Raw genomic sequence first — 57,671 nt, 5'->3', positions numbered from 1 at the left:
CGGTTATCACCAGTTCCATGCTGTGCGAGAAGCAGTAAAAGCCACGATTATTGCTGCACAGGACCCGAAAGGTGTGGCAGAAAAGCGCGCAAAATACGGGGATGAGGTGGTGCCCGGCAGCAAAAAGGCTGGTGTGGTGTGGCATACTCAGGGCTCGGGTAAGAGTATTTCTATGTGTTGTTATGCCGGGAAGCTGTTGCAGCAGCCGGAAATGAATAACCCGACCCTGCTGGTGGTGACGGATCGCAACGACCTGGACGGCCAGCTGTTCCAAACATTCTCCAATGCGCACGAGCTGTTTAAGCAAACACCGGTGCAGGCCAACGACCGGGATGAACTGCGCCAGTTGTTATCTGAGCGGGAATCAGGCGGCATTATTTTTACTACGGTACAAAAGTTTTCACCCTTTGAGGACGAAGGTGCCCACCCGATCTTAAACGGCCGCCACAATATTGTGGTTATTTCCGATGAGGCACACCGCAGCCAGTATGGCCATAAAGGCCGCTTTATAAAAGTAAAAAATAAAGACGGCAATGTTACAGGTAACAAACTGGTATTCGGCTTTTCCCAGTACATGCGTGATGCCCTGCCCAATGCCTCATTTATTGGTTTTACAGGTACACCGATTGCCCTTGAAGACAAAGACACACGCTCGGTATTTGGTGATTATGTTTCTATTTACGACATCCAGGATGCAGTTGACGATGGTGCAACCGTAGCCATTTATTACGAGTCCCGCCTGGCAAAGCTCGATTTAAATCATGCCGAAATTGAAAGGTTGTCCGATCAGGTTGAAGACATCGTGGAAGACGAAGAAGACACGTCTAACCGCGAGAAAACCAAAGGGGGATGGAGCCGCTTAGAAAAACTGGTGGGAGCTGAACCGCGCATTCGGCAGGTAGCTGCCGACCTGGTGGGACACTTTGAAGCACGCACGGAATCAATAGACGGCAAAGCCATGATTGTGGCCATGAGCCGGGAGATTTGCGTGCATTTATATGATGCCATTGTGGAATTGCGCCCTGATTGGCATGATACCGACCCCAGCAAAGGCACGATAAAAATTGTGATGACAGGCTCGGCATCCGATCGTGAGTTGTTACAGCCACATATCTACAACAAGCAGACCAGGAAAAGATTGGAAAAGCGTTTTAAAGATAATAACGATCCTCTCAAGCTTGTGATCGTGAGGGATATGTGGCTCACAGGTTTTGATGTGCCCTGCTGTCATACCATGTATATCGACAAACCGATGAAAGGCCACAACCTGATGCAGGCCATTGCACGGGTAAACCGGGTATTTAAAAACAAGCCTGGCGGCCTGGTAGTGGATTACATCGGCATTGCCAATGAATTAAAGCAAGCACTGAAAACCTATACCGATGCCAGAGGGAGAGGCGAGCCCACTCTACGCGCCGAAGAAGCGTTTTCGGTCTTGCTGGAAAAAATGGATGTCGTACACGGGCTTTTCCATGGTTTTGATTACAGTGAATTTGTAGACCAAGCTTACAAACTGCTGGTGCCAGCATCAAACCATATATTGGGGCTTGATGACGGTAAAAAACGCTTTTTAGATGCAGTGCTGGCGATTAACAAAGCATATTCATTATGCGGCACCCTGGACGAAGCAAAAGAACTGCGCGCAGAGATCGCTTTCTTTTCAGCCATTAAAGCCGCCATCAGTAAATTTACATACGTCGATAAAAAGCGCACCCAGGAAGAGATGAACTCGGCTCTCAAGCAGATTCTGGATAATGCCGTGATTGCCGAAGGTGTTGTCGATGTGTTCCAGCTGGCCGGGTTAGAGAAACCTGATATTGGTCTGCTGTCTGATGAGTTTTTAGAAGATGTCAGGCAGATGCCTTACCGTAATCTGGCAGTAGAGCTGCTGGAAAAATTGCTGAAAGACAACATAAAATCGAAAACCAGTAATAACGTGGTGCAGGAAAAGAAGTACAGCGACCGTTTGGAAGAAACCCTGCGTAAGTACAACAACCGTGCCATTGAGACTGCCCAGGTGATTGAAGAACTGATTCAAATGGCTAAAGAATTTCAAGAAGCACTCAAACGCAATGACGAACTTGGCCTGCAACCGGATGAAGTGGCTTTTTATGACGCCTTAGCGAACAACGAAAGTGCAGTTCGTGAGTTAGGTGATGAAATCCTCAAAAAGATCGCTGTAGAAATTACCGAGAAACTGCGTAAATCCACTATTGTAGACTGGCAGGTGCGCGATAGTGTAAGGGCTAAATTACGCATTCTTGTCCGCCGTACGTTGCAGCGCTACAAGTATCCGCCAGATAAAGCACCGGAAGCCATTGAATTAGTACTGAAGCAAGCTGAAGCACTTTCAAATTCGTGGACAAATTAATGAATATTCAGCTCGAGAAACTAACATTTATATGACTGGACATCCCTTTGTTACTTACTAATAAGTAAGTGTGCTGTTATGAAAGATATAAACCAGACCAATCAACAGATACTCTACTACGCAAGGAATTTTCTGCAATGCAGAGGTTATAACGGATTCAGTTACAAAGATATCTCTCAGAAATTGGGAATAAAAAATGCAGCAATTCATAATTACTATCCCAAAAAAGAAGATCTGGTTGCAGCCCTGCTTGAAGACAGCAGAAAGAAATTAGCTGAAAATATTGCACAAATAGTTGAATCTGGAGGCTCAGCCCGTGAGCAACTTCAATACTATTTTGATTATGCGTTGAAGGAGTTTGATGAAGGCAAAAGTATCTGCCCTCCAGGCTCTGTGATTCTCGATTTTGAAGAACTTCCTGAGAAAGTTAAAAAGCAGAATCTGTTACTGCTGGATGATATCTTGACCTGGATATCTGGAGTTCTTAAAGCCGGTCTGGAACAGGGAGAATTTAGTTTTTCTGATTCTGTAGAAGCACGTGCAGAATTAGTAGTTGAAGCCTTAATGGGTGCCAGGCAACTATCCAGCATTAAAGGGAGAAAAACACTCGTGAGATCCATTTCTTTAATTAAATCCGACCTTGGGTGGAAAAATTGATATTTACGGAAGGATTGATTTTTTGCGAGTTCCTACTTACTTATATGTAAGTAAGTAAGTAAGTAAGTAAGGTATTCTAATATACTGATTTTATAGAGGAGAAATTTGATGCCTATTATGAGTATTATTTCATGCAAGATAATGCAGGACGAAATTATCTGGATTCTTGAAAATGACTCTTCCATTGATGAGACCATTATAATTGATAGTGAAAATATCCTGGAATTCGTAGAAAAACTGGATAAAGTAAACCTCCAGTATAAAGTGCTATCCCTGGAAGATATTTCCTCACTTGCAGAAATCAGAAGTGAATGCAAAAACTACACAGTTATGATTCATCTGATGGAACTGGGTCTTCATAGAAGTCCTAAAGAATTGAAAATCAAGGTATATGAGACTATAAAGACTCTTGCTCCTTTTTCTTCGGGAATTTTGCTCTTTTACGGATTGTGTGGGAATGTGCTGGGAGATGTTGAAAAAGATTTCGAGCGCAGTTCAACCTCATGTCCGGTCCGTATTCTTAAAGACAAGGATCACAGGATTGTAGATGACTGTATAGGAGCTACTGTGGGAGGAGTTAATAACTATCTAAGGATACTTAAAAGTGTCAGTGACGCTGGAACATATCTTTTTACCCCCATGTACAGCAAGGGCTGGAGGGAACTGCTTGACCTGAATAAGCTAAACAAAGACCCCTCAAAAGCATTGAAATTAATGAAAAAAACCCATGAAATGATAGGTTACAAAAGGGTTGCAAAGATTAACACCGGACTTGAATACACTGAGAATTTCGATGCTTCTATTCAAGAATTTGCAGAGTTATTTGATTTCGAAATCCTGGAATTTGATGACGGCAATCAGAAAATTTTTGAAGATTGCTATAACGAACTCAAAGCGGAACTTTAGGAAAAATCAAAAGGTTGAATAGATTTGGTATTTATAAACTAATGGTGAGAGGATGTCTGTACTCAGCATAATTGCCTGTGAAATGCTTGAAGACGAACTTGTTTATGTCCTCTCAAAAGATCAGAACGCAGTACGTTTGATCCTGGTTGAAAACAGGCAATGTTTCAGGTTTGTTAGAAAACTTAAATCCGGAAATTGCCAGGCCAGGATTTTTCCTCCGGAAAGGATATCTTTTTTCATAAAACAGATGAATCGTCCCGCATCCATGAAAATTCCCAATTTTCTATTGAAGTTTCCATTTTTTGGGAAAATACATGAGAATATGAAAGAAAAGAACAGAGAAACAATCACCGTAGTGGTAAACATTCTGAAGCTTGGCCTGCATGCAGATTGTGACCTTTTAAAGTCTGAAATCTACCGAAATATGAAGGAAATGGTAGAATTTTCAGATGGAATTCTTATATTTTATGGGAACTGCGGACGCCCGTTAAGGGGCCTGGAAGCTGAGTTCAAAGATTTTAATTGCCCTCTCTATTTTCTCGAAGATGAAAAAGGAAATATTGTAGATGACTGTATCAGCATAGCTCTTGGAGGCAACGATAATTATGCTGAGGTTATGCAGAGTGGGAACGGCACAGGTATGATATACCTGACACCTATGTGGGCTTCCAGCTGGAAAGAAATGAGAATGGAACCTGGTGACACTTCTGACTTCAATGTAAGCTTTTTGAAAAGACATTATAGAAAGGTTGTCAAAATAAGTAATGAGATTTCTATGGGAAGCGAATTTGATAAAAATGTCTTAAATTATGCCCGGACTTTTGATATGAGTATTATTGAAATGAAAGGCAGTATGGAAATTGCAATGAAGTCCTATATGAATGCCAGGAACGGAATCTGCAAAAAAGATCCGATTCAGAAAAGCAGCTGAATGATCCCACTTAGGTCGTTTTCCAATTAGCTTAAAAAATTAAACTGGAGATTAGATAATAATTGTGGAATCGTTAAAGTTTGTGGAACCGATTATCTCTATAATCCAATCTCCAGCCAGGAAAAATTAAATGCACGGAATCAGCTAGAAACTTCCTTGTTAAGTATATAAGCGACCATTTCAGGGTTCAGTTTACTTTCCCTTGCAACTTTTTTCTCAATTTCCTCAATGGATTTTCCTTCATTCTTCATTTCTTTTATCTTATCGATCACTGAAGACGGAATTGCATAGTATTCGTTTATATCTTTCCTGTGTCCCCAGACATCCCCTTCAAGGAGCTGGATCCTCTGCATCTGAAGGAACATCTCTATGGACTTTGAAACCGTCCGCATATAGGATTTGGGTAACTGGATTACCTCAATCTTCGGGCAGGTTTCAACCAGTCCGAAGATGTCCTTATTAGACGGCCTGAAAGCCAGGTGAACAATACGCTCATTCGGATTAAGTGTAAAAATTTCTTCCCTTGAACTAACCACTCTTATTCTCATGTTTTTTCCCCCACTCTAAAAATAGTTTAAGTTATTTTTATTTAAGTTATTTTTATTTAAGTTATTTTTATTTAAGTTACTTTTATTTTAAGTTATTTTTATTTTAAGTTATTCCAGGTATCAAGCTGAACTTTTTTAAGTTATTCCAGGTATCAAGTTGAACTATTTTTTAAGTCATTTTATGTTTTTAATTAATCCAGGTTTTAAGTTATTTTGTGTTTTTACTTTATTAGAAAGTACTTATACTTATTATAAATAGTTATCTCATTGCACTAACATTATTTAGATAGTCTATCAGTAGATACATCCTTATAATAGTTCAGAAAAAAGTATTAAAATGCCTTAAAAATGATTAAACCCTTTTTTTCCAGGCAAATATTTAACTGTTCTGGCAGTTTTCGCCTCTTTTAGTAATAAAAAAATTTTAGAATACTATTTGAATTATTCAGACTGTAAAGTTTAGATTTCCTGTTTTTAGCTTGAAGTTTAACTGAGGTTTTACTGAAAGAAGCAAATATTAAACCCCAATCAGGATTTAGAAAAAAGTTATAGAATTCAGTCATGTAGAGAGAATTTTAGAAGAGTGTTACGATAAATTACAGTAAGGAAACCCCAGAAAAATTCCGAAGATAGAAACTCCCGTCTATGAGTACTTCAAAAGAGTATCCTAAAAAGAAATCGGGAAAAAGTTTGGCGCCCTCAGGTTCCCCGAACCAGGGCAGCTTTTTCAGAAGAATAAAGGGGTCAGAGAAGCTTATCGAGTTCAGCAGCCAGTACACTGCCCTGAGTCACACCCATAAAACGCTTCACTTCAGTCCCATCCTTCTGAATGATCAGGGTCGGGACAGCGTGTATGCCGTACTTTGAGGCAAGCTCCTGGTTTTCATCCACATCGACAACTTTAAACTCAACTTTATCCCCGTACTTTTTCTCGAGCTCTTCAAGAATAGGTTTTTGCATTCTGCAAGGTCCACACCATGTTGCGGAAAAGTCCAATAACATCGGTTTCATAAAATCACCTGCAATACTTGAAACGTCTGAGACTTTTTCTGTTCTTAGCTTATCTACTCCGGTCAGCGCACGAAGGGATCGTATACATGCGTCCGTACGGCACAGCTACCGAAACCCAATCCTGAATATAGAGGTATATAAAGTAAATTACCAGATACAGGGTAGGGGCTCGATTTGTATATATTATCTTCGAGCATATATAATGCTTATCTAAGTCCTTCGAGCCTGTATTTAAAGTTATTCCGAAAAGGGAGACATAGCAGCTCGTTATTGATCTCCTTTCTCGCTGTCTTCTTTTCGACATTTAATAATGTTGCCGAAATACATACACCCTTCCATAGAGATCGTGGGCATCTCAGGAGATTCGTCAACCATTTTTACAGGAGCTCCACGGATAAGCACACAGGGGACTCTTTCTCCGGCTTCTCCCATCAGGATTTCTGCAGCAGAAACAAGGTTGTCTGCCGCTGCTTTGTAAGTGAGGCGGAGAGGCTTTCCGTAAATATCAAAACTGCCCCTGGCGTCCTCAACAGGTATAAAACCGGAAACTCCAAGTGCAATTCCTGTGCAGCCAAGCCGCAGGGGCTGTGTCCTGCTGTCTCCTATAATCACTCCCAGCCTGCAGGAGTAACGCTTCTCAAGCCTTTTCCGTATGTTCTCGGAACTTTTTCTCGGGTCTCTGGGGAGCAGGACCACATGACCATCAGGAGCATTCGAGGCGTCTATTCCGGCATTGGGAGAGAGAATACCTTTTGTTATGGTAAGTGCGGCTCCAGGAACACCCCCGAAGAGCTCGTCACATTCCTGAAGCACAAGCTCCATTTCCCTGGGATCTATCCCGTACTTTTCTCCGAGGGACAGAGCCTTTTTTCCGGGGGTAATGCTGGCAAGATTGACAATCCTGTTTTCTGCCGTACCAATAGCAGACTCAGCCAGTACAAAAATATCCCCATCAACCGGGACAAGACATGCTTCCTGAAGTGAAGCTTCAATAATCTGTACGATGTCGTCCCCTGATTTAATTATAGGGGTCTTAATCCCGAACATCTGGACGGAAGTGATTTCTGGACTCATTTTCATGCCTTAAAAACTGTGGTTAGTCTCGGTTTTAGAAAAAAATAAAACCAATATGAATAGAATTAAACCGTAAAATACCGGAAGATATTGATAAATGTATCCAAAGGTTTGGATACTCCTTCGAAGGATAAAAAAGCTTTGAAATATAGATATGTCCGGGAAATATCGGATTCGAGCAGGACCTGAGGATATCTGGAATCAGAACTGTTTTCCTGTTCGATCTGATGCAGTTACACCAGCCTGCCAAAAAAAGGAGAAAAAAGGTATCAGGTAATAAATAAACATAAAAAGAGTGCCAGCTAACTTTACTGTTTTTATTTGCCGGTTTTTCTGAATTAATCACTTCTGAGAAATTCCCGCCAGAGAAAGCAATCTTGCTGTGTTTCTATGGGACCCTATTGGCATAACGTGAATTCCCCGCGAAAGTTTTGTCAGCTCCTTTATGGTTTCGGAAGCTATCAAAAGCCCTTCTTCCATAGGGGATGATGCATCTTTCATTCGAAGCATAATTTCTTCGGGCACGTGAATCCCTGAGATGTTTTTATTCATAAATTCAGCCATACCCAGAGACTTGAGAGGAATCAGACCTGCAATTACAGGCACCTCAAGATAGTTTACTGCGTCCATAAACTCCTCGAACATACCTATATCGTATACAGCCTGCGTCTGGATAAAATCCGCCCCGCATTTAACCTTTTTCTGGAGCTTTATCAGCTGCATTGTCTTTTCAGGGTCTATTCCCGAAACTGCTCCCGCACAAAATGAGGTCCCCCCGTCCAGTTTGTTTCCTGCAAAATCGACGCCCGTGTCGAGTTTTCTCACGAGTTCTATGAGCTGCACGGAGTCAACGTCATAAACAGGCTTCGAGCCCGGATGGTCTCCACAGGTAGGATAGTCTCCGGTCATAAGGCAGATGTTTCTTATTCCAAGCGCATATGCTCCCAGAAGGTCAGATTGGAGCCCTATTCTGTTCCTGTCCCGGCAGGTAAGCTGCATGATAGGCTCATGCCCTTCATCAAGCAGAAGCTTGCTAAAAGCCAGAGAACTCATGTGCATAATTGAACACTGATTATCCGTAACATTAAGAGCATCTGCAATACCTTTTAACTGGCTGGCATCTTCCAGAGAAGCTGAGAATCTTGTACCCTTGGGAGGAGAAACTTCAGCAGTAACCAGAAATTTTCTGGAATTCAGTTTTTCACGAAAATTAAAAAGCATTAAATAAGAATATTAGGTATGAAATTATTTAAATCCATGCTCCTGTGGAGCATAAGGACGTAAAGAAATCAAGCCCCTTATTATATAAAAAGTGGTATAATTTATGAAAATTGCGACTCAGTTCCAGAGTCTCATGATGAGATAAAATTAAAAATCACTATATTTGCAACTGAGTCGAAAAGTTAATTAAATTATTTAGTCCCATGTTCCTGGGGAGCATGGGTGACATAAAGAAGATCCAGCCTGTTTATTTTATTCAGACGATCATAAATAAGATACCAGACACAGTCTTTATCCCTGTTGACCTCACACATCCCTTCCACAGACCCTCCGCAGGGTCCGTTGAGAAGGGCTTTGGGGCACTGAGATTTCGGACAGAGCCCCCCGTACTGACTTATAGTACAGTCCCCGCACATAACACACTGGTCAGAAAGCAATTTTCCTCCACTGGAGCCGCCAAGCGAAAGCGTGTTGTTTGAACCGTATATAGGCAGGTCCACAACAGTCGCAACAGCAGAAACTCCACTACCGCAGCCCATAACAAGAACACAGCTTGCGTCATTTATTTTCTCGCTTTTTTCGACAAGAGAATCATAAGAACGTATGCTGCAAGCAGCGGTCGGGAGAGACCAGCCCACCACATGCTTTCCGCTCTCTTCAAGTTTTCTGCACATCTCCCGGACTTCAGGTTCTCCTCCTGTCTTCAGTTTTGCAGCGCACACGTTGCATCCGACAATAAAAATATTATCTTCGTCTTTTAACATGTCCAGGATTTCTTCAAAGGGTTTTGCTGAAGTTATGATCATAATTACCTCAAATATCTGTATTCCAGGTTAGTCCGATTAGATATGCATTCGCGAATCATCTCGGCGATAAGCGGCAAAGAACGGGCCTGCCCATCCAGTTTACGTGCAAGACGCTCAAATTGCAGCAGGGTTCCCATAACAAGAACATCGGTAGCTTCCGTTTCATGGGAAACAGCATCCCTGGCGAGGGCTGCATCTCCTCCCCTTGCAAGCATCTCCTGTTTAATTATCAGAGCTTCCGTGGTTGTAAGGTTCCTTATTTTTAAAACAAGATGAACGCTTTTTCCCTGCATAACCTGTGAACCGACTCTTGTGGCTCCGATATTTCTCATTGCAATGCCCGCGTCCTGCGGGGTTTTCACTTCAAGCACCGAAACTTCATACCTGCCTTCCTTTACAACACTTGTGCGGCTCCTCAGGGCTCCTGAAAGCCTGACAACGTCAGAAGTTGCAGGTACATCGTGTGTACGGATAATATGTGCGCCTTTATAGACAGCAATCGCCGCTGCAGCCAGGCTGCCATAGAGCCTTTCATCTGCCGGCTTTCCAAGGACTTCACCTATGAAGGATTTTCTTGAAAGGGCTGCAAGCAGAGGTTTTTCAAAGATCTTAAGGCGCTCGAAATCGTCCAAAGTCTCAAAGTCGTACATGGGCTGCTTCTCGTCCATCCATCTTCCTATCGCAGGGTCAAGGATGAGGCTTTCAGACGCTATGCCCCTGGACTCAGCAGCCTGTATAATGGAATCAAGGGCTTCAATAATGGCATCCATGCCCAGGAGGTCTCCGGGGGCTTTTTTGGAAGCCATAACCACAGCCGGACAGCCGTTGTCTGCCACCACTTCCATCATCCTGGGATCCGCCGTAAAGCCGGAAACATCGTTTATGACCTGTGCCCCTCTTTTAAGAACTTCCTCTGCTATTTCGGAAAACATGGTATCAACTGAGACCACAGCGTCCACATTGCCTTCCAGAGCTTCAAGCACGGGAAGTAAGCGGTCAAGTTCTTCTTTTCTGCTAATAGGTTCTGAAAAGCGCCATGTTGACCGGGCACCTATGTCCAGGAAAGTTGCTCCGTCTTCAACCATTTTTTGGGCGGTCTCAAGTGTAGAGTCAGGACTTATAATTGAACCATTGTAAAAAGACTCAGGGCTCAGATTAATAATACCCATTACATGTGCAGGATACTGGTCTCCTACTTTTATACCGCAAATATCAGTATTAATTACCATTTTTGACAACCAGGTTATATAGATACTAAATCAGTAGCGCAACAGCGCTGATAAATATGACAATACTCGTCCGTGGATATTGCTGAAAGCCTTCCACTCCGCCATCTGAAAGACTTTCTGCAAGCAAGAAAAAAAATTCCGGCTGCGAAACGGGTACTGGGGGATCTGAAAGGGAAATGGAACTTATATTTGGTTAAGCTTGAGAATAAAGGAATTCAGAATTCCTGAAAACCATATATGTGGAAACTGAGGGATCTGGAGATTTTGTTTCGGGTTAGAGGAACAATATGGAAACAGTGAAGACTGCCTGTGGGAACAGTAACTGTCACTATATCAGGTATCCATACTGTCAATATATCAGGTATATTTGTTTAGGGATTATAAACACCAGTTTAACGCCTGGAAACTTTATGAGAGCCAGACTATTTATTTAAGTTTTCATCAATAATTTTGATTGTTTATTAATGGCGAACAGGAATGTTAATAAAATAAGCTTCAATGATAGATAAAAATATTGATGTGTAAAATTAGTTTATCACAATAAGGAAAAGTCAATTTCAGAATAATAAAAAGCATTTATAAAATATGAAAAGAATAACCCGGGCTGACAGACTAAGAAAAAATAAAATTTGGCTCCAGTTCGATGCAATCAAAAAACAAATTTACTTGTTTTTTCCGGAAAATTGAACCGGCTCTTTTCATCATAAAAGGAAAAGCCTTAAATTAAAAAATTAAAGGCTTTTCTCAGCACACATAAGTACGTGCTTCATAAGCATGGCAACTGTCAGGGGTCCTACACCGCCAGGGACGGGAGTGATAAGGGAAGCTTTTTTGATTACATTTTCGAAATCCACGTCCCCGTATACACCGTCCTCTTCTTTGGTGATTCCCACATCGAAAATTACAGCCCCTTCCTTAACCATGTCGGCTTTAATAAGGTGTTTGACTCCTGCTGCAACAACAAGGATATCGGCACCAAGGGTGTATTTCTTCAGGTCATCGGTGAAGATGTGGCAGACAGAAACGCTTGCATTTCTATTAAGAAGCATTGCTGCCATTGGTTTTCCCACAACATTGCTGTGTCCGACAATAACCGCATTTTTCCCCTTGACAGGCACATTATACTCTTCGAGTGCCCTGATTACCCCGTGCGGAGTACATGGGACAAGCCCTTCATCCCCTATCATGAGTTTTCCCATATTATAGGGATGAAAACCGTCTGCATCCTTTGCAGGAGATATGGCTTCCATTGCTTCCTGCGGAGAGAAATGCTCTGGCAAAGGCAGCTGAAGCAGGATGCCGTGCACATCCTTGTTATTGTTAAGGGAATCGATCAGGGCAAGAAGTTCTTCCTGGGTAGAATCTGCAGGAAGAAGGAAGTCTTCTGCTCTTATGCCCACACGCTCACAGGCTCTGTGCTTCAGGCGGACATACATCTTTGATGCAGGGTCATCCCCTACAAGGATGGTGGCAAGCCCGGGAGTAATTCCCCTGTTGCTTTCAAGGTCTTCTACTCCTGACCTTACCTCTTCTTCGACCTGCTGTGCAAGGACTTTTCCATCTATGATACGTGACTCATAGCTTTCATCTAACAAATGGTAAACCCCCTATCTCCTCAATTATTCGTAAACAGGGAACTTTAAACAGAGATCCCTTACCTTAATATTGATTTCCGACAGAAGAGCATCGTTTTCCGAATTCTTTATTGCAGCCTCGATGTAGTCTGCAACCAGTTCCATTTCCTTTTCTTTCATGCCCCTTGTGGTGCAGGAAGGGGTCCCGAGCCTTACCCCGCTGGTTACGAATGGGCTGCGGGTCTCGAAAGGAACTGTGTTTTTGTTGGCGATGATCCCGGCTTTGCTCAGTGCAGCTTCAGCGTCCTTTCCTGTAATATTCATATTATTGAGATTTACAAGCATAAGGTGGTTGTCGGTGCCGCCTGAAACAATATCAAAACCTTTCTGCTTCAGACATGAACACAGGACCTTTGCGTTCTTTACGGTCTGATCCTGGTCCTGCCTGAACTCTTCGCTCATGGCTTCTTTGAAGGCAACAGCTTTTGCAGCTATGATATGCATGAGGGGGCCGCCCTGGATACCCGGGAAAACCGCTTTGTTCACGCCTATTGCAAGCTCTTCAGTCTTCGAGATAATCATTCCGCCCCTGGGACCGCGCAGGGTCTTGTGGGTGGTTGTGGTAACAAAATCCGCATAAGGAACAGGGCTCGGGTGTACGCCTGCAACTACAAGTCCTGCGATGTGTGCAATATCTGCAAGGAGGTAAGCTCCGACCTCATCAGCAATTTCCCTGAACCTTTTAAAATCAATCACACGGGGATAGGCTGAAGCTCCGCATACTATCATCCTGGGCTTGCATTCTTTTGCCAGTTTAAGGAGCTCATCGTAATCCAGGGCTTCGGTCTCTTTGCTGACCCCATAGGGCACGATGTTATAGAGTTTTCCTGAGAAACTTACAGGGCTGCCGTGAGAAAGGTGTCCGCCGTGAGAGAGGTCCATGGACAGGATAGTATCCCCCGGCTGCAGCACAGAGAAATAAACAGCCATGTTGGCACCTGAACCTGAGTGAGGCTGGACGTTTACATACTTTGCCCCGAAAAGTTCCTTTGCCCTTGCAATGGCGAGATTTTCGGCAACGTCAACGAAATCGCAGCCTCCGTAATAGCGTTTACCGGAATATCCTTCGGCATACTTGTTGGTCATAATAGAGCCCTGGGCTTCCATAACAGCCCTGCTCGCATAGTTTTCTGATGCGATCAGGTTCAGCTTGTGTTCCTGACGATCGGCTTCATTTTTGATAGCCTCGAACAATTCCGGGTCAATTTTTTCAATATAAGACATCACTGTCACCTTATAACTCATGCATTTAAAACTTGTTTTAAGGGTTTCTTGATAGAGTTAATTGAATTTCTTCATAGGCAGATTTATCAGGAGGTTTTACAACCTTCCGGATTTAAAAGAGCTCTGATTAAAGGAGCTCTGATTGAAATGAACTTTATACTGAGATAAGGGATCTCATTCAGACTCATTTAAAGGTTAATGAAAAATTTTCTGAGTAATCTTTAGACTCAGGAAATTATGTAATATTGAAAGCTTTCGGTTGAAGGGGCAATTTCGCGTGAGTAATATAATTTCATGTACTTATAACCATCAGGGTATTGATGAAGATACCAGCGGATGAATACACTAATGAAGATACTAATGGGTAAAATCTGTTCCGTTTTGGTGCGCCTTCTTTTTTTGAAAGAAGTATTCTAACCTGCGAAGCTGAAATTGCTATATGGAACTATGTTTTCTGGAAAACTTTACTCCAGCTCAGGGTCTGATTCTCTCCAGTCTTGCACCTCATGATAAAACTGATGAAATCCCGGGTTCCTTTATCTTCCTTTTCAAAGGTCTTAATCAGGGGCTGTTACGTTCCTGCCCTCAACTTTAAGTTTCCCCTCGACAAAAAGCCTGACAGCTTCGGGATAGATAATATGCTCCTGCTCAAGAATCCTGTCAGTAAGGGTCTCTTCGGTATCTCCCGGGAGCACAGGCACGCATCTCTGGATAATAATCGGACCTGAATCGAGACCTTCGTCTACAAAATGAACAGTGCAGCCGGCAACCTTTACCCCATATTCAAAAGCCTGTTTCTGGGCATGAAGCCCTTTGAAAGCCGGGAGAAGAGAGGGATGGATGTTCAGTATCCTGTTCCGGTATGCATTAATAATCTCGCTTCCCAGAAGCCGGAAATAGCCTGCAAGCAAAAGGAGGTCAGTATCATACTGTCTGAGCACTTTCAGGATTTCCCTGTCATATTCAGCTCTGTCCCGCCCTCTGGAGTCAAGAAAGACAGCACTGATACCGTGGTTTTTTGCACGTTCGAGCGCATAAGCATCGGCTTTGTTGGAGATAACTACATTAACTGCCGCGTTTTTTATGTAGCCCTTTTCAATGCTATCTATGATCGCCTGGAGATTTGAACCCCGTCCAGAGACCAGCACTGCAATCTTTACCGTCATTGAGGGATTTAGATTGAAACAGTGATATATTAGGTTTTTGGAGCTTTACCGCACCCTTAAAAACGGAAGTAAATCCAGAGGAAGAGAAAAATAGTTTGTCTCAGGGTCCTCTCCGAACCTCAGGAAAAAGAAGCAGTTTATGCCTCATGAGTATCCTTGCGTTCCTCTATAAAATCGAGGAGTTCCTGAGAATCACTTATAGTGTCTAGTTCTTTCTTTTCTATAAGCACCGTATTTTCAACGGATTTCAGTTTGGAACGCCCGTTAATTATGAACACGGACTGTGTTTCCGTAATGCAGGAAATGCTGCTCATAAGGTGAGCCCTCTTGATTACGGTTGTATTGAATTCGCTCACACCTGTAAGGATAACCGAAGACTTATCCCTGGAGATGGCTTTGAAAGGTGCCTGAGCTGTAGGGAGCACATCATACCCCAGCATTGAAATTGTATTCAAGATAAGGTCTTCGGGCAAAAGCGTTCCGGGTTTCCCCTTTGGCTCCTCCTTTTCAGGCTCTGCTTTTTTCCTCGGCTTTCTGCTCCCGCAGGACTTCAGGATATCTATGGGTTTTGCCAGCTCTACCCCGAAAATGTCCTCAAGATGGAGCACGACGTCAATGGACGCGTCCATGCCTTCTTCTTCATACTTGCTGATAGTTCTTCTTGAAACCCCCACCATAGAAGCCAGAGTCCCGAGGGACATGGACTGGGTGGTTCTTGCCTTCTTAAGGAGGTCTCCCTCTATTGAGACATAAAGCCCTCCAGGTGCTGCCGATACCAGAGGTCTGATATTTTCAACAAAGTAATCATACAGGGTCTGGACGCTGAGGGCAAGGATATCATAGCGCATGTAGACAACGCTGTCTTCAAGCATCTGGTCCCTTGTCTTGGCTCCGACCACGATAGCGGAACCTCCCAGATACTCAGCAAGATATTTCATCTCCCTTGCTGTTTCTTCGTTCAGGCCGTCAATATTAAATAAAACCTTGCAAAGTAATAGTGTATCATCTTTTCGTGCGGCAACGTCAAAGCTCCTCGGGCGTATATTACAGCGGTCAGAGAGTGCAAAACCCGCACGTGCCAATACATCAATAATTTGATGTATGAGAACCTCTTTTGTCATTCCGCTATTAATTTCTGTTTGAACATCTATATATATATTTCTCCAACATTGTCAGCGAGTAGATGGGGAAAACAAGCCGGAGAATCCCGAAAATGCTGGTTTCCCCTGACCGCAATTGCAGAAATATTAAGGGAGAAAACTGGATAAGGAAAAAAATGATCATCGGAATCGACGATACGGACTCAAACGAAGGCATGTGCACCACATATCTGGGAGCCCTGCTGCTTGAGGAACTTCAGGAATACGGAAATATAGAAACCCTGCCTCTCCTCGTGCGCCTGAACCCTACAATCCCTTATAAAACAAGGGGAAATGCAGCAGTAGCCCTGAAACTTAAAACCGACTGTCCTGAAAAGGTAATCGCACATGTAACATCCAGAATAGAAGAACTTGCACGCATGGAGTGCGAGAAGACCAACCCGGGTGCGGTATTTATTCAGGATAAAGATTACGGAAGGCTCAGGCCTGTACTCATGCGTTTTCTGGAAGAGGCTGTAAGAGACGTAATTGAAATAAAAAAAGCAAAAGACCTTATCTCCATACTCGGGATCGCCTCAAAGGGATTCAAAAACGGGAGAGGACTTATAGGTGCACTTGCAGCCTGCGGGGCAATGCTCGATCAGGATGGGTTGGACTTCACTTTTGAGCATCTGGCGTACAGGCAGAAAGATAGATGGGGAACTCCGCGTGAAGTGGATAAAAAAAGTTTTTTTGAAGCTGATAAGGAAACATATCCCGAAACATGGGATACCGTGGACCTTACAAACAGGCTAGTAGTCTGTGTTCCCCATTCAGCAGACCCGGTTTTGTTCGGGATAAGAGGAGAAAGCCCTGAGATAGTAAATAAAGCTGCATCTCTCATCCGGGCTGAGCCTGTCGAGCGCTTTGCCGTGTACAGGACTAACCAGGGAACTGACATGCACCTCCTTCCGGCTCAGAATATCGCTGAGACCAGGGATATGCACTCCTACAGGCTTGAAGGCACGGTTTCGGCAGCCCCGAAAACCCTTGAAGGTGGACATGTCATTTTTGCAGTCCGGGACAGGGAGGGAGCAGAAATTGATTGTGCAGCCTTCGAACCGACAAAGAATTTCAGGTCGCTTATAAGAAAACTCGTCCCCGGAGATCTTATCTGTCTCTCAGGAAGTGTCACTTCCGGGACCCTTAATATTGAAAAAATCGAAATCAAATCTCTTGCCCCGGTGTACAGGGAAGAAAACCCCATATGCCCTGAATGCGGAAAACACATGAAATCCTCAGGCAAAGGGCAGGGGTTCCGCTGCAAAAAATGTGGAACGGATTCCCCTTCAAAAGTCAGATTTGAAGGGGACAGGGACCTTGACCCCGGCCTCTATGAAGTACCCCCTTGCGCCAGGAGGCACCTCGCAAAGCCGCTTGTAAGAGAAGAGCGCAGAGACATGAGACTTAATCCTGCTCGATAAATCCTGCTCGATAAATCCTGCTCGATAAGAGGAGAAAGTTCCTTTTTCGATTATTTTTTATCTTCAATCCCGCGGATCTGGTAAAGTCAGTCCAGTATATTCAACACAGCTATTCCGGCAAATTCGACATAGATAGCAGGTAAATTCAATGGAGCTAACCGGTGAATTCAATAAAGTTAACAGGCGAATCCAATGAAGTTAACAAGTCAGTTCAATGGAGTTAACCAGCAAATTCAATGGAGTTGACCAGTAAATTCAATAGAGTTCCGGCACCGGGGGAGCTTTTCTTTTGTGTTCATTTCTCTCAATGCGCCTGGTGACAGAGTTAAGCTGATCTGCAGAAATCCCTGTCTTATCCAGAATTACTTCCGGTTCTACGCCATCCTCAATCATTTTCAGAACTTCATCAACCTTCACGTATGAGATGCCGAGATCTGCTTCATCTGTCTGGCCTGCCCATAGACCTGCGGACGGTTTTTTGGTGATGAGAGATTCCGGGATTCCCAGCCTGCTGGAAAGCTCCCATACCCCGGTTTTATAAAGCCCTCCTATAGGTTCAAGGTCAACGCCTCCATCCCCGTATTTCGTGTAGTAGCCGAGAAGGATCTCGGTTTTGTTTCCTGTCCCGATAACCATGCGGTTCAGCCGGTTTGCATGGAAATAAAGAAGGGACATCCGGGTCCTTGCTTTCAGGTTGCCTTTCGTGAGCCTGTCCGCAGATTCGCTCTCCGGGACCGCAGCCATAAAAGCCGAGATAATGCCTGAGATGTCAATTGTCCTGTACTCTATCCCGAGCCAGTCTGCCAGAGCTTCAGCGTCCTCACTGTCAACGGCAGGGGTAAGGCTGCTCTCAGGCATGTGGATGCCAAGAACCCTGTCCTTTCCGAGAGCTTTTACGGCAAGAGTTGCGGTAAGGGCGGAATCAATCCCTCCGCTGATGCCAACGACTACCCCTTTTACGCCTGCTCTGCCAGTCTCGTCCCGGATAAAATCAATAATCCTGTTCTGTGCGTTTTCAAGGTCCATAATCTTAAATTCCTGAAATTTGTGAATCGTGTGAATTCAAATATTTTAATCTAAAATTTAAACTAAGGTTGCTTTGCTGGAGAGTCTGAACGATAACATCAAAAAGTTTGATTCAGACCCTGTTAAACAGTTTTATACACAGAAGCTGTAAATATATTAACCTTCCAGAGAAAACAGAGTAAAAGGTAAACTTATTTAATAAATGGGGAATATAGGAGGCGTGTCTTCCGGACATTTCAATATAAATACTTGAGTGTTAAAATATACTGAGCTATTTCCCGGTCCTGAGCATCCAGTAATCCGGTGTCCAGAAAGCCAGAAACTGGCGAAAGTATGTTTCCCGGAAGGGAAAAGCAGAAACAGGTGTAGATATTAGAAATTTGAAGCAAGTGAAAATTACACCAGATACGCGGCACACTCCAGCTTAAACGCATACAGGATAAATTTTCCGGATGAAAGGCATTAAAATAAAAAGAGAATCTAATATAGAAAACAGATAGTTAAGAACTATCCGTAGAAAACGATAGTTAAGAAGTATTCGATCCGGAAAATTCGGAAAAAACGGCATCCTTTCATTTTATACCATTACCAGATAGAATAATAATCAAAAAGACAACTATTTTCGGGATGATCCATGGAAGAAATACAGTTGAAGGTTGAAAAGGCATATCCTATTGACCTTGGAAGAGGAATTATCCGGCTTGACCCTACAGCTCTGCTGAAACTTCAGCTCTCTCCCGGTGACATTGTGGAGATAAGGGGGAAGAAAAAGACCACTGCAAAGGTATGGAGAGCGGACCGGCAGGACTGGGAACAGGGAATTGTGCGCATTGATAATTTCATCCGGCAAAATGCCGGGGTCTCCATAGGGGAGAAGGTGACAATTAAAAAGGTTGAAGCCCCGGAAGCAAAAAAATTGATCCTGGCGCTTCCGGAAAGCATGACACAGGGAGGGCCCGAACTTCAGTTTGGAGAACATGCAAATGAGATCATAAAACGGCATATCCTGAAAAGACCTGTGTTCAAGGGGGACATAATTCCAATAATAAATTCAATGTCTCAGCCAATGACAGAGTCCCTGACAACAAGCCAGGTAATCCCCCTGGTTGCTGTCGAGACTGACCCTGCAAATACAATTGTCCTGATTACCGAAACAACAAACATTGAACTCCGGAAAAAACCGGTACAGGGCTACGAAAAGGCAACAAGAGGCGTCACCACCTATGAAGATATAGGGGGCCTGGGTGACGAGATCATGCGTGTCCGTGAAATGATAGAGATGCCCATGAAGCACCCTGAACTTTTTGCCCACCTTAACATTGAGCCTCCGAAAGGAGTCATCCTCTACGGCCCACCGGGAACCGGAAAGACCCTGATTGCAAAAGCCGTGGCAAACGAGTCCGGAGCAAGTTTCCATTACATTGCCGGGCCCGAGATTGTAGGAAAGTTCTATGGGGAAAGTGAAGAAAGGCTGAGGAAGATCTTCGAGGAGGCTACCCAGGAAGCCCCTTCAGTCATCTTCATCGATGAAATCGACTCCATTGCCCCCAAGAGGGAAAACGTGACAGGGGAAGTGGAAAGGCGTGTGGTTGCCCAGCTCCTGACCCTGCTTGACGGGATGGAGGAAAGAGGACAGGTTGTGGTTATAGGGGCTACCAACCGTGTGGACGCAATAGACCCAGCACTCAGGAGACCTGGCCGCTTTGACAGGGAAATCCATATAGGAGTGCCGGATACCAAAGACAGGTATGAGATTCTGCAGATCCATACAAGGGGCATGCCGATTGAAAAAGATGAAGAGTCCGTGACAGGTGAGCCTGCGCCGGAAGTCGAAATTGGAGCCCTGGATGAATTCGAGGTTGAAACAGGGACTGAGATAGAAGTCGATGAAGCTGCCATGGAGAGGGAAAAGAAAGAGAAGACAAACCTGTATCTCATGTCCCTGGCTGAGAGGACGCAGGGATTTGTGGGTGCGGACCTTCTGGCTCTTGTGCAGGAAGCAGCAATGAGGTGCCTAAGGGAAAACCTGCCTGACCTCGACCTGGAAATTGACACAATCCCACCTGAAAGGCTGGAGAAGATTGTTGTAACCAAAAAGAACTTCGAAGATGCACTGATGGAAGCCGAGCCTTCAGCCCTGAGAGAGATCTTTGTTGAGATGCCTTCTGTCAGCTGGGGCGATGTTGGAGGTCTTGATGAAGCAAAGCATTCTATCATCGAAGCTGTTGAGTGGCCTATTAAAAACCCGGAAAAGTTTGTCAAGATGGGAATAAAAGCTCCTAAAGGAATCCTGCTTTACGGACCTCCGGGAACAGGAAAGACCCTGATAGCCCAGGCTGTTGCAAAAGAGTCAAATGCCAATTTCATAAGCGTTAAAGGGCCGGAGATGTTTTCAAAGTGGCTTGGAGAATCGGAAAAAGCAATTCGTGAAACCTTCAAGAAAGCGAGGCAGGTCTCTCCCTGTGTTGTCTTCTTTGATGAGATCGACTCTATTGCCGGTATGCAGGGTATGGAATCCACGGACAGCCGGACTTCTGAAAGGGTACTCAACCAGCTGCTCACCGAAATGGACGGGCTTGAGACACTCAAGGATGTGGTAATTATTGCCGCAACTAACCGCCCTAACCTGCTTGACCCCGCAATCCTGCGTCCTGGCCGCTTTGACAGGCTTGTTTATGTGGGGGCGCCGGACAGGAAAGGCAGGCTGAGGATCTTCAAAATCCATACGCAGAATACACCTCTTGCAGAGGACGTGAACCTTGAGAACCTTGCCGATACGACAGAAGGATATGTGGGTGCGGATATAGAAGCGGTATGCAGAGAGGCTGTAATGTTTGCTCTCAGAGAAAACTTCGATATTGAAGCGATTGAGATGAGGCACTTCAGAGAAGCCCTTAAGAAAGTTAAGCCCACAATTAACGAGAACATTGCCCAGTTCTATGAGAAGATAGAGGAGCAGTTTAAAGGAGGCCAGAGACCGGTCGAGACAGCCGGATTGGTGGGATACAGGTAAAAATTTAAATTAGTAACTCTTAAAAAGGAAGAGTTTATAAAGTATACGGATTCAAACTGAATAAATGTAAAAAGTAAATGTATTTAAACTGAAAAGCCGGCTTTACCTAATCCCGCATAACACTGAGCACGGAGACAAGATAAGAATGTCTAAAGTATTTGCAAGAAACCTCCTCTTCAATAAGCAGGTGATGGCTACCGACGGAACAGAAATAGGAACACTGAGCAATATTGTAATCGAGATCAAGGGAGGGCGCATTATTGACCTTATGGTCAGCCCGAACCCAACCTTTGATGCTTCCAGATACAAAAAAGAGGACAACTACCTCCTGATTCCTTTCGATTCCGTAAGCGCCATCAAAGACTATATTATCATAGACAAAATGAAAGCAAGGGCATGAATTGAAAAACAGGGAAAGGGAAGAACTCATTTACTTTCCTTTTCAGACCCTATTTCACTTTTTTTGCTCACCCGAGTTCCGCCTCGGGAGGGCGGTGTCCTTTTCGGTCGCTTCGCTTCCTCAAGAGGACTAATTTTTTGTTTGAGGTAATAGTGATCTGACTCGAGAGGACCAGAAGAGATTAAGTTATGAATATCTCTAGCCTATGCAATCTCATTCACTATACTAAACCGTTCCTGTTCCGCTAGATGAAGGAGAGTGACCTTCTCAAATATAAAAAAAGAAGACAAGCAAATGATAATTCACTTCTGCTTTTATCAACTCCGAAGCTTTTTCTGTTTTTATCTTTTCTATTTTTATCCTTTCTATTTCGTCTACCTTCCTTTATCTTTCTGCTAAAACAAGAAAAAGAAGCAAATATAAAGAACAAGCTGTATAAATGGTGTGAAAAAGATAAAACAAAGAAGGTCAAGACAATGTTTACAAAATCCAGCAAGTATGATACTGCTTTTTTGAAAGAGAACATGATGGGACCGAACGCAATAAAGATCATTGAAGAATTGTTGGAATCCTTGAAGCTTGAAGAAGGCATGAGGGTACTTGACCTTGGCTGTGGAAAAGGATTAACTTCAATCTTCCTGGCAAAAGAATATGGAGTTACTGTTTTTGCTACCGACTTATGGATCAGTGCAACAGAAAACTATGAAAGAATCAAATCAATGGGACTGGAAGATAAAATAATACCAATACACGCGGAAGCACATGATTTGCCGTTCGCACAGGAATATTTTGATGTCGCCATAAGTGTGGATGCATATCACTATTTTGGAATAGAAGAGGATTACTTAACAAAACACCTTGCCCCGCTTGTAAAAAAAGGAGGAAAAATAGCAGTTGCAGTTCCAGGGCTGAAAAAGGAATTTGAAAACGGAGTTCCGGAAAAACTGCAACCATACTGGTTTGAAGACATGACTTTAACTCTACACTCACTCGACTGGTGGTATAACCTATGGAAAAAAGCGGATTCTGTCAGCATAGAAGAATGTAAAGAATTAAAGTGTTTAGAAGAAACATGGCAGGACTGGCTTTCCTGTGATAACGATTATGCCCGTAGGGATATCGGAATGATGGAAGCTGAAGGTGGAAATTACTTTAATCTGGTTTCAATCATAGCCACCAGACTGTGAAAATACCTCTGAAATTGAAACGCAGGCGGAAAATTGTAACGAAGGCCGGAGGATTAATGATGAAAATCTATCAGGTAGACACATTTACAGAGAAGCCCTTTTTTTAATCAACAGATATGGCAGGGTCAATAAATATGGATGTAAAAATGAAAGGTATTGTAAGGGTTGTACCATACGATCCTGAGTGGAAAACCGAATTTTTGAAAATAAAAGCAATGATTGTTGATTGTGCCGGTGACCTCATAATTGATGTTGTTCACGTTGGGAGCACAGCAATTGAAGGTCTTGCTTCAAAACCTATTATTGATATTGATGTGGTCATTGATTCATATTATGTTTTTCCTGCTGTGAAAGACAGGCTTGCAAAAATTGGGTTTGAACACGAAGGAAATTTAGGTGTTGAAGGTAGAGAAGCTTTTAAAAGAACCTTTGTAGACGATTTTATGCCCTACCACCTTTACATATGTCCGAAGGATGGCAAAGGTTATCTTGAACATATTGCTTTTCGCAATTATTTAAGGGATCATCCGGAAGCTGTGAAAGCTTATGGAGAACTCAAAATGAGATTAGCTGAACAGTTCAGAACTGATATTACGTCTTATGTAAATGCTAAGCGCGAATTTGTACAAAATGTTCTTAAAAAAATTAATAGTCCCTGAATAAAAATTCGCTTGTTGGTCAAATAAAATTCATGTATTTTTTAACGTAAATTTGTAACATACTGTTTATTTAGGCCTTTTACTTTCATCGGGTTCCTCTTCTATGTTTATTTGTTCTGCTGTATCTTCTCTTTTTTCTTCTATTGACTCTAGTTTTTCCATTAGTTCTTTTTCTTTATTATCATTCTTTACTTTTCTTGCCGGCATTTGTTCACCTCAATAGTTTGATGTCTGCTAAAGCAATAAATATACTGAAACGCTTACTGATGCTGAATTGTTTATGGCAATACAAACCTGTGTTTATGTTAAATAAAAAATCAATAGCATAAAATATTAAGGTATTCTTGCAATTACTGCTTTATGTTGTTTCAACTTGCGAACAGGGAATACAGGTTCTCTATGAGTTATTTTTTGATTTGAAGTTATGATTTATACATTGATTTGATATTATATAAATTAGTTAAATGCTGGGAGATTTCGAACATGAAAGATTTTCCGGAGTTCATGAAAAGTAAAAGCAATCATATCAGCAGCAAAGAACAAAACACAGAAGATATTGACGGCTATTTTTACGAAGGCGCAGACGGCAGCCAGATGGCTTTCTGGACCTGTTATTCTGACAGGGTTTCCAAAAAACACACTCATGAGTTTGACGAGTGGATGGTTTGCGTTAGCGGACAATATACAGCGTATTTAAATGATGAGGAATTTGTCCTCAATCCGGGGTGTGAATTATTCATTCCCAAGGGGGCAGAACAGTGGGAAAAGTGTATCGCCGGAACGAGAACGATTCATGCGTTTGGGGGAAAGAGGATTCGTAGGAATGAAAAATGAGGAATTTATGAACTCTGTACAACACATTGTCTCAAAGCTGGATTCATTCTACAATTGAATAACGATCGTTGTTGACTTTATATTAGATAGGAAATTATTCTGAAATTAAAGATATATCTATCTTGAAGTAGAATATTTCATCCAAACTATGGAATCAAATGTATTTTTGAGAGTGCATGAGATAGATAATTTTATTTTTTAATTTTTATTTTCGCAATCGGGTTGATTTTCAGTTCGATTTCTTTAAAAATTTTGTCCCACCAAGAAACCCTAGAATCACATGCCTTATAAATTATCATAGAAAAAGTTGAAGAAATATCGTGTTTTAATTCAGGCAATTCTAGATTGTCAGATTTGGTACAAAAACAAGTGGCCAACAACAAGTCAGATTCAAAATGATTAATTATGAGTTTTGCATACTTAGGGGAGCAATTCTCATAACTATCATAAAAATATTTTTCAACTAATCCGCATAATTTATCTTTACATGCAGCAGTCAAATATATGTTTTCAATTTTTTTTAATAACCTTTCTGCTTGAAATATATCTTCTTTTTTTATATCTTTTCTATTTGTAGACAACATATGACCCTATTGAAATAGATCTTACTACATATTAAATTTTATCAAGTAAAGTTCTTCAACATAATGCAAAATTAGATAGAGAGATCGAAATACCGCTAAGAGAGAACTATTCTGAATTTTTTGAAAATCCAGATCAAAATAAAATAGTCCAGGTGCGATAAAAGTAACAGCAATTACATAATAATTTTTTATCTTGAAATATCGAGATATAGTTTCACTTTATTACTTATCAGTTCGTTACCCTCCCTGTATCCCACCATGTCACCTCTTTTTAACATCTTTCTATGGTGAAATATTGTCAGTACATCAATAATTGGGATTAAAAAAGTCATGGGGAAATCCGTTGAACTTATTTTTTAAACCTTCATTCTTATTTCTCTAAGTACATATATTTTTGTTTTTAGGTTTCTTTTTTAGTAATTATATAAGAGGATATTACTCATATACAATTATATAATGTTATGAAAGCAAAAGAAAGTATTAATTTTTAGTATTATTTTATACAAAGATGTTAAGATTTAAATAGTAAATCATCCATGATATTCTTACTAACAGAAGAAGTTAGGCTTCCTTCAGAAAGCCTGGAAATGTATCGATTTTTCCTGGAGAGAAGGAAGAACCTGTTAGCTCCAGGGTGATGATGCTGGAGACGACATACGGGATAGGAATTGTCTCCTGAAAAGGAGCAGGCAAATTATGTGGACGTCTCAGGGGATTTAGAAGAAAATTAAACAAAAATAAAGGAGGAATAGTATGGAAACCGAGAGCAAAGATTTATTTATTACAGAGCTTCCTGTAAAAACTCAGGAAATATTGAAAAATATGGATTATCCTGTAAAAAGAAATGAAATTATTGGACGAGCGAGTAGGAGTGGGGCGATCCCTGACGTAATGCGGGAACTTGGCATGCTTCCGGACAGGAAATACTACAGCGATGAGGATGTCGCCGAGGAGCTTCATAAAATTTACATGGGAATTCCGGCCTGAAAATCTTAATTTGTTTTTTTCGTTTATTTTGAAACAGTGGGAAAAGAATAATTCTTACCCACATTGCAGTTTTAGATTCTCCTCTTTTTCTTTTTTCATGTTCCTGTCATTTTTCCGATCATGGATTATGATATTGATTATCTTTGTTGCATTATCAGGAAAGATACTTGCGAGAATTGCGTATTAGCAACAGTACTATAACAACAAATCCCGCAACAAGAATAGCGGATACTATGCGATGCTGTGAGAAGTGATTAATAAAGGATGTAATTCCAAGTCCAATAAGAGTAATTGCAATTACATAGTAATTCTTATGTCTTGCAATAGAGAGATATAATGCCAAATTATTATTTATCAGTTCATTATCCTCTCTATATCCTATCATGTAATCCTTTTTTACCAGCTTTCTGTGGTGAAATATTGCCAGTACATTAGTAATTGAAATTGTAAAAGCCAGAAATAGACAAAGAAAAGAAAAACCGATATGATAAGCACGGAGAGCTTCCTGGATGTTAGGGGCTCCTCTCCCGAAAAAAAAACTAAGGGCTGTAATAGAGAAAGCAAAAGCTGTAAATGTCAACGTTATCAATGAATAAAACCGATCCAGAACTTTGTTCTGTTCCTCGAATAAATCTTTTTCAACACTTTTTTGTATAGCCTGGATTTCGTCCTCTACCATACCGTTGCCCCCATTTTCAATTCAAGAGAAATAGCAGTATTTTCAGTATTTTATGTTTATCATGTATCTTAATCAATAAAAAGCAGTTTCCTATCAAATTTAAATTTCATATAGAATTTGTAGTATATTTGACAGGTTAGATTAATAGGTGACTAAAATGCACGCTGAAAGCAACAATATTCAGGACTACCTCAAAAAGAGTGAAGTCATAAACTACGATCATAAGCTGATCGTTAATAAGTGCCTTGAATTAGAGAAAGATATGGAAAACATAGAAAACATGGAAAATATAGAAGGCATGGAAGAAAAAAAAGAAATCAGCCTGATCAGGAAGATTTACGAATTTGTCCGGGACGATATCCATCATTCAGGAGATATTGGAGCACAGGAGGTCACCTGTACGGCATCCGAAGTTCTTGAGTTCGGGCATGGGATCTGCTGTGCCAAATCCCACCTGCTTGCAGCCATGCTGAGGTATTTCGGGATACCAGCCGGGTTCTGTTACCAGAAACTCTGTTCAGGTCAGGAAGGAATTGACAGGAAAGTCCTGCATGGACTGAACGCTGTATACTTGAAAGACCTGGACAGATGGATAAGGCTGGACGCAAGAGGCAATAAGCCGGGTGTAGACGCTCAGTTCTCCTTATATGAAGAAAAAATTGCCTGGCCGGTTAAGAAAGAGCGTGGGGAAGAGGATCACCCAATAATATTCAAAGAGCCGAGTCCGACTGTTATTGAGATCTTAAAGAAAAGCAACAGCAGGAAAGAAATGTGGGAACAGTGGGATCTTGGGCTGAGGGACCTGTTCCATGATTAAGAATTAATCCTGAATTAAAAAATTAATCAGGAGCTTCTCAGGGAAAGCCTGTCCGTTGTGGTTATCATATCCAGCCATCGTATCCAGCCATTGTATCCAGCCATCATATCCAGCCGTTGGATTCAAGGAATTCAATAGCTTCTACAGCCCCGTCCCCAAAAGATGCCTCTGTTACGTAATTGGCAACCTCTTTTACTCTTTCATCCCCGTTCGCAACAGCAATTCCGAAGCCTGCCGCCTCAAACATTTCAGCATCATTTGCCGAGTCCCCTATCGCCACAAAATCTTCGGCTTCAAAGCCCATCATACCGGCAAGCTTCTGGAGTCCTATCCCTTTATTGATTTTTATGCTTTTGATATGGATTGCATATTTCGTATCAACAAGCTCGATGTCAAAGGGCTGGGTTTCGAGAAGGGATCTGGCTTCTTCAAGGTCAAAGTCCCGCCTGAGAGCGATCTCGGTCTTGCGGTACGTGGGGTCGAGTTTTGTGAGCTTGAAATGCTGAGAGAGGAAAGAAAAGGCTTTTTCACATTCTTCCAGGCTTCCTTCAAAAATGCCATTCACATCATAGCGGACAGTAACGGCTCCCCCATTTTCAGCAATCACAGCTCCTCCAAGCCCGATGAGCCTTGATGCTGTCCTTGCATAACACAGGATATTGCCTGTAGCAAGAACTACAGGGACATTAAGGGTGCGCATTTTTTTGACAGCACCGAGATGGAGTTCCCTGTTCTTGCAGGTAATTGTCCCGTCAATGTCAATGACCAGAGCTTTAAATTTCATTAAAAAAATATGGGGATGGAGGAATAAAATGCTTCCCCCATTAATTGCTCTTTAAGTGTGGATTGGGTTTCAGGCGTGTTGATCAGAATAAGATCTTATTCGATTCTGATCTTATTCGATTCTGATTGTATTTTGATCGTATTCTGATCACAGATCCTTACTTATTCTAATCTTATTTTAATCGTATTCTAATCGTATCCTGATCGTATTCTGATTGTATTTTGATCAGAGTTTGATTCCAGGTTTACTGGTCAGTAAGCCCAGCTGTGGTTACTGCAACAACAGCTTCTCCTTCCGGGAGGCTGGGCGAGTCAACGAGGCGTATAATTCTCTTTTCTCCTTTGGATTTCCTCAGGTAAAGCCTGAAGGTTGCCGTGTGCCCGACTATGTGCCCTCCGATTGGCCTTGTGGGGTCTCCAAAGAAGGCATCGGGCTTTGCCATAACCTGGTTTGTAACAACAACACAGGCGTTGAACAGGTCTCCGAAGCGGAGAAGGCCGTGCATGTGTTTGTTGAGTTTCTGCTGCCTGTCTGCAAGGGTTCCTCTTCCGACATACTCAGCCCTGAAGTGAGCCATAAGGGAGTCAACAATTAAGAGGCGAACGGGTTTGCCCATTTCCTTGAGTTCGTTTGCCAGGTCCACAGCAGAGTCAACAAGAAGTATCTGATGATTGGAATTGTAAGCTCTCGCTACATGGATGTTCTGCAGGAATTCTTCGGGATTAAGTTCCATTCCGTACTTCTCGGAAAGCCCGTTTACCATCTGGGTGATCCTTTCCGGCCTGAAGGTATTTTCAGTGTCGATAATAATGACGGAACCGCCGAGACCTCCGTGTTCCCTGTCCATCTGGACATTTACTGCAAGCTGGTGAGCCACCTGCGTCTTTCCGGAACCGAATTCTCCGTAGAGTTCGGTAATAGCCTGAGTTTCGATACCTCCACCCATCATTTCATCAAATTCGGTGCAACCGGTGGTAAGTTTGCCTACAAGCTTCCTTCTTTCAAGGACGAGATCTCCGGTCTCAAACCCCCCTATATCAGCAGCCTGTCTTGCGGCATTAATGATTTTTGCGGCAGTCGATTCCCCGATTTCGGCTGTGGTTGCAAGTTCAGAAGGAGACGCTACAGCGACTGCTTCAATTGTGTTAAATCCGGCTTCCTTGAGTTTTTCTGCAGTAGCAGGGCCAACTCCTGGCAGTTCTTCGAGTGCTATTTCGCTCATTACAAATTCTCCTAGATGCACATGTTTGTATAAGGTGCATGACAGTGGCTCAACTATGGTTTTGCACGTATATATAACTAGAGTAGGCGGGGTGAAAGTATTCTTAACCGCTAAAAATTGCGCCAATTTACTCGAAAGAACCTGGCAAAAAAGTGGATAAAAAGAGCTCTTTTCAGCCACTTAAACTTGTAAAAGAAAAGAGGAAAAGAGAGAAAAAAATATAGAAAGCCTTCAAAAAACCGAGAAAAACCAAAACTTCTTTTTACTTAGCAGATTATCACCAATCATGCCAAAGGTCGCCGTAGGCGGTACGTTTCAGTATCTTCATGACGGACACGCCAGATTAATTGAAAAAGCGTTTGAGATAGCAGGCAGTGGAAAAGTCTACATAGGGCTTACTTCGGACGAGATGCTGCAAAAAAACCACAGCGTCGAGAGCTATAAAATCCGAAGGTCACGCCTGCTTGAGTATATAAAAAAAATGGGGGTTCCGGAAGAGAAATACGAAGTTACAAGGCTGAACGATCCCTGCGGCCCAACTATTGAAGAGGACTTCGACCACATAATTGTCTCCCCTGAGACCTATCCGGTTGCCCTGAAAATTAACACTATAAGGGAGAAAAAAGGAAAGAAACCTCTGGAAATTGTATATGTTGAGTACGTGATGGCTGAAGACGGGATACCGATTTCTTCTACCAGGATTTCAAAAGGAGAAATAGACAGGCACGGCAGGTTAAAAAAAGAAGCTTGAAAAAAAGGTTTGAAATCCTGAACTCCTTTTTTTGTAAATTCTCCCTGCAACAGATATAATCGGGCATCAGATATAATCGGACAACAGATATAACCGGCCTACAACAGGTATAAATCAGGATAGAATAATAAAGTGATAACATGCCCAGAGAATTTACACAAAAAGACATCGAGATCTTTAATAAGCTCGTCCCGGAAGCGGGAGGAAACACAATTTCAAGAGAAGCAGGGCACCACTTTCCCTTTATACTTCGCCCGGTTTCTCATAAATTTGCCGAATCCCCCGAAGACTTCAGGGAAAGGCTCGAAAGGCTGGACGCTGATGAGATTGATTACCTTGTAGGGCTTGCCCTTGAAGGAAAAGAAGATGTCCAGTCACTTGACGAAGATCTTGAAGAACTGGTCGCGGTGGTCGAGAAAAAAGTATCTCCTGAAAGGGCAAAACAGCTGAAGGACTTTGTAGGAATCTTCTAAAAAAGTTGCTGGTAGATAAAATAGCTGAAAAGCTAGTAGATAAAATAGCTGAAGATAGAAAAATAGTGTAAACAAAAACAGCTGAAAGACAGATTTTCAAAAAGCCCAACTAAAAGCACCCTGAAAAAATGCATTAACATGTTACCTGAAAAACTTATTTTTGGGACTGCAGGAGTTCCCAGAAGCACGAAAGCCAGCAACAGCGTTGCAGGAATAGCTAGGGTCAGAGAACTGGGGCTTGACTGCATGGAACTTGAGTTCGTGCAGGGAGTCCGTATGAGTGAAAAAGTGGCAGTAAACGTCCTGGAAGCAGCCAGAAGAGAAAATATAGCCCTGAGCGTACATGCACCTTACTACATCAACCTGAACTCTTCTGAAGAAGAAAAATTAAAAGCCAGCATGGAAAGGATATATCAGGCTGCAAGGATAGGCAGCCTCTGTGGAGCAGAGTCGATAGTGCTGCACGCAGCCTTTTACCAGAAGAGCAGCAGGGAAGCCGCTTATCAGAACGTCTCAAAAGCCCTCAGTGAGCTTGCAGGACGGCTCCGGGGTGAAAGCATAGATGCAGTCCTTCGCCCTGAGACCATGGGCAAACGTGCTCAGTTCGGAACCCTTGATGAGGTGCTTTCTTTAAGCGAAGAGATCGAAGGGGTCATGCCCTGCCTTGACTTTTCCCATCTGCACGCAAGGGAAGGAAAGGAAAACTCCTATCCCGAATTTACGTCAATCCTCTCGAAAGTGGAGGACGCCCTTGGAAAAGAAGGGCTTGCAAACATGCATATGCACGTATCAGGAATAGAATACGACAGAAACGGAGAAAAAAAGCACCTGACCCTTAAAGAATCCGATTTTAACTATCCCGAACTTATGAAAGCCCTTAAAGAATTTGAAGTTAAAGGGCTTGTTATCTGCGAAAGCCCAATAATGGAAGAAGATGCACTTCTTCTGAAAAGGACTTACGCGGAATTATAATCCAGGAGTTCTTACTAAAAACAGGCTGAGAATGTCGTTTTAAGGATTAATCTCAAATTCCTTTCTGAAGATTAATCTTACAATTTTTTAAGGCGTACACTGGGTACTCACAGTCGAATAAAAAGAAAGGTCTCAGCCCAATTTATTTGTTAATTATTCCTTCTGCATTAAATTCGTTAACAGCTTTTGCTGTATTCTCAAGGAGCCTGAAAGCAAGTTCCTGGTCCGGCCAGAATGCAAGCCCGCAGTCCGGGTTCGCATACTTTATGCGGTCCCCGAGAACCGAATAAGCTGTTTCAAGCCTCTTTTTTATAATATCCGGAGTCTCGAGCTCGGTTACTATTTTTTGCATGTATTCCTTATCCTTCCAGGCATTAATTCCATACTTTTCATTGACAATACTTATAAGGCTGAAAATATCGGTCCGTGATATCCCGACCCCTGCATAAGCATCAGAATCTTCCAGCACTTTTCTGTCCAGAAGGTCAATGTAGGAAGGGTTTCCAGCGTACTCAAATCCTATGACATTGATAGGGGTCTCGCATATAAGCTCATACTTCAATGGGGAATATACATGAATTTCAACATCTGCCCCTTGCTGCCTGGCAAAGGTAGAGGCAACGGTAAGAGCCGATATAATTTCATCGTCGGAAAACTGAATTTTATCATTTAACCCAAGGCCGATTTCATCCAGAGCTATAACTTTAATTTTGAAATTTTTTGCTGTTTTAAATGCCTGTTTGATGAATTTCTCGATATCCTTAGCAAGGATATCATATACGTCTACAAAAGCCGTTGCCCCAAAAGCCTGATAATACATATCCGTAGGGCCTGCGATACAGACCCTGACTTCGAGAGTTTTTCCGGTCTCTATTTTATACTGCTTTGCAACTTCATCAATTGCTTCCAGCTCAAGGATAGTCGCACGTTCCTCTTTCAACACATAAGGCTCATGACAGTTTTTTTCGTCTTTTATGATATCAAAAAACTGCCCAATCATGTCTCTGAACTGGGGATATGTGGGAACTTGCACTCCCGCATCAATTTTTATCTGAAAAGCCTCTCTTATTATTGAAAAGAGTTTTTCATCTTCATCCCGGTTTTCCGCCGCACCCTGCACCCACTCCCTTGTGACACCTTCAGGTGTGGGGAAGCTGCCTTCATCGATAAAAATAATCTCCTGCATGCTGGATATTAAGGGAGATAGAATCTTAAAGATATTGAAATTGTTCTGGTGTCACAATTAGGATTTTCTAATTTTCACACTGCTAGACGCTAAAGAAAAAAATCGTAAAAAGAAAAAATTTGTTGAAAGTTATGTCTTAAGCTTTTCAGGGCTTCCCTCGGTTTCTTCGAGCCACTTACATCCTCCGTCCCTGTTAACCACGCCAACTGTAAATTCTATCCCGCTTTTATCCACGTACTCCCTGGTTCTTTTCAGGGCATGGTCCACCATTCCGCCTGCTGTAAGGATAAGACAGCGTTTTCCACAGAGAGCCATAAGGATTGATTTGTCTATGACGCCTGAAGTGACGTCCAGGCGGATTCCGTCCTGTTCGGCAAGGGTTTTGCTCTTCTTTCCCATTGCCCCCACGAAAGCGATTTCTCCTTCTTTGATAATCTGCCTGACCTCATCCGGGGAATATTTATCAGTATCGTAAAGCAGCACTCCGCCTGCTTTGATGCCCTTGCGCTTGAGCTCAACAATAGCCCTGCCGTTGGGGTGAATGTGCAGGACAGTGGCATTAATCGCCTCGTAAGGGGACTGGGTGGCATACTCTCCGTACATGACTCCAATATTCAGGTTATCTCCCTCCCTGACTCCGGGAGCGACGTCAACCCACATAAGGTCAAGTGGCTTCAGGGTATTGACAAGGTCAGGGATGGTTTTGGGGGAGTTTCTGCCATATGCAAGGCCTCTTCTCTCAATTTCATGATAAATCTCAAGCGTAGTGGGCTGGCGCAGGCCCGCTTTTTTAAGGAGTTCCTGCTCTTTGAACACCTCTGCGGGTGTACCCTGCCCTATAAGTTTGCTGTTTGACATAAGGAAAACATAGTCAGACCAGCGGTATGCAAGGTCCACATCATGAGTTGATATGATAATGGTGCTCCCGAAATGGTTGAATTCGTTGAGAAGATCCATAATCTCGTCTGCCCCTACGGGGTCGAGGTTTGAGAGGGGCTCATCAAGGATGATCACTTCAGGCTCCATTGCCATAACACCGGCAATTGCAACCCTTTTTTTCTGCCCACCGCTGAGGTGGTGAGGAGGCCTGTCCTTCAGGCGGATGAGCCCGACATACTCAAGGGCACTCTGCACACAGGCATCGACTCTTTCTTTTGAATAACCGAGGTTTGCAGGCCCGAAAGCTACGTCCTGGTATACTGTGGGAGCAAAGATCTGGTCATCGGAATTCTGAAAAACGATTCCTACGGATTTCCGGATTTCCCGGAGGGATTTTGAATCGTACTTAAAAGGAACCCCATGGAAGAGAATTTCACCTTCCTGTGGCTTTAAAGTCCCGTTAAGGAGCAGGAAAAGGGTGGACTTACCGGAGCCGTTCTGCCCTACAAAGGCAACCTTTTTTCCTTTTTTGATCTCTATGTTTATGTCCTGAACAGCTGCAGTCCCGTCAGGGTAAGAATATTTAAGGCTCCTGGTTTCAAGAATAATCATGATATGTTCCTCAAATGATGGATATGTTTTTTGTAAAATAAAAAAGTGCAAGAGCTGAGAGGAAATAAGCAGAGGTCAGCAGGAGTTCCACCGCCCTTACAGGCCTGTGCACTTCGAAAAGGGTCATTTTTCCGTCATAACACCTGGAATTCATGGCAAGGAAGAGCTTATCTCCCTGCTCCCAGGACCTGATAAAGAGCGTGCTCCCGAGCATGGCTATTGAATTGAGTGACCGCCTGAAATTCGAATAGCCCAGCCTCACTGTCTGGGCATATTTTATGCAAAGAACCATGTCCAGGAAAACAAAAATATACCGGTAAATCAGCATGGATAGCTCTATGAGTGATTCCGGTAGCCTGGAAGCCCTGAGCACGGCAAAGAGTTCTATCATCGGGGTTGTAAGCGCAAGGAAGTAAAGGCAGCACATCCCGCTTAAAGACCGTGAAAGCACAAGGAGGGCAAGCTCAAGCCCGTCTGCAGTTACCGCAAGAGGATAACCCGCGAGTTTGAAGGAAAACAGTTCCTGCCCCGAGCCTGAAAAGAAAGCGATAATAATCACACCCGTAAGAGCGAAACCTGCAGGAGCGAGCAGGAGTTTCAGGTAGAATTTGAGGGGAGTCCTGCCGAGAACAACAGTTGCAAAGCTCATGCAGAGGGCTATGAAGAGAGGAGCTATGGGAGACGTGGATGAGACTCCCACAAGCAGCCCGAAAAAGACTATTGCAAGCTTTAGCCAGTTGTTTATGTGCCTGAGTGGGCTCATAAGCGCATAATCATCAAGAATATTTGTCATATAGCAAACCCGCAGATTGTGGATTTAAGCAAAAATCAAAGGTTAAAAATAATAGGCAAAAGATAAAAACTTTCCTGCAATGAAGGCAGGAAAGTAAAGGGGTAGAAAAGAAATTATAAGGAATGTTTGTCACTTTCTGACTTTTTTTTATCTTTATATCCAAGATCGTTTTCGTATCGGCCTTTTGCCTTGTAGTAGCCAAGGAAATAACCGATAATCCCTGCGCCGATAGCTGCCTGAAGGCCAAAGAGGAGGCTTTCAATTTCACCACTTGGAGGCTCCCAGAAAGGTTCTGCATTTGGCTCATAGGTTCCGCCGGTGATCTCATTGATAACATTTTCAGCTTCCCCGTCAGCTCCTCCGTATTCGGCGTCTGACGTGGATGACATATAAACGAACTGCACTGCAAAGACCAGGAAAATTGCGAGTACAATAAGTTCCAGTTTTCTGCTCATGCGGAAATACCTCTCAGTTTTCTTACAACAGCATCTTCAATGACTTTCATTTCAACCAGGATGTCGCTCTTGACGTTGACAACGTACTTGAAGAGCAGGGCACTGATAGCTCCCTCCATGATCGCAAGGGGCACCTGAGTAACTGCAAAGACTGTGGCGAATTTGCCGAATGAACTCATGAAACCTGCAATAGTAAGCGCTCCACCTGCAGGATACGCCAGAGAAAGTTGCACGGATGTAGTTAGATAGGTTGCCCAGTCCCCAAAAGCCGTAGCAAGGAAGACCACGACAAAGAAGTTGATATTAGCTTTCATACCTGCTTTATAAACAAGGTATGCTACCACAGGCCCTACGATGCCCATGGAAAAGACATTTGCTCCAAGAGTTGTGAGTCCCCCGTGCGCAAGGAAAAGTGCCTGATAGAGAAGCACGATAGTCCCGAGCACTGCGGATATTGCCGGACCGAATATAATTGCTGCAACTCCGGTTCCTGTAGGGTGGGAACAGCTTCCGGTTACCGAAGGCAATTTCAGGGAGGATAACACAAAAATAAACGCACCTGCGACAGCAAGGAGAGGCAATATTTCGCGTTTTTCTTTGACCAGATTGTTCATTTTGTAAATGCCGTACAGTATCACGGGAATTGATACTGCAAACCATAACTGCCACCAGGGAGTAGGTAAAAAACCTTCCATTATATGCATAGGATCACCGCAAGGATATCAAGTAAAGATTATTGGGATTAAGTAAAGTTAGATTGAGTTATAGAATACATAAAGGTTACGGTGGAAGAGAAACGGGTGCGCAAGAGCCTATAAAAATTAATTTGAAGGTAATACAACTCTTGAAAATCTGGACAGATAAGACAGAACAAGCAAACTTGAGTAATATCAGGCATAAACTGGCAGGAACATTATATATTATAAAGAATAAATAAAAATGAATCAATAACTTGAGACGCTGTGAAAAATATCCTGACAAAGGTAGAATTTAATATCAGTATCAGTAAGCAGGGAAAAAGAGATAATAAAGTAAAGTTGTATAATGATTAAAAAGATAATAATGAAAATAAAAAAAATAAAAAAATAAAAATGGAGGTTATAACGTATATAGATCCTGTTTTTAGACCTGGAAGACAGGTCAGAATGGCAAGCAAAGCAAAATATAATCAACTAAAATTGCTTTAGCAAAAAAGTATTGTATCCTGAAATATATAAATATATCCATTTGGTTCGTTTAGAAAAGAAGTCTTGAAATAAGATCGTCAGGAAGGGTATACTTTTGAATAAAAATAAGAAGATTTAAAAGTAAGGCTTTTTTAAAAAGAAAATTTCGTTTGGGATAGAATCATGAAATCATAGAATGTTCCTTTTCAGTGAATTAAAGCTCCTTTCCACTGAATTAAAGCTCTTTTTCAGTGAATTAATGCTTCTTTCCACTGAATTTTTCCCGGTGAAGGCATTATTCCCACAATTGCTATGAACCTAATTTACGAATTCAAAGCCCGTGACTGAAAAATACTACCGAATAAGCAATTGCAAAATAACGCCCGAATTTCCCGATAAAAATCAGGACTGAAAAAGACCTGAAAGACAGCTGCATAAGTCCTGCAACCATTGTAATTACATCTCCTATGCCCGGAACCCAGGTAAAAAGGAGAGTATAAACCCCGTATTTATTGAAAAGCCTCTCACTTTTCTCGAGCTTTTCCGGAGAAGGAGAAAGGTATTTTTCAAGCACATGCCGCCCTTTTAAGCCCAGATAATAAGTGGTGCATGACCCCAGGAAGTTTCCGGTAGTGGCCACCATAACCACAGAAAAAGGGCTGAACCCCTGGTAAACAAGAGCGACTACCAGAGCCTCTGAGCCGAAAGGCAGGACTGTAGAAGCCAGAAAACTCAGGACAAAAAGGTTCAGGTAACCGTAATCGGCAATAAAAGTACTCAGGGTTTCAAACATGGTAATCCTTCTCTTACACTCCTGCCTGCGATTCTATTTAAAGTGTTTCTTGCCACCCGAATTTCATTTAGAGCACAGGAAATTGAAGATTTTCTGAGAATTATGGTGCAATTTCAACACCACGCTGTCCTTTTCACCTGCCCGGCTCGCTCAAGAAACTGATTTATGACAATGGTATTGGACTGGACCAGGGAGGACCGGGTAAGAAGAGTATGGAGTAAATTTTTCATAAAGGGCTAAAAAAATTAAATTACAAAAATATCTCTTATCCTGAAGCCTTACTCTATTTACCGAACCTGGCATGTCATGCCCGACCAGGATAAACAGACTGCACAGAAAGAAGAGAAAGGGCAGATAATTTACTTTTGACTTAAATAAGTCCTGAATGGTGCTTAAAAAACAAAAAAGAAGAAAAAGACCGGAATCAAAAAATATTTCCGGTCCCTGCTACGAAAAAGAAGAAACCTGTTCAGTCCCTTCTTTTCCTTAGCAGTATAAATGCTGTGGCAAGTATGCCGATGGTTGCAGCGCCGGTCAGGAAGGGAGTTGATTTCGTTACTTCGTAAGTTCCGCTCAGGTCTCCTATCTCAATCGTATAGTCGCCCTGTTCCTTTTCAGTGTGCGAGAATTCGACTGTTGTGGTCTCGCCAGCTTCCAGGCTTACGGTTTCGGAGTCCACGGTTTCATTGTTGACCAGAAGTTCCACTTCGGTTTCTCCTGCAATGTTACCGGTGTTTGTAACATTTACCTGGATTGTGACTGCATCTCCGCCCTTAACAGAAGCAGGTTCAATTAAGAGGTCTGAAAACTCGAATTCGGCTTTGTCTTCAGAGACTTCAACAATAATTTCTCCTTCTTCATAACCTGCTTTTGTAGCATTTACTGTGAATGTGCCCGGAGCGGTTACCCAGTAAGATACAGTGCCGTCCGTACCTGTCTGACCTTCAACTTTCTGCCCTCCAAAGAATACATCTGCTCCGGGGACAGGCTGTTTCTCTACAGAATCAGTAACCCTGATGCTTATCTGGTCTCCTTCCCTGATGTTTTCAGGAGAAACTGAGAGCAGCAGTTTCAGGACTCCGGCTCCGACAATATCCACATCCTTACTTCCGGAGAGGTAGCCTGCCTTGTTTGCATATAAAGTGAAATCGCCCTCCAGGGTTGGGGTGTAGGCAAGGATCCCGTCGTCCCCTGTGGTTCCGATGCTCTGGTTGCCGAGCCGGATTTCAACGTCACTGACTGCAGCATCCCTTGCGGTTACAGAGATTTCTGCAGCCTCTCCGACCACAAAGACATCAGGGGTTTCTATCCTGAGCTGGTCCTGTGGCGCGCTCTTGACTTCAACGAATGGATAGAAACGCAGGACATTTGAATCAGCTACCTTGAAGCTTACATTGCCCATCAGGCTGATCGTATTGCCCCTTGAAAGGGAAATTGAATCCTCGTTCTTCATTGTAATTCCTGAACTGGATATGGTGCTGATTTCCATCTTGCCGAAGGAGTCGCCCTGGGAAAGCTCAAGATAATCATCTGAGACCTGGAAGATGCCTTCTATAAACACAGCGTCAGTTTCACGTGAACGGAAGACTGTGCTTATGTGGGCTGCGATCATGGGGACATCTTCCGCCCCGCCGATATCCGCTTCGTAGATGTAGTCCCCATTGCTGGAAGTTATCCCGGAATCCACAAGCTCTCCGTCCCTGTACAGCTCGAGAAGTACTCTGTTACCGTTTACATCGACCTCTGCGGCTTTGAGGGAGTAGCCATTTTCAAGAGCTATGGAGGAGCCCGTGAACATAGACCTCTTGTGATCGTCATCAATCAAAACTTTTGCAAGGATATCATCTGAAAGGACACTCACGCTTCTTGAATTTCCGAAGGTATTCGCAGGGTAGCCTGCAAAATACTTCTCTGCCATGAAGCCAATGACCTGATAGGAACCCCAGCTTTCCTGTTCGAATTTCACGAGTGCAGGGCTGGTTGAATAGACAAGGGCCTCGTCATCAATCGACCTGCCGCTAATCTCTTCTGTCAGGGTCAGGCTTTCGGTTGAGACATTCTCATCTATGCTGTAATAGAACCCTTCAAAGTTATAAGGCGTCCAGACAGTGGTATTAAATGTCTCGTCATGAACCGTTCCCCTCAGTTCATAGGTTCCTGGTTCGGAAATTTCAACTATGGGAGCAAAGCGAAGCTCGCTGGAGTCAGCCACGACAAAGCTGAGTTTTCCCATAATGTCAACCGTATCTCCTCTGCCCAGAGTAAAAGAATCACGGTTTCTCATTATGATTCCGGAACTCGAAGTAGAACTGATCTCCATTTTCCCGAACCTGTCCCCATTCTCGATCTGGACATATTCGTCCGATATCTGGAAGATTCCTTCTACAAATATAGCATTTGTCTCCGTGCCCCTGAATATCTGAGCTAAATGGACCGCGATCAGAGGTACATCATCTGCGTCCCCGAGATCAGTTTCATAGACATAGTTACTGTTGGAAGATAGGAAACCGTTGTCTATCACATCCCCGTCTTTCTCGAGCTGAACCCAGACCGTGTTTCCGTTAACATCGACTTCCACGATGTTCAGGGAATAGCCTTCTTCAAGTATGAGGGAAGAGCCTGTGTAGAGGGATTTCCTGTCATCGCTGTCAATCAATATTTTTGAAAGCTGACCGTCCGAGATTACGCTTATATCGTCATTCACAAAATTAGAATTTTCAGTATATCCAGCAAAATACCGTTCAGCCATAAATCCTATAACCTGGTAAGAGCCCCAGTTCCCATATTCGAAGTTTGTTTCGATGGGCCTTGTCTCATACTGCAATCCGTTTCTCTGGACACTCCGACTGCCTTCTGTAAGCTGGATAGTCATATTTTCCGAGCCTTCCCCGGTATCCAGGTCATAGTAAAAACCCGAATATGTCTGCGGCGTCCAGGTATAGGTAAGGTTCTGGCTTAAATTTGCATCCCATATGCGGTTGCCTGATGAGCCCGAAACCTGTGCAGCTGCGGATTCGCACAGCAATCCGAGCATTAAAAATAGGCATAGAATTTTTAAGTAGTTTTTATTCCCCAAGTTAAACCTCCTTTTAATGGATTGGAGCAGGGGTTTGGCCGTAAGGAAGTCCGGGAGAAATAGAAACAAAAAAGTTCCTGAGTACTCCCCTGGATTTTTTCCCGTATCCGGATACCCCATATCACTTTGAACATATTGAAATATTCAACTATATACAGTTCTAAGTATTGAAGTAATTAGATAAAAGTTTTTGGGCTGTCCTGAATGTATAAAACGAAAAACTGAAAAAAATAAGATCTAAAAAAGGATTAAAAAAGAAATAAAGGGATATAACAGCTTAAAAATAAACAAAGGAAGATATAAAAAAATATTATATTTTTAGCTGTTAAATTTAGAACTTATTTTCAAGAATTTGAATTTTTAGCAAGTATTATTACTTTTCAAGTATCCTTATGTGTTAAAGAGTTGTATATTTTAATCCGTTATATTTTTCAACAATTTATATTTTCAATAATATGTATTTTCAGTAATTTATATTTTTCAGCAATTTGAGTTTTTCAACAATGTATATTTTCAACAATCTGTGTGTTTAACCATTTGTATTTTTATTAAGTAATTTTTTGTAGAACACAAACCAGGGGTTGTCCAGAAAACCTATAACATTCTTGCTGATGAGCTGTCCTATAATCAGAGGGAGCACGGGCATAACTCCATAATAAGCAATAAAGACAAATATCACAGAGTCCAGAGTAAGGTTAACAAAGTCGCTAGCCCCTGAACGTAGCCAGATATAAGGGTTTATCATGGTGTCATGCTTGAAGTTCTTTTCTTTTTCCGAAAAACGCTTTTTAAGGGATGCAAAGATCCAGGCATCAAGGTTCGAGCAGACCAGAAAAGAAACCCAGCTTGCAATGGTAATCCTGATACTCAGCCCGAAGAGACTCTTCCAGGCATCTTCAAGTTCAAAGAAAGGTGCAGGACTGAGGTTTGTAACCATGCCTATGAAGAGTACAAAAAGTACCTGGGTAGCAAAAGCGATAAGGATGGATATATGCGTCCTTTTCTCCCCGTAGACTTCGTTAATCATATCCACGACCTGGGCAATAAAAGGATAAATGAAAACCGCTGCGGGCGCGAAAAAGGAATAGAAGCCAAGGTCAAACACGATAATGCGTGTAGCAAGTACCTGCGAAGCTGCGAGGTAAACTACATAGAAAGCGGTGAGGGCTGCAAATCCATTCTCAGGCATTTTTTTAATAATATACACGGATGCATAGGTAGCAATTGTTAGAGTGATGATCCAGTAAAGCCAGACAAGCATATTTTTTCACAACCGGATTTATAGGGAATGGGAAACTTATGAGGTGGCAGATAGGAGTTAAAGTAAGGCAATTTGATATAAGCTGCAGTTAAACTGAAATCAAGCCGAAATTAAAATAAAATTAATTGAATTAAGCTTGAATTAAAGGTAAGGCAAACCAGCAAAACTGCCGGATTCGGGGAATAGAAATGCAGTTCATTTTATTTAAAGTTCACACTCTATTCTTATCCCAGGACTCCTCAAAGAGCATCCAGCGACATAGGAACAGAAACGTGTAAATGCCCGGATGAAAGAAAATTTTCCAGCCTTACAATCCGGGAAATAACCAGTATTTCAAAATTTTATATTCTATATTCTATATAAAGATCCACAAAATATAAGTTAAAAGAGAAGGTTTCTGACCTTTGAAATTACAAGTCCAGTAAAACCACGAACTAATTAACTGAATTTACCAGCAGGTAACCAGAAAGTCAGTACCAGTTAAGAATCATTATAAAATTAAGAATCACTGCAGATTCGAGAATAAATTGCATATTCAATAATTTACTGTCATAAACGATTAATAACGTATGGAGCCGTCCCGGCATGGATACAGATACCAGTATTTCAGAAGACCTGAAGCTTGCCGTCCTTGAAAAGATTAAACCCACGGAAGCCGAAAGGAAAGAACTCATGGCTGTTCAGGATGAGCTTGCCGCAGAAGTAAAAGCAGCAGCAGAGAAACTTTGCGTGCCTGATATTTTTGTGAAGATGGTGGGTTCTGCTGCAAGAGGCACCTGGCTCTCAGGAACTCACGATATTGATGTTTTTATCAGCTTTCCCGAAGAAACTTCCAGAAAAGACCTGGAAATAAGAGGAATGGGAATTGCCAGGGAAGTTGCAAAACACGCGGAATATGCCGAAGACCGCCATGCTGAACACCCTTACCTGAATATTGTTTACAAAGGCTTTGATGTGGACCTTGTCCCTTGCTTCCGGGTCTGTTCTGCATGCCAGCTAAAATCCGCAGTCGACAGGACACCTTTCCATAATGAATTCATAAAATCCCGCATAAAAGGTAGGGAAGATGATGTCCTGCTCATGAAGCAGTTTATGCGCGGGGGCAGAGTCTACGGCTCGGAACTGAAAACACAGGGATTTTCAGGCTACCTGACCGAACTCCTTATCATTTACTACGGCTCTTTCGAAAAAACCGTAAAAGCAGCCTCTTCATGGAAGCCCGGCAAGAAAATAGATATTATGCAGCACTCGGAACTGGAGCACAGCGAACCCCTGGTAATGGTGGACCCGACAGACCCGAAGCGGAATGTTGCAGCAGCCCTCTCTCTTGACAAATTCTGCATGTTCATAGACCACTGCAGGGAGTTTCTGAAAAGCCCGGAAATCAAATTCTTTTTCCCTGAATCTCCCCTGCCCATCGAGGATAAAGAGTTTCTTGAAAAACTGGAAAGCCGGAAAACTTCACAGCTTGCAATCGTCTTCGAGACGCCTGATGTTGTGGACGACGTGCTCTATCCGCAACTGTATAAAATGGAACAGGCTGCATCTTCCCTCCTCAGCGAATACGATTTTTCAGTGATCAAAACCGGCGTCTGGTCAGGGAAACCCCAAACCGTGGTTATGCTCGAACTTATCTCAGGCACCCTCCCCAACGTGAAAAAGAGAACTGGTCCTCCGGTATGGGTCAGGGAACATGCTGAGAAGTTCAAAGACAAGTATGAAGGAGCTGAAAATGTTTTTGGAGGATATATCGAAAACGGGAAGTACGTCTATGAAGTCCACCGAAAATACACAACTGCAAAAGGGCTCCTTGAAGAACAGCTTCTAAACTGCTCCCTGGGAAAACAGGTTTATCAGAGCGTGAATAAAGGCTTTGAGGTTATTGAAAATGCGGAAATTTGCAGGTTAAAAGATCAGGATTTCAGGGTTTTTTTGAGGAAATGGGTGTAAATTTACTATTAAGTACAAATCATTCCTCAATATTCGATTTTTCATAGAGAAGAGTACTCAGGGAGCTGCCCCCCGAACTCTTACACAGGATAGGTACTTTCCATTAGTTCTCATTAAACCATCAAAGAATGTAAATCTGCTAGCATATCTCTGGTCTGATCTATGAAGAAGACAATAAAGACAATAATAAACCATAATTGAATAATTTTAGGTTTATGTTTAGAAAATAGTAATGACAAAAAACTAGAACTCCATAATATCAGAATGAATACCCCTGTTTGATAATCCGTTATAATTCTATAAATTGGTAAATAAAAATCTTGAGAAAGAAACATTAAAAAAGAAAAACTAAATAAACCAGATGAATAAAATGCAGCTACATTGGCAGTAGTAATTAATAAACTATTAGTAGATGAATTATTAGTCGAATAACTAAGATTGGAGATTAATATACAATATGATATCATAAAAATAAAAAAACTAAAAGCAACACGAATCACAGGCTTTGAATCAGTCTCAATTTGACCAAAAACAATAAACAAACCATAAACCGTAATATAAGTTTGGGCTAACTTCTCTTTTCGATCAATATCTCTTTCAAATAATCTTTCTTTCCCATCATTGTCCCTTTCTCTTTTATCAAATAACCTCTCTTTTCGATCAAATTTTAAATTAGAAATAATACCACCACCGAAGGGAAAAACAATTAACATAAGACAATAAACATAAGTCTTCAAAGGAATCATATAATAATTTTTTTAATTTCAGTGATTATCTTATTGCCTGCGTCAGAATATGCCAGCATAATTTGATTTAAACATATATTTTATAAAAATTATTAATGTTTTTGATTCATATTATGATTATACAAACTGAATAAAAGAAGAAAATACAGGCTTGAGTTCCTGTATCAATTTATAATCAAATTGAATTATTTGGATCTAAAAGTCAAAAATCATTAAAAAGGAATTAGTGAAGAGAATTCAATAAAGACTCACAAACCCCTCAACCCTTTTCTGATAATAAAGATACTCCTGGGCATACCCGCAGTAGCGTCCGAAATATTCCCGTCCCCAGTCTCCCATACAGCTCAGGTTTGTGCAGGTTTCGAAGTAGCTGTCATCGATATGGTAATGCTGGATGATCTGCCTGATGTGGGTATCTACAGGGAAAGACTCCATTTTCTCAAAAGCGAAAAGGAGGACGCAGTCAGCAACTTTTTCCCCTATGCCGCGGAGCCTCATAAGGCGTTCTCTGGCGTATTTGTATTCAAGGCGGAAAAGGGTGTTAAAGTCCAGTTCCCCTGAGCAGACTTCCTCTGCTGCCATTTTTATGCGGTCTGCCCTGAAGCCCAGCTTACAGAGGTCAAGCATGGACATATCAGCGTTTGCAAGAGTTTCAGGGTCCGGAAAACTGAAATATCCGTCTTCGAGCTCCTGTCCGAAGATCCGGCTCAGAAGACAGATCCTTTTTTGAATTGTCGGAATGCTCGAAGCCGTGGCAAGCATGTAAGAAATCAGGCATTCCCAGGGATCCTGACGGATCAGGCGCAGGCCCTTATATCTTTTTATTGCCCTGTCTATCAGAAGGTCCCTGTTGATGCTCTCGTAAATTAAAGGGAGGTCGTCGTCAAGGCGAAAATAACGGGAGAAAAATTCGGGAGGGAGTTTGGAGTCAATTAGCAGTTCCCGGCTGTCTTCCTCCTGGGAAAGACGGATAACATTGTTTCCTACAACCCCTGTCCACCAGTCTCCATTCTTTTCCCAGCGGAAGACCTGGCCGCAGTCGAGGGTATAATCAAGGTTGAAAAAATCGGGATCAAGTCTGTACATCCAGCTCAAGCCCCCTCAAAAAAGTTCCCGCAGTCAGCGTGTCCCCGAGCCCAACCGTAGTTATCGGGGATTTGCAGAGAAGAGTGGGGAGAATACAGAGCATACAGCCTTCCATTAAAGCATATGCTCCCCGTCCACAGGCAGCTCCTCCGAAGGCTTTCAGGAAAAGCTGCAACTGCTTTCTTCCAATCTCGCTTTCCTGAAGTTTCAAAGCCTCTTTTTCCATAAATTCCCGCCCTTCGAGCTTCCCTGAAGCGGCATATGCTCCTGCACACTTCTGTCCGAAGCTCATGGCTTCGATTATTTTCCCGGCTTCCTTCAGCAGAGCTGGACTTTCTCTGTCTTTCCATTTTTTTTCATCCCATTTTTCTGAAATTCCTGAACTGTCAGAATTTCCGGAATCCGGCCCTGATACAGTCAGAACAAACTCCCTTGTATGAATAAAGAGTCTCTCAAGCCCGTTCATAAAAGCAAGTTTACAGGCTGCCTTTCCTATGGACTCGGCTTCCATACGCAAAAGGCCTTCAGCAGGGACTCCGTGCAGGTAATTAAAGATTGCAAGCTCGTCTTCGTTCATTCCGATGCTGTCCGAAATTCCGGCAGATTTTAAAAATACAGAGTTTGCTATATCCCTGCTTGCGAAATGCCCCAGTTCCACATGAATCCTGAGATTTTCATTTTTTGATTTCCAGGTTTTAAGCCTGGAAAAAGAATTTTCAAGATATTCTCCGTAAGTGCTGCCGTCAGGATAGGTATCAAGAAGGAGATGGAAGCCTGATATGAGTGCCCCGTCCATTTCTCCTGCATTGTCCAGGGCATAATTCTCAAAAGCAGCGCTGGTAAAGAGCCTGAAGTTCAGGTGGTCGCAGGTCGCAATAAAGCGGTTTTCCCTGGGGACCCGGATTTCTTTTCCATAAAGGGAAAAAGTTTCGCCTTCTGAAAAATCAAAAACGAAATGGATAGGGTCCTGGGTTCTGGAAGTACCTGTGCTGCCTGTCCGTGCATTATGTGCATCTTCAGATTTATGTGCATCTTCAGATTTACGCGCATCTTCAGATTCCTGAGTATTTTTTATAGATTCGTCTTCAGGGTTTACTTTTCCCGGCTCTTTATCTGCCTGAAGAGGAGTGCCCGGAAAATAGACTGCTTTTTTTGAGAATAAAGAGAGCTGGGTTTCTGAAGGAACAGCAACATTCGGGACGACTCTCGAAGCCCCCATCTCGGAAAGGACGTTTGCCATAATCCCTGCATTTCCGCCCATTCTTACAATGGACTTTTCAAGATACCGGTTCTTCAAAAACTCAAAGACTCCCTGTTCAAAAACAAGCCATTCGGCTCCACAACCGTTTTTCATACAGTAAACTAGCCCTGCCACGAAATCAGACTCTGAAAGGATTTTCCCGGGAGGGTTCTCCATTTTTTCAAGAATTTGAGCCTTTTCAAACGACTTCAGCAGTTCCGAGATTTCAGCTCCGTTTATCCTGTATACGGAGTCTATATTTACATTATAGCCACAAAGTATTTTCATCTGACCTGTTCCTGTAAATTAAAACGGAGAGGGAGCCTTTTTCAGGCTTCCATGCTGGGAATCACTTAATCCGTTATAAAGCGTGGAAGATAAGAATCTACCCTGGAAAACCTATCCGGAAAATAATTTCCAGAAAAGTCTCTTCTCAGAAATTTCTGGAAATTTATAACATAACTTATTTCCCTGATTTTATCTGTTTCATCCTTGCAAGCATGGCTGCAAAAGCCCCTGCGGAAATGGTATCTCCTATTCCTACCGTTGCTTTTGGCCTGTCCACCACTTTGGATGGTATGAGGATAGCGTCATGATCTGACCCGTATATGTACCCGTATTCAAATTCATCCGGGCTGCATAGCTTTCTTCCTGTACAGTAAAGCTTGAAGGTCTCCAGATCTTCCAGGCCCTGGGCTGAGACAGGCACGTCCAGGCCGGTTTCGGCTTCATTAAGGTCTTCGATTTTTCCGTGAAGGGCCCGGGAAGCTGCGAGGACAGAGGAGAAGAGCAGGGCATCCCTGTGTTCTTTCAGGGTTAGAGGGTGGCCTTTTGCCAGGATGCATATATAGAAGCCAAGAGAGTGAACATGTACCCTTTCAAGTTTAAGGTCCTTCATTAACTGGACAGCCCCCTGGTAAAGGGACATAATCCCGTTTTCTCCCTTCCGGATCACGGAATATGAAAGCTCCTCATATCCGAGTACATTAAGAGCATTTGCAACTTCTACAGTGTCAAGCCCGAGAGAATGGACATGCCTTGCAACAATTTCTGTAAGGATTGCCTTTCTTATAACCCGGTTCTGGATGGAAGTGAGCTCCACATGGATACGGAGGTCAGGGTTCAATGACTTCAGCTTATTAATGACTTCTACGGAATGCTCAACATAATCTTTGTAGGTAGACCCGTCCTCATATTCTTCTTTTATCATCTGATAACCGGAAAGCATTGCCCCGTCAACCGGAAAGATGGTCTCAAGCTGGTCATATATCGCTCTGTCCATATCAAGGCGGATCCATTTGGGGCGGGAAGAGATAATCAGGCGGTTGTCCCTGGGCACTTTGAAAGTGCTCCCTGCGCAGGACACTTTGAGGTCTTTGGAAAACTCAAATATCCAGTTGACCTTTGACCCCATCCCGGGATTGAAAGCCTCTGCAGGAGTCTTGAGGACGACTTCTCCATTTTCTACTTTAGGGTGAAGGATGTTGCCGTTATCTTCAAAATATTCTGCCTGCTCTGCTGAAAGCCAGGGAATATAAGCCACAACCTTTTTCAGGTCTAACCGGGCAAGAAGGTTTGAAATAATTCCTGCCTGGCCTCCCATTCTGGCATAGTCGAAACCAAGGTGTTCTTTCAGCCACGTATGGATTTCTTCGGTATATGTGGGCACTTCTGCGGCTTTCCCTTCCCTCATAGCTATGAGCAGGCGGGCGATGAAATCCAACGGATCGGCAATTTCTCTCGGGTATACCGCAACCCTTTCCTGAATTTCAGCCTCATCGAAAAACCCGATAAGCTTTGTCAGGGCTTCTTCATCCAGGTGCCTGATAGCATCAATATTGCTGTTGTAAGCTACAAACATCCCGTCCAGATAAGGAAGGGCTTCTTTAGCATCGTAAAATGCTTCATTATGGCGCTGTTCCCATTCTTCCATGTCCACGTCAGTAAACCCCCTGGGAATAAAATAAAGTATCCAGAATCAAGAAACATATTATTCTGGAATAATGAAATAAATAAACCAGGATAAATCCCTGGTTTTGAATACAGGAGTTATCTGCTGTATTTTACTCTATTTCCCATTCTACGTTATTTTATTTAACATTGTGTAGATTGGGAGCCTGAGGGCAGTCCAGTCTGATCTGATGCCGGCTTCCAGACCCATAGCAGGCATCAAAAATAAAATCCAGGCATAACAGGCACATAAAACTGCATATTCCAGAGTTTACCCTGTGCACCCAACACCCGTGCCCGATACCCGTACACAATACCGTTCTTTTTCGGTTCAGGTTGTGTATTCGGCATTGATCCTGACATAATCGTAAGTCAGGTCGCAGCCCCATGCAGTTGCGGATTCTTCTCCCATTGCAAGGTCAAGGTTAATGATAATCTCATCATTTGCCATTATTTTCTTCAGGAGGGAAAGATCCGAAGCCGTTGATATTTCCCCAGCTTTTACAAGTTCGACCTCCTCTCCTCCTCCTGAGAAAGATAGAGTGAGCCTTTCCTGCTCAAGCTCGGCACCCGAATACCCTGCTGCAGCTACAACCCTGCCCCAGTTAGGGTCTTTTCCGAAAATGGCAGACTTCACCAGAGGAGAGCGGACAATGGTTTTTGCAACAAGTCTGGCATCTTCGTATTTTTTTGCCCCTGTAACTCTGGCTTCTATAAGTTTGGTCGCACCTTCCCCGTCTTTAGCCATTTTCTTTGCAAGGTCGGTAAACACACAAACAAGCCCTTCCTCAAAGTCGTCAAGGCAATCCAGGCAGGGCTTGACTCCGGACTTACAGGTGGAGGTAAAAAGCACCATATCATTCGTGCTCGTGTCCCCGTCCACGACAACCATGTTGAAGGTTTTGTCGACAGCTATCTTCAGAGCCGCATCCAGGACATCGGCAGGCACCTTTGCATCAGTATATGCAAAGCAGAGCATGGTTCCCATATTCGGTTCTATCATGCCGGAGCCTTTTGCAATTGCCCCTATCCTTACCCCGCAGTCAAGTTCCACAGCAGATTCTTTAAGGGCTCTGTCCGTGGTCATGATAGCCTTTGCTGCTGCACGGCTACATTCGGGAGAACTGCCCAGCCCTTCAAGGACTTCAGGAAGGTGTTCCTTTATAAAGGAGACGTCAAGCCTCCTGCCGATTACTCCTGTCGAGGCAACGGCAACGTTATCAGGGTCCAGGCCTAGATTTTCAGCGACCATAGAAGCCATTTCCATAGCGTCCAGAAAACCGTCATCACCAGTAAAAGCATTGGCGTTTCCACTGTTTGCAATCACAGCAGACAGCCTGTGTTCGGTTTCAATCCGTTCCCTGCTGAGTGTAACAGGAGCCGCAACTACCTTATTCCTTGTAAAAACACCTGCCGCAGGCCCTTCCGCACGGATAACAGCTATCCCCATTTTTCCGGGTTTTATCCCGTATGCAGATACGCCCCTTACTGCACAAATTCCGCCCTCTATTTGCTTCATGAAAACTCTCCTTAGACTCAAAGTTTTGCAAGTCCTTCTATAATGTCTCCGCGCGTGACAATTCCGACAACATAACCATTTTCAATCACAGGAAGCCTGTTGATCCTGTGCCTGACCATAAGTTCTGAGGCTTCTTCAACGGATGCCTCGGAAGAGATTGTGTGCACACTCTTTGTCATCATCTCTTCCAGCTTTGTAGAACCAACATCAGAAAGCATCTTTTTGGTTTCCTCCCAGCTCAGGAGTTCCCTTATGGGCACCTCTATTATTTCAAAAGGGCTCGGGAGCCAGAGGTTTCCTTTTTCCGGGATCACCAGCAGCTCAAGAAGGTCAGCCTCACTTACTATCCCTACAAGCTTTCCGTCCTCAAGGACAGGAGCTCCACTGATGTTGTTTTCCTTAAGGATCTTTGCAGCTTCCCGAACTGTATTTTCAGGCTTGCAGAATACAACATCAGGATTCATGACATCTTTTACTTTCATCGGACTACCCCAAAATAAATTCCATTCTTTATTTTTATCCGTCACCAGTTATATATTCTCGCCTGCTCTGCGTTTATGGAGCTGTGGCAGGCGTCCAGAGACCGCGGGTCTCAACCAGCCCGAACATAAGGTTCATGTTCTGGATAGCCTGCCCGGATGCGCCTTTGACAAGATTATCGATTGCCGAGAGTACAACAACCCTGTTATTCTCTTTATCTGCTTCAAAGCCAATATCACAGAAGTTAGAACCCCTGACCGCAGTAAGGGACGGGACTCCTCCCGGGAGCCGGACAAAAGGCTTATCCCTGTAAAACTCCTCATAAATTCCCCTGACATCTTCGGTCGAAAGAGGCTCTTTTGTAAAGAGGTGTGCAGTTGTAGAGATCCCTCTGATGGTTGGGATTACATGCGGAGTGAAGCTGATGTTTCGGAGATTTCCGTCAAGCCTCGTTAGTTCCTGTACGATCTCAGCCCTGTGCCTGTGAGCTGTAAGTTTATACGGGACAATATTTTCTGCAAGATTCGGGTAATGCGAGGTTTCAGTTGGAGAAATTCCTGCCCCTGAAATCCCTGTTTTGGAGTCGAATACCGCGATATCTATCAGCCCGGCTGCTGCAAGCGGGGCTGCTGAGAGAATCGCTCCTGTAGGGAAACAGCCCGGATTTGCCACAAAATATTCTCTGGCTGCTTCAGGGTGAAGTTCTACAAGCCCGTACACTGCATTCCTCGGGTCGCTGTGTTTTATTCCATAAATTTTTTCAAATACCGGAATATCAAGCCTGTAGTCCGCGCTGAGGTCGATTACCTTTGTGCTACCGTCGAGCAGTTCGGGGACGTAATTCATACCGGTCCCGTGAGGCACCGCCAAAAAAACCAAGTCACAACGCTCCCTGATTTCTTCAAGCCCGGGGTTTTCGTACTTCAGGTCCAGAAAGCCTTCGAGGTGCCTGTGAGTGCTTGCTACGGGTTTTCCTGCAAGACTCCGGGAGGTCGCCAGTTCAAGACTGACATCGGGGTGGCTTACAAGTAAGCGCAGGAGTTCTCCTCCTGTATATCCGGAAGCTCCTATAATTCCTGCCTTGATCATGGTATTCACTGCCAGTGTAATGTCAATACAAGATAATTAAGCTTGTTATCGAAAAAAACAAGAGAGAAGGATCTGGGGGTTGCTGGCACGCAGATAATGGCTCATAAGATCTGTTTTGATCCGGGCTCATTCCGGCTCTATAAGCATCTGTCTTTTAACTTCAAGATCATTTTCTGCGATAATGCCGCCACTATCATAATCAACTACCTTTACCGAAACCCATTCTCCCGGCTTCAGCTCCATTGAAGGCAGCAATTCGCTTTTATTCAACGCAAGAACTCCTTTTTCTCCGGTTTCGAGAGCTCCCAGTTCGGAGTCATTTAGCGGATACGAGCTGCCGTTAATGTCCATAATAACCGATATAGAAGGACTGTCGAAAAAAAGCTGATCTCCGCCTTCATGTTTGAACTCAAGGGAACTCTCGTCCCCGGTAAAATAGATCTGCAGTTTTGCTGTTGGTGATATCTTATTGGATGGATTGCCGTACTCCTCAAAAAAGACTGAAGAAACCAGTCCTGCAAGAATAAACACGATGACTATTGTAACTGCCGTCCCGATAACAGGAGCGAGACCCTTTTCATCTGAGCCCTTTAAGGCTGAAAATTTCTTTACCATCATATCCCCCGGGAAGAGAAAAGTCATATAATTAATATTAAGACAGTAAAGTTTAAATTTCCAGATATATAAGGATATTCCAGAATATTCCGGTCAGATAATACCAGCTTCAATCAAGCAAATGCCTCTGAGAAAACCGAATAATAAGGTAAAGTATTTTACCTTTATCAGCCTTTTTTCCTGCAATAAAATTCTTATGAGTGCTGACTTCCGGAGGAACAGGAGGAAAGAATTTGAGCGAAAAAAAGTTAGTTTATCTTGCAGGCCCTCTCTTTACGCATGCCGAACTCGAATATAACAGAAAATTAAGAGATACGTTGCTCAATAATGGTTTTTCTGTTTTTTTGCCCCAGGAAGACGCAGAAGATGCGGCACAGGAGCGCGAAAGACAGAACCAGGAATGCATATTTCTAAAATGTGTGGAAGGCATTGATGCCTCGGACATTATTGTTGCAGTCCTTGACGGTGCAGACGTGGATGCCGGGACAGCATGGGAGGCAGGTTATGCCTATGCAAAAGGAAAGCCGGTGATAGGGCTCAGGACGGATTTCAGGGAGCTTTCGGACGGGATAGTTAACTTGATGCTGGAGATGGCTATAGTTGCCCTTGCCAGAGACGAAGAAGAACTCATTAAAATAATTGAAAAATACCAGTGAACTATAACCGTCTTTGAACCTTTTTTTATCTGTATACAGTTTATTTTTCACCGATATGATTGTGATTTAATTTTAAATGATGAAGCCTGTTAACTGAGTTATAAAAATGACCTTTATATTGAAAGATATTTAAAACTTATTTTATATAAGTGAAAATATAATTATACCTGAATTGAAATAAGTCTAAAACAGATTCATCCACAGAAGCCATAATTCATAACGATTATTAGGTAAAAAAATATTAATATGGAATGCCAGACATAATAACAAGTGGAGGTTAAATCAATGACCTTTCCTAAAGGATATAATTTTACAAAAGTAAAAACTTCACATGGGCCTGACATGTACGTATCCAGGTATGGGAAGCTGGTAAGAGTCGTACCATGCGGTCCACATGTGGAGTTATCCGAAAGATATGCCAATGACTTGATCCGCCAGATCGAAGCCATGGATTAAAATATAAAAACTTTTTCCGACTTTTTATTTTTGATTCGGACCCGTTTTTCGTGAAAGCCCCTTTACAGACCGAAGCCCTTTCGGCCTGGTATTTTTTAAACATTTTTCTTTCTATAAATAACTACCTTTTTTCTTAATTTTTTATCTAAAGTCTTTAAATAGCCTTGATATAACCCGTGTCATCCAATACTTCAGAGCCTCCATGATCTTTCAGTGGATACTTTTGGTGTCCGCTATGTTATAAGATTAGATTTATTTGAGATTCGATTCAGTTGAAATTCAGTTCATTTGAAATTCGGTTTATGTGAAATTCAGTTCATTTGAGATTCTGTTTATTAAAAATCGCTTCAGTTGCTATTCAACTCAGTTGAAATTCAATTTATGCGAATATGCTTTAAGCTTTAGACCAGTAAAAGCCTTAAAACAGAGAAACCTTAACACTGGGCCAGTAAATTCTCTACAAATCAGATAACTTGAAGTTACAAAACAGGGAAGCTTGAAAACAGGAGCCGGTGCGTTGATCAGAGTTTACAGGGAAAACGATCTGGAAGACATGGTAAGAATATGGTACGATGCCTCAGTTATTGCCCATCCCTTTGTGCCAGCCTCTTTCTGGGCTTCGTACAGACCTGCGATGAAAAAAGAGTACCTCCCCTTTTCAGAAAATTATGTTTACGAACAGGAAGGAGAGGTCGCAGGCTTTATTTCACTTGCAGGAGAGATAGTATGTGCACTTTTTGTAGCTCCCGAAGCACAGGGAAAAGGAGCAGGAAAAGAACTGCTTGAGCATGCAAAATCCCTGAAAAAAAGGCTTTTCCTTAAAGCCTACAGGGATAATAAAAAAGCCATCCTCTTTTACGAAAAGAATGGGCTCAGGGCAACAGGGCAGGAAGTCGAAGAATATACGGGCTGCGTTCAGATTTTAATGGAGTGGGAAGATTCTTAATATGGATTGGGAAATTTGGCGCTAAAGAGAAGGGAAAAGAGAAAAAGAAAGAGGAATGAGAAAAAGGAAAGAGAATAGAGAAAAAGAAAGAGGAATGAGAAAAAGAGTAGAGAAGAGAAGAGGAAAGGAAAGGAAAGGAAGAAAAGAAGAGGAAAAAGAAAAAGGGAAGAGAAGAGAAGAGAAGAGGAAAGGGAGAAAAGAAGAGGAAAAAGAAAAAGGGAAGAGAAAAGAAAAGGGAGAAAAGAAGAGGAAAAAGAAAAGGGGAGAGTTAAAAAGGGGAGATGAAAAAGGAAAAAGCAGGGAGTGAAGGAGGGGAAGTTATGAATCATAAAACTGAGGATAGATCCGTTGGAGAGGAGGAAGGCTCGCTTTTCCTTTACCTTGCACCCGATACACCGGAAGCAAAGAAAATAAAAAGCCTGCAGGGAAAGGAATACGAGTATGCCGGGTATATCGGAACGGTCGAGTATTCGATTGCCCGTTACTATTATGAAGTTGACAGAAAAATAACGGATAAAGACGCAGTAGCAGCACTGAAGAATCTCAGGAAAAACTGCAGCAGACCCATTTCTTTTTTTAACCGTGGCCTTGAAAAAGAGATTATTAAAAGCCTTATAGAAGTCCTTGAAGAAAAGCCGATAATAGTCCACGAATTAAACCTGGTAATAGATTACGTTCTGGAAGTTATCAGTAACAGGTCCTGGATGGGAGACAAACAGGCATACATAAAATGGGTAGCCTATATAATGGACCTTTTCACAGAGGGAGAAAAGGAAGAATATGAAAAAGAAATAAAGAAGCTTGCCGCCGAAATTGGCCTCTCGGATAAGCACGCAGACCTTATGCTCATGAAAGGGGAAGAGGAAGATTATTTTGAATTTATAGAAGAATATGGGGAAGAATATAGGGAAGAATACGAGGATATAGAAGGGCTCCGGGGAGAAGATGCAGGAGAAAGGCAAAAAAGGGAAGTAAAAAGAGAAAAACAGGCTGGAGAAAGGTTAAAAGAAAAGGAATTAAGCGATGAAGAGCTGGTGGCGGAAATGGAGGACAAATTCCGCCTGATGGAAGATGAAGAGAAGTTCGATTTCCTGCTGGAAAACGGCCCGGAATTTTATGAATTTGCAGGAATTTACATATCAGAGCTGGCAGAAAAAAGGAAATATGACAGGATACAGGAGCTTTACAGCAAACTCACAGAGAAATATGATAACTTCCTCTACCTGTATGTGATTATGGGAGCAACCTACCTTGAAATAGACCCTGACCTTGCAAAGTTCTATTTTGAACAGGCACTGAAAACCCTTGATAAGCTGGATGAATTTTCGGACGCGACAAAAGAAAAATTAAGAGCCAGCTTCGTTTCTTTTATAGAGAAAATAAGTTGAGTCCACGCCTGAGAAATTCCTGAATTTATTGTGTAAACTCAGCTTGCCTGGTGAAAGTTTAGTTTTCGTTTATTCTTTCTTTTTCATTTTCATTTTCATTTTCATTCTTATTTCACTGATCTTCAGTCTCATTAATCAGTTTTTTCTTCGGCAGAATAAAGCCATCTGGTAAACTCCTGAGCTCTTCAAGTTCATAAAAAAGCCATTCCATCTGCAAACTCTGATTTTTTCCAGAAAAATAACCTGTTATGAATAAATTAAAAAAAGAGGCTGAACAAAGAGTTTAAATATAATGAATACTAACTAAATGTTAGTAACTGAGAAACAATACAAACTTACAGTAACCATAAATTACTAACTGTAAGGCAACGCAACCAGTTACATCTCAAGACCTGTAAACAAGATCTGCGAACAGACTGAAGGTGAACCTGTGCACCTTTAAAAACGGATTTCTCCCTCCAACAGGGCAGATGAGAGTTTAAAGCTCTCATCTATTTTGCCTGCAAGTATGGACAGAGAAAACAGGAATTTCCTACCCGGAAAGCTTCCCATGCTTTAAGGCAACTTCCCGTGGAGAAAAGAAATAAACTGTTCCATACCTCCGGAACACCTACAGATAAGATCAAAAAATTACCAACCAACCTCAATAAATCAACAGAAGTAAACTGAGTAATTTGAGCAAGGAGGAATTTGTACATGAAACTGCCAATTAAGAGACCATCCCGTGACGTGTACAGCTGGGACCCGTTTGATGAGGTCAGAAGGATGCAGGAATATATGGAACAGATGATGAGAGCATTTCCTGCACTTGAAAACAGGTACGTAAGTGATACCTTGTCCCCTCTGACCGATGTTGCGGAAGAAGACAATAAAGTAATTGTTACAACAGACCTGCCCGGCATTGACAAAGAAAATGTCGAGCTGAACCTGAGAGATAATTTACTTGTAATCAGCGCACAGAAAGGAAAAGAGGAGGAGACGGAAAAAGAAGGCTATCTCAGGAAAGAGAGGTCTTTCATGCGCTACTACCGTGAGATACCTCTTCCTGATAACGTAACCGAAGACGGGGCAACTGCCCAGCTCAAAAACGGCGTCTTAACAGTCACGCTTCCAAAGACGAAAGACGTAACTGAGAAAAGAATTCAGATTGAATGATTCAGAATAAATGATTCAAAATGAATGATTCAAAATTAACGATTAAAAATGAACGATTCAAAATGAATGATGAGAGTCTGGTAAATTATTCAAACAGACAAACAAACCACCAATAAAACGGATTAAATTCAGAGCTGCCATTTCCTGAAATTAGCCTGAAAAACTAAAAGTCACCTCTGCCTAAAAAATCTTTTTGAGAAACTGTAAACAGACTGTCCAGAAGTCCTGGCTCTCCGAGCCTGCAGGTTCTCAAAAAGATCACTCTACATTTGAATTGTAATATCCAGATTTCTAAAAGTATTCAAGATCCCGTAGAGATAACTCCAGATTCTCAAAAAAATATTCAAAAAGTCAGGATTCAGTAAAAAAATCAGATTCAGTAAAAAAATCAGATTCAGTAAAAAAATCAGATTTAGTAAAAAATCAGATTTAGTAAAAAATCAGG

54 protein-coding genes (1 of these 54 cut by a window edge) are annotated in these 57,671 nt (G+C 42.5%); 22 read left to right on the top strand and 32 right to left on the bottom strand.

The features are described from left to right. The 4 genes from MSMAS_RS04605 to MSMAS_RS04590 form a co-directional block, all read left to right on the top strand. Positions 1-2,371: the 3' portion of a type I restriction endonuclease subunit R gene (locus tag MSMAS_RS04605; RefSeq protein WP_048046345.1), read on the top strand. Its footprint begins 788 nt before the window's first position; only the last 2,371 of its 3,159 coding nucleotides appear in the window; its start codon lies off the left edge, out of view; it ends in the stop codon at positions 2,369-2,371. 78 nt (positions 2,372-2,449) lie between these two features. Next, positions 2,450-3,028 carry a TetR/AcrR family transcriptional regulator gene (locus tag MSMAS_RS04600; protein ID WP_011032385.1) on the top strand — a complete coding sequence of 193 codons (579 nt, stop codon included), beginning with the start codon at positions 2,450-2,452 and terminating at the stop codon, positions 3,026-3,028. Positions 3,029-3,136: 108 nt separating this feature from the next. After that, entirely contained in the window at positions 3,137-3,934 is a 798-nt protein-coding gene (locus MSMAS_RS04595) for a DUF1638 domain-containing protein (protein WP_011032386.1), read from the top strand. 52 nt (positions 3,935-3,986) lie between these two features. Beyond that, positions 3,987-4,865, top strand: a complete 879-nt coding sequence (locus MSMAS_RS04590; protein WP_011032387.1) for a DUF1638 domain-containing protein — start codon at positions 3,987-3,989, stop codon at positions 4,863-4,865. 140 nt (positions 4,866-5,005) lie between these two features. Here the strand turns inward: MSMAS_RS04590 and MSMAS_RS04585 are convergent, their stop codons facing one another. From MSMAS_RS04585 to MSMAS_RS04540, 10 genes are all read right to left on the bottom strand, one after another. Next, positions 5,006-5,413 (bottom strand): DUF1699 family protein, encoded by a 408-nt coding sequence (locus MSMAS_RS04585; protein ID WP_011032388.1) that lies wholly within the window; start codon positions 5,411-5,413, stop codon positions 5,006-5,008. Positions 5,414-6,157: 744 nt separating this feature from the next. Continuing rightward, on the bottom strand, positions 6,158-6,424 hold the full coding sequence (gene trxA / locus MSMAS_RS04580; protein WP_011032389.1) for a thioredoxin: 267 nt from the start codon (positions 6,422-6,424) through the stop codon (positions 6,158-6,160). Positions 6,425-6,691: 267 nt separating this feature from the next. Then, entirely contained in the window at positions 6,692-7,504 is an 813-nt protein-coding gene (gene cofE / locus MSMAS_RS04575) for a coenzyme F420-0:L-glutamate ligase (protein WP_011032390.1), read from the bottom strand. Between the two features lie 336 nt (positions 7,505-7,840). Continuing rightward, positions 7,841-8,719: a methylenetetrahydrofolate reductase gene (locus MSMAS_RS04570; protein ID WP_011032391.1), complete on the bottom strand. Its 879-nt coding sequence runs from the start codon at positions 8,717-8,719 to the stop codon at positions 7,841-7,843. 191 nt (positions 8,720-8,910) lie between these two features. Next, entirely contained in the window at positions 8,911-9,525 is a 615-nt protein-coding gene (locus MSMAS_RS04565; protein ID WP_011032392.1) for a methylenetetrahydrofolate reductase C-terminal domain-containing protein, read from the bottom strand. Positions 9,526-9,527: 2 nt separating this feature from the next. Next, the gene (gene folP, locus MSMAS_RS04560; protein WP_048036525.1) at positions 9,528-10,754 is read right to left on the bottom strand and encodes a dihydropteroate synthase; all 1,227 of its coding nucleotides are present in this window, start codon (positions 10,752-10,754) and stop codon (positions 9,528-9,530) included. Positions 10,755-11,485: 731 nt separating this feature from the next. Continuing rightward, a complete protein-coding gene (locus tag MSMAS_RS04555; RefSeq protein WP_011032394.1) occupies positions 11,486-12,349 on the bottom strand; it encodes a bifunctional methylenetetrahydrofolate dehydrogenase/methenyltetrahydrofolate cyclohydrolase in 864 nt (287 codons plus the stop codon). A 24-nt stretch (positions 12,350-12,373) separates the two neighbouring features. Beyond that, on the bottom strand, positions 12,374-13,612 hold the full coding sequence (glyA, locus tag MSMAS_RS04550; RefSeq protein ID WP_048045848.1) for a bifunctional serine hydroxymethyltransferase/L-allo-threonine aldolase: 1,239 nt from the start codon (positions 13,610-13,612) through the stop codon (positions 12,374-12,376). A gap of 557 nt (positions 13,613-14,169) precedes the next feature. Next, positions 14,170-14,778 (bottom strand): phosphoribosylglycinamide formyltransferase, encoded by a 609-nt coding sequence (gene purN, locus MSMAS_RS04545; protein WP_011032396.1) that lies wholly within the window; start codon positions 14,776-14,778, stop codon positions 14,170-14,172. 137 nt (positions 14,779-14,915) lie between these two features. After that, positions 14,916-15,899, bottom strand: a complete 984-nt coding sequence (locus tag MSMAS_RS04540) for a transcriptional regulator (RefSeq protein ID WP_011032397.1) — start codon at positions 15,897-15,899, stop codon at positions 14,916-14,918. Positions 15,900-16,054: 155 nt separating this feature from the next. On the opposite strand from MSMAS_RS04540, the gene MSMAS_RS04535 reads away from it, so the two are divergent. Next, positions 16,055-17,341: a tRNA(Ile)(2)-agmatinylcytidine synthase gene (locus MSMAS_RS04535; RefSeq protein ID WP_048036545.1), complete on the top strand. Its 1,287-nt coding sequence runs from the start codon at positions 16,055-16,057 to the stop codon at positions 17,339-17,341. A 255-nt stretch (positions 17,342-17,596) separates the two neighbouring features. On the opposite strand, the gene MSMAS_RS04530 is transcribed toward MSMAS_RS04535, so the two are convergent. Continuing rightward, a complete protein-coding gene (locus MSMAS_RS04530) occupies positions 17,597-18,367 on the bottom strand; it encodes an NAD+ synthase (RefSeq protein WP_011032399.1) in 771 nt (256 codons plus the stop codon). A 634-nt stretch (positions 18,368-19,001) separates the two neighbouring features. Here MSMAS_RS04530 and MSMAS_RS04525 point away from each other — a divergent pair. The 4 genes from MSMAS_RS04525 to MSMAS_RS04510 all read left to right on the top strand — a co-directional run bounded on the left by MSMAS_RS04525 (position 19,002) and on the right by MSMAS_RS04510 (position 23,626). Beyond that, the gene (locus MSMAS_RS04525) at positions 19,002-21,380 is read left to right on the top strand and encodes a CDC48 family AAA ATPase (protein WP_011032400.1); all 2,379 of its coding nucleotides are present in this window, start codon (positions 19,002-19,004) and stop codon (positions 21,378-21,380) included. 145 nt (positions 21,381-21,525) lie between these two features. Further along, positions 21,526-21,780 carry a PRC-barrel domain-containing protein gene (locus tag MSMAS_RS04520; protein ID WP_011032401.1) on the top strand — a complete coding sequence of 85 codons (255 nt, stop codon included), beginning with the start codon at positions 21,526-21,528 and terminating at the stop codon, positions 21,778-21,780. A 248-nt stretch (positions 21,781-22,028) separates the two neighbouring features. Continuing rightward, positions 22,029-22,967: an SAM-dependent methyltransferase gene (locus tag MSMAS_RS04515; protein WP_226987675.1), complete on the top strand. Its 939-nt coding sequence runs from the start codon at positions 22,029-22,031 to the stop codon at positions 22,965-22,967. Positions 22,968-23,083: 116 nt separating this feature from the next. Continuing rightward, on the top strand, positions 23,084-23,626 hold the full coding sequence (locus MSMAS_RS04510; protein ID WP_226987676.1) for a GrpB family protein: 543 nt from the start codon (positions 23,084-23,086) through the stop codon (positions 23,624-23,626). 66 nt (positions 23,627-23,692) lie between these two features. Here MSMAS_RS04510 and MSMAS_RS18630 read toward each other — a convergent pair whose 3' ends face one another. Further along, entirely contained in the window at positions 23,693-23,833 is a 141-nt protein-coding gene (locus tag MSMAS_RS18630; protein WP_015411109.1) for a hypothetical protein, read from the bottom strand. Positions 23,834-24,109: 276 nt separating this feature from the next. On the opposite strand from MSMAS_RS18630, the gene MSMAS_RS04505 reads away from it, so the two are divergent. After that, positions 24,110-24,460: a cupin domain-containing protein gene (locus MSMAS_RS04505; protein WP_011032404.1), complete on the top strand. Its 351-nt coding sequence runs from the start codon at positions 24,110-24,112 to the stop codon at positions 24,458-24,460. A 191-nt stretch (positions 24,461-24,651) separates the two neighbouring features. On the opposite strand, the gene MSMAS_RS04500 is transcribed toward MSMAS_RS04505, so the two are convergent. Further along, entirely contained in the window at positions 24,652-25,044 is a 393-nt protein-coding gene (locus MSMAS_RS04500; protein ID WP_048040170.1) for a hypothetical protein, read from the bottom strand. A gap of 753 nt (positions 25,045-25,797) precedes the next feature. Here MSMAS_RS04500 and MSMAS_RS04495 point away from each other — a divergent pair. Next, on the top strand, positions 25,798-26,031 hold the full coding sequence (locus MSMAS_RS04495) for a DUF2795 domain-containing protein (RefSeq protein ID WP_011032406.1): 234 nt from the start codon (positions 25,798-25,800) through the stop codon (positions 26,029-26,031). A gap of 154 nt (positions 26,032-26,185) precedes the next feature. Here MSMAS_RS04495 and MSMAS_RS04490 read toward each other — a convergent pair whose 3' ends face one another. Further along, positions 26,186-26,710, bottom strand: coding sequence for a hypothetical protein (locus MSMAS_RS04490; RefSeq protein WP_011032407.1), 525 nt, complete (start codon positions 26,708-26,710; stop codon positions 26,186-26,188). Between the two features lie 157 nt (positions 26,711-26,867). Here MSMAS_RS04490 and MSMAS_RS04485 point away from each other — a divergent pair, with 157 nt between their 5' ends. Further along, the gene (locus MSMAS_RS04485; RefSeq protein WP_015411113.1) at positions 26,868-27,527 is read left to right on the top strand and encodes a transglutaminase-like domain-containing protein; all 660 of its coding nucleotides are present in this window, start codon (positions 26,868-26,870) and stop codon (positions 27,525-27,527) included. 103 nt (positions 27,528-27,630) lie between these two features. On the opposite strand, the gene MSMAS_RS04480 is transcribed toward MSMAS_RS04485, so the two are convergent. Next, on the bottom strand, positions 27,631-28,311 hold the full coding sequence (locus tag MSMAS_RS04480) for a phosphoglycolate phosphatase (RefSeq protein WP_011032409.1): 681 nt from the start codon (positions 28,309-28,311) through the stop codon (positions 27,631-27,633). A 244-nt stretch (positions 28,312-28,555) separates the two neighbouring features. Next, the gene (gene radA, locus MSMAS_RS04475) at positions 28,556-29,533 is read right to left on the bottom strand and encodes a DNA repair and recombination protein RadA (RefSeq protein WP_015411114.1); all 978 of its coding nucleotides are present in this window, start codon (positions 29,531-29,533) and stop codon (positions 28,556-28,558) included. A 286-nt stretch (positions 29,534-29,819) separates the two neighbouring features. Here radA and MSMAS_RS04470 point away from each other — a divergent pair, with 286 nt between their 5' ends. The 3 genes from MSMAS_RS04470 to MSMAS_RS04460 all read left to right on the top strand — a co-directional run bounded on the left by MSMAS_RS04470 (position 29,820) and on the right by MSMAS_RS04460 (position 31,729). Further along, positions 29,820-30,284 (top strand): phosphopantetheine adenylyltransferase, encoded by a 465-nt coding sequence (locus MSMAS_RS04470; RefSeq protein WP_011032411.1) that lies wholly within the window; start codon positions 29,820-29,822, stop codon positions 30,282-30,284. A 140-nt stretch (positions 30,285-30,424) separates the two neighbouring features. Next, positions 30,425-30,757 carry a hypothetical protein gene (locus MSMAS_RS04465; RefSeq protein ID WP_011032412.1) on the top strand — a complete coding sequence of 111 codons (333 nt, stop codon included), beginning with the start codon at positions 30,425-30,427 and terminating at the stop codon, positions 30,755-30,757. A gap of 138 nt (positions 30,758-30,895) precedes the next feature. Then, positions 30,896-31,729, top strand: a complete 834-nt coding sequence (locus MSMAS_RS04460) for a TIM barrel protein (RefSeq protein ID WP_011032413.1) — start codon at positions 30,896-30,898, stop codon at positions 31,727-31,729. Positions 31,730-31,871: 142 nt separating this feature from the next. Here MSMAS_RS04460 and MSMAS_RS04455 read toward each other — a convergent pair whose 3' ends face one another. From MSMAS_RS04455 to MSMAS_RS04415, 8 genes are all read right to left on the bottom strand, one after another. Next, positions 31,872-32,915: a methionine synthase gene (locus tag MSMAS_RS04455; RefSeq protein ID WP_011032414.1), complete on the bottom strand. Its 1,044-nt coding sequence runs from the start codon at positions 32,913-32,915 to the stop codon at positions 31,872-31,874. Positions 32,916-33,044: 129 nt separating this feature from the next. Further along, positions 33,045-34,406, bottom strand: a complete 1,362-nt coding sequence (locus MSMAS_RS04450) for an energy-coupling factor ABC transporter ATP-binding protein (RefSeq protein ID WP_048039928.1) — start codon at positions 34,404-34,406, stop codon at positions 33,045-33,047. 10 nt (positions 34,407-34,416) lie between these two features. Next, entirely contained in the window at positions 34,417-35,199 is a 783-nt protein-coding gene (cbiQ, locus tag MSMAS_RS04445) for a cobalt ECF transporter T component CbiQ (protein ID WP_011032416.1), read from the bottom strand. Positions 35,200-35,312: 113 nt separating this feature from the next. Further along, positions 35,313-35,654, bottom strand: a complete 342-nt coding sequence (locus tag MSMAS_RS04440; RefSeq protein WP_011032417.1) for an energy-coupling factor ABC transporter substrate-binding protein — start codon at positions 35,652-35,654, stop codon at positions 35,313-35,315. Continuing rightward, complete coding sequence (locus MSMAS_RS04435) at positions 35,651-36,358, bottom strand: energy-coupling factor ABC transporter permease (protein ID WP_011032418.1); 708 nt, start codon at positions 36,356-36,358, stop codon at positions 35,651-35,653. The genes MSMAS_RS04440 and MSMAS_RS04435 overlap by 4 nt, the downstream gene beginning before the upstream one ends. A gap of 793 nt (positions 36,359-37,151) precedes the next feature. Further along, the gene (locus tag MSMAS_RS04425) at positions 37,152-37,613 is read right to left on the bottom strand and encodes a YqaA family protein (RefSeq protein WP_048046344.1); all 462 of its coding nucleotides are present in this window, start codon (positions 37,611-37,613) and stop codon (positions 37,152-37,154) included. 469 nt (positions 37,614-38,082) lie between these two features. Beyond that, complete coding sequence (locus MSMAS_RS04420) at positions 38,083-40,689, bottom strand: S-layer protein domain-containing protein (RefSeq protein ID WP_011032420.1); 2,607 nt, start codon at positions 40,687-40,689, stop codon at positions 38,083-38,085. A 529-nt stretch (positions 40,690-41,218) separates the two neighbouring features. After that, a complete protein-coding gene (locus MSMAS_RS04415) occupies positions 41,219-41,950 on the bottom strand; it encodes a queuosine precursor transporter (RefSeq protein ID WP_011032421.1) in 732 nt (243 codons plus the stop codon). 585 nt (positions 41,951-42,535) lie between these two features. Between MSMAS_RS04415 and cca the strand changes: the two genes are divergently transcribed. Continuing rightward, on the top strand, positions 42,536-43,900 hold the full coding sequence (cca, locus tag MSMAS_RS04410) for a CCA tRNA nucleotidyltransferase (RefSeq protein ID WP_048036454.1): 1,365 nt from the start codon (positions 42,536-42,538) through the stop codon (positions 43,898-43,900). A 113-nt stretch (positions 43,901-44,013) separates the two neighbouring features. On the opposite strand, the gene MSMAS_RS04405 is transcribed toward cca, so the two are convergent. From MSMAS_RS04405 to MSMAS_RS04370, 8 genes are all read right to left on the bottom strand, one after another. Beyond that, on the bottom strand, positions 44,014-44,613 hold the full coding sequence (locus MSMAS_RS04405; RefSeq protein ID WP_230633343.1) for a hypothetical protein: 600 nt from the start codon (positions 44,611-44,613) through the stop codon (positions 44,014-44,016). A gap of 270 nt (positions 44,614-44,883) precedes the next feature. Then, a complete protein-coding gene (locus MSMAS_RS04400) occupies positions 44,884-45,732 on the bottom strand; it encodes a DNA-3-methyladenine glycosylase family protein (protein ID WP_015411126.1) in 849 nt (282 codons plus the stop codon). After that, positions 45,719-47,260: an ADP-dependent glucokinase/phosphofructokinase gene (locus tag MSMAS_RS04395; protein WP_011032425.1), complete on the bottom strand. Its 1,542-nt coding sequence runs from the start codon at positions 47,258-47,260 to the stop codon at positions 45,719-45,721. The genes MSMAS_RS04400 and MSMAS_RS04395 overlap by 14 nt, the downstream gene beginning before the upstream one ends. Positions 47,261-47,435: 175 nt before the next feature. After that, the gene (gene pfkC, locus MSMAS_RS04390; protein ID WP_011032426.1) at positions 47,436-48,911 is read right to left on the bottom strand and encodes an ADP-specific phosphofructokinase; all 1,476 of its coding nucleotides are present in this window, start codon (positions 48,909-48,911) and stop codon (positions 47,436-47,438) included. A gap of 342 nt (positions 48,912-49,253) precedes the next feature. Continuing rightward, positions 49,254-50,441, bottom strand: coding sequence for a bifunctional ornithine acetyltransferase/N-acetylglutamate synthase (argJ, locus tag MSMAS_RS04385; RefSeq protein ID WP_015411128.1), 1,188 nt, complete (start codon positions 50,439-50,441; stop codon positions 49,254-49,256). 17 nt (positions 50,442-50,458) lie between these two features. Further along, positions 50,459-50,923 carry a CBS domain-containing protein gene (locus MSMAS_RS04380; RefSeq protein WP_015411129.1) on the bottom strand — a complete coding sequence of 155 codons (465 nt, stop codon included), beginning with the start codon at positions 50,921-50,923 and terminating at the stop codon, positions 50,459-50,461. A 73-nt stretch (positions 50,924-50,996) separates the two neighbouring features. Then, complete coding sequence (gene argC, locus MSMAS_RS04375) at positions 50,997-52,010, bottom strand: N-acetyl-gamma-glutamyl-phosphate reductase (protein ID WP_015411130.1); 1,014 nt, start codon at positions 52,008-52,010, stop codon at positions 50,997-50,999. Positions 52,011-52,136: 126 nt separating this feature from the next. Continuing rightward, a complete protein-coding gene (locus tag MSMAS_RS04370; RefSeq protein ID WP_226987678.1) occupies positions 52,137-52,628 on the bottom strand; it encodes a type IV pilin in 492 nt (163 codons plus the stop codon). Positions 52,629-52,858: 230 nt separating this feature from the next. On the opposite strand from MSMAS_RS04370, the gene MSMAS_RS04365 reads away from it, so the two are divergent. The 6 genes from MSMAS_RS04365 to MSMAS_RS04345 all read left to right on the top strand — a co-directional run bounded on the left by MSMAS_RS04365 (position 52,859) and on the right by MSMAS_RS04345 (position 57,226). After that, positions 52,859-53,281: a nucleoside 2-deoxyribosyltransferase gene (locus MSMAS_RS04365; protein ID WP_011032431.1), complete on the top strand. Its 423-nt coding sequence runs from the start codon at positions 52,859-52,861 to the stop codon at positions 53,279-53,281. 285 nt (positions 53,282-53,566) lie between these two features. After that, positions 53,567-53,737, top strand: a complete 171-nt coding sequence (locus MSMAS_RS18625) for a hypothetical protein (protein WP_155395335.1) — start codon at positions 53,567-53,569, stop codon at positions 53,735-53,737. A 496-nt stretch (positions 53,738-54,233) separates the two neighbouring features. Further along, entirely contained in the window at positions 54,234-54,683 is a 450-nt protein-coding gene (locus tag MSMAS_RS04360; RefSeq protein ID WP_230633342.1) for a GNAT family N-acetyltransferase, read from the top strand. Positions 54,684-54,738: 55 nt separating this feature from the next. Continuing rightward, a complete protein-coding gene (locus MSMAS_RS04355) occupies positions 54,739-54,990 on the top strand; it encodes a hypothetical protein (protein WP_048046342.1) in 252 nt (83 codons plus the stop codon). Between the two features lie 13 nt (positions 54,991-55,003). Beyond that, complete coding sequence (locus tag MSMAS_RS04350; RefSeq protein ID WP_230633341.1) at positions 55,004-56,071, top strand: hypothetical protein; 1,068 nt, start codon at positions 55,004-55,006, stop codon at positions 56,069-56,071. Positions 56,072-56,767: 696 nt separating this feature from the next. Beyond that, the gene (locus tag MSMAS_RS04345; protein ID WP_048046340.1) at positions 56,768-57,226 is read left to right on the top strand and encodes an Hsp20/alpha crystallin family protein; all 459 of its coding nucleotides are present in this window, start codon (positions 56,768-56,770) and stop codon (positions 57,224-57,226) included. Positions 57,227-57,671: the final 445 nt, after the last annotated feature.

The sequence above is a fragment of the Methanosarcina mazei S-6 genome (assembly GCF_000970205.1).
GTDB classification, from domain to species: Archaea; Halobacteriota; Methanosarcinia; order Methanosarcinales; family Methanosarcinaceae; genus Methanosarcina; species Methanosarcina mazei.
This window is presented reverse-complemented; position numbering and strand designations above follow the sequence as displayed.

Excerpts from the sequence above, each read along its gene's own strand:
- MSMAS_RS04350 (WP_230633341.1), top strand. The coding sequence starts at position 55,004 with ATGAATCATAAAACTGAGGATAGATCCGTTGGAGAGGAGGAAGGCTCG.
- MSMAS_RS04470 (WP_011032411.1), top strand. The coding sequence starts at position 29,820 with ATGCCAAAGGTCGCCGTAGGCGGTACGTTTCAGTATCTTCATGACGGA.
- MSMAS_RS04415 (WP_011032421.1), bottom strand. The coding sequence starts at position 41,950 with ATGCTTGTCTGGCTTTACTGGATCATCACTCTAACAATTGCTACCTAT.
- MSMAS_RS04570 (WP_011032391.1), bottom strand. The coding sequence starts at position 8,719 with ATGCTTTTTAATTTTCGTGAAAAACTGAATTCCAGAAAATTTCTGGTT.
- MSMAS_RS04530 (WP_011032399.1), bottom strand. The coding sequence starts at position 18,367 with ATGGACCTTGAAAACGCACAGAACAGGATTATTGATTTTATCCGGGAC.
- MSMAS_RS04455 (WP_011032414.1), bottom strand. The coding sequence starts at position 32,915 with ATGCAGGAGATTATTTTTATCGATGAAGGCAGCTTCCCCACACCTGAA.
- MSMAS_RS04425 (WP_048046344.1), bottom strand. The coding sequence starts at position 37,613 with ATGTTTGAAACCCTGAGTACTTTTATTGCCGATTACGGTTACCTGAAC.
- MSMAS_RS04595 (WP_011032386.1), top strand. The coding sequence starts at position 3,137 with ATGCCTATTATGAGTATTATTTCATGCAAGATAATGCAGGACGAAATT.
- MSMAS_RS04510 (WP_226987676.1), top strand. The coding sequence starts at position 23,084 with ATGGCAGGGTCAATAAATATGGATGTAAAAATGAAAGGTATTGTAAGG.
- MSMAS_RS04520 (WP_011032401.1), top strand. The coding sequence starts at position 21,526 with ATGTCTAAAGTATTTGCAAGAAACCTCCTCTTCAATAAGCAGGTGATG.
- MSMAS_RS04355 (WP_048046342.1), top strand. The coding sequence starts at position 54,739 with ATGAGAAAAAGGAAAGAGAATAGAGAAAAAGAAAGAGGAATGAGAAAA.
- MSMAS_RS04535 (WP_048036545.1), top strand. The coding sequence starts at position 16,055 with ATGATCATCGGAATCGACGATACGGACTCAAACGAAGGCATGTGCACC.
- cbiQ (WP_011032416.1), bottom strand. The coding sequence starts at position 35,199 with ATGACAAATATTCTTGATGATTATGCGCTTATGAGCCCACTCAGGCAC.
- MSMAS_RS04540 (WP_011032397.1), bottom strand. The coding sequence starts at position 15,899 with ATGACAAAAGAGGTTCTCATACATCAAATTATTGATGTATTGGCACGT.
- MSMAS_RS04480 (WP_011032409.1), bottom strand. The coding sequence starts at position 28,311 with ATGAAATTTAAAGCTCTGGTCATTGACATTGACGGGACAATTACCTGC.
- MSMAS_RS04585 (WP_011032388.1), bottom strand. The coding sequence starts at position 5,413 with ATGAGAATAAGAGTGGTTAGTTCAAGGGAAGAAATTTTTACACTTAAT.
- MSMAS_RS04460 (WP_011032413.1), top strand. The coding sequence starts at position 30,896 with ATGTTACCTGAAAAACTTATTTTTGGGACTGCAGGAGTTCCCAGAAGC.
- MSMAS_RS04505 (WP_011032404.1), top strand. The coding sequence starts at position 24,110 with ATGAAAGATTTTCCGGAGTTCATGAAAAGTAAAAGCAATCATATCAGC.
- MSMAS_RS04465 (WP_011032412.1), top strand. The coding sequence starts at position 30,425 with ATGCCCAGAGAATTTACACAAAAAGACATCGAGATCTTTAATAAGCTC.
- MSMAS_RS04500 (WP_048040170.1), bottom strand. The coding sequence starts at position 25,044 with ATGTTGTCTACAAATAGAAAAGATATAAAAAAAGAAGATATATTTCAA.
- MSMAS_RS04440 (WP_011032417.1), bottom strand. The coding sequence starts at position 35,654 with ATGAGCAGAAAACTGGAACTTATTGTACTCGCAATTTTCCTGGTCTTT.
- MSMAS_RS04380 (WP_015411129.1), bottom strand. The coding sequence starts at position 50,923 with ATGAAAGTAAAAGATGTCATGAATCCTGATGTTGTATTCTGCAAGCCT.
- MSMAS_RS04515 (WP_226987675.1), top strand. The coding sequence starts at position 22,029 with ATGAAGGAGAGTGACCTTCTCAAATATAAAAAAAGAAGACAAGCAAAT.
- MSMAS_RS04395 (WP_011032425.1), bottom strand. The coding sequence starts at position 47,260 with ATGAAAATACTTTGTGGCTATAATGTAAATATAGACTCCGTATACAGG.
- glyA (WP_048045848.1), bottom strand. The coding sequence starts at position 13,612 with ATGTCTTATATTGAAAAAATTGACCCGGAATTGTTCGAGGCTATCAAA.
- MSMAS_RS04435 (WP_011032418.1), bottom strand. The coding sequence starts at position 36,358 with ATGCATATAATGGAAGGTTTTTTACCTACTCCCTGGTGGCAGTTATGG.
- radA (WP_015411114.1), bottom strand. The coding sequence starts at position 29,533 with ATGAGCGAAATAGCACTCGAAGAACTGCCAGGAGTTGGCCCTGCTACT.
- MSMAS_RS04405 (WP_230633343.1), bottom strand. The coding sequence starts at position 44,613 with ATGTTAATTGTTTTTCCCTTCGGTGGTGGTATTATTTCTAATTTAAAA.
- MSMAS_RS04345 (WP_048046340.1), top strand. The coding sequence starts at position 56,768 with ATGAAACTGCCAATTAAGAGACCATCCCGTGACGTGTACAGCTGGGAC.
- trxA (WP_011032389.1), bottom strand. The coding sequence starts at position 6,424 with ATGAAACCGATGTTATTGGACTTTTCCGCAACATGGTGTGGACCTTGC.
- MSMAS_RS04485 (WP_015411113.1), top strand. The coding sequence starts at position 26,868 with ATGCACGCTGAAAGCAACAATATTCAGGACTACCTCAAAAAGAGTGAA.
- argC (WP_015411130.1), bottom strand. The coding sequence starts at position 52,010 with ATGATCAAGGCAGGAATTATAGGAGCTTCCGGATATACAGGAGGAGAA.
- MSMAS_RS04495 (WP_011032406.1), top strand. The coding sequence starts at position 25,798 with ATGGAAACCGAGAGCAAAGATTTATTTATTACAGAGCTTCCTGTAAAA.
- cofE (WP_011032390.1), bottom strand. The coding sequence starts at position 7,504 with ATGAAAATGAGTCCAGAAATCACTTCCGTCCAGATGTTCGGGATTAAG.
- MSMAS_RS04525 (WP_011032400.1), top strand. The coding sequence starts at position 19,002 with ATGGAAGAAATACAGTTGAAGGTTGAAAAGGCATATCCTATTGACCTT.
- MSMAS_RS04370 (WP_226987678.1), bottom strand. The coding sequence starts at position 52,628 with ATGATGGTAAAGAAATTTTCAGCCTTAAAGGGCTCAGATGAAAAGGGT.
- purN (WP_011032396.1), bottom strand. The coding sequence starts at position 14,778 with ATGACGGTAAAGATTGCAGTGCTGGTCTCTGGACGGGGTTCAAATCTC.
- cca (WP_048036454.1), top strand. The coding sequence starts at position 42,536 with ATGGATACAGATACCAGTATTTCAGAAGACCTGAAGCTTGCCGTCCTT.
- MSMAS_RS04450 (WP_048039928.1), bottom strand. The coding sequence starts at position 34,406 with ATGATTATTCTTGAAACCAGGAGCCTTAAATATTCTTACCCTGACGGG.
- MSMAS_RS04565 (WP_011032392.1), bottom strand. The coding sequence starts at position 9,525 with ATGATCATAACTTCAGCAAAACCCTTTGAAGAAATCCTGGACATGTTA.
- MSMAS_RS04490 (WP_011032407.1), bottom strand. The coding sequence starts at position 26,710 with ATGGTAGAGGACGAAATCCAGGCTATACAAAAAAGTGTTGAAAAAGAT.
- MSMAS_RS04590 (WP_011032387.1), top strand. The coding sequence starts at position 3,987 with ATGTCTGTACTCAGCATAATTGCCTGTGAAATGCTTGAAGACGAACTT.
- folP (WP_048036525.1), bottom strand. The coding sequence starts at position 10,754 with ATGGTAATTAATACTGATATTTGCGGTATAAAAGTAGGAGACCAGTAT.
- MSMAS_RS04600 (WP_011032385.1), top strand. The coding sequence starts at position 2,450 with ATGAAAGATATAAACCAGACCAATCAACAGATACTCTACTACGCAAGG.
- MSMAS_RS18630 (WP_015411109.1), bottom strand. The coding sequence starts at position 23,833 with ATGCCGGCAAGAAAAGTAAAGAATGATAATAAAGAAAAAGAACTAATG.
- MSMAS_RS04400 (WP_015411126.1), bottom strand. The coding sequence starts at position 45,732 with ATGTACAGACTTGATCCCGATTTTTTCAACCTTGATTATACCCTCGAC.
- MSMAS_RS18625 (WP_155395335.1), top strand. The coding sequence starts at position 53,567 with ATGACCTTTCCTAAAGGATATAATTTTACAAAAGTAAAAACTTCACAT.
- argJ (WP_015411128.1), bottom strand. The coding sequence starts at position 50,441 with ATGAAGCAAATAGAGGGCGGAATTTGTGCAGTAAGGGGCGTATCTGCA.